The sequence below is a fragment of the Flavobacterium sp. CLA17 genome, assembly GCF_013112255.2.
GTDB classification, from domain to species: domain Bacteria; phylum Bacteroidota; class Bacteroidia; order Flavobacteriales; family Flavobacteriaceae; genus Flavobacterium; species Flavobacterium circumlabens.
On record NZ_CP068294.1, the window covers coordinates 288,357 to 346,027 of the forward strand.

A 57,671-nucleotide genomic window follows, 5' to 3' on the forward strand; every position below is an offset into this window, starting at 1 on the left:
TAGAAGATGCAGAGGGCGGACATGATTGGTTTCACATTGAACGTGTGCATAAAAATGCGCTGTTGATTGCCAAAAATACGGACTGTGATTTAACAGTGGTTGAATTAGGTGCTTTGCTTCATGATATTGCCGACAGCAAATTCCATAACGGAGATGAAACGATCGGTCCAAAAACCGCACGTTTATTTCTGGAAGGTGAAAATGTTTCAGAAGATGTGATTGCTCACGTCGTAAACATCATAGAAAACATCTCTTATAAAGGCGGTAATTTTGAAAAGAAATTTTCCTCAATTGAATTGGATATTGTTCAGGATGCAGATCGTTTAGATGCGATCGGAGCTATCGGAGTGGCAAGAGCTTTCAACTACGGAGGCTTTAAAAACAGAGCATTGTACAATCCGGGAATTGAGCCCGTTACCAATATGACAAAGGAAGAGTACAAAAAGAATAATGCCCCGACGATAAATCATTTTTACGAAAAGCTCCTACTCTTAAAAGATAAAATGAATACCGAAACCGGAAAAGAAATCGCAGCCGAAAGACATCGTTTTATGAAGCTTTTTCTTTCACAGTTCTATGCGGAATGGGAGGGAGTGAAGTAGTTTTTTAGTCTCAGTGTTCAGTTACAGTGTTCAGTTACAGTGTTCAGTCACAGTATTGAGTTATAGTTTTCCAGGAGCGACAGCCCTAAAATTCTCAGAACCTTAGCAACTCAGCATCTTAGCACCTCCAAAAAAAACCTTTGCCCCTCTGAACCTTTGCCTCTTTGAACCTCAAAAATTAGCTACATCCGCAACTTCCACCATCACCACAGTCCTTCTTCTTTTTAGATTTCCAAAAGAATTTCTTAATCAAAAAGGCAACAGCAAAAGCTAATATGGCAAAGGCGATGATTTCCTGTATCATGATTTTTATTTTAGAATTTGATACGCTATTAAAGCTACAAAATAAGCAAGGCCACTCATGAAAACCAATTGCATGGCTGGCCACTTCCAGGAGTTTGTTTCTTTTTTGGTAATGGCAAGCGTACTGGCGCATTGCATGGCGAAAGCGTAAAACAGGAGCAATGAAATCCCCGTAGCAAAATTAAAAATCTTTGAACCCGTTGCCGGATCTACTTCCTGTTGCATTTTGCTTTTTATGGTGGCTTCATTATCACTGTCTCCTACACTGTAAATGGTTGCCAGCGTTCCCACAAAAACCTCGCGGGCAGCAAAAGAGCTGATCAGTGCAATTCCGATTTTCCAGTCGTAACCCAAAGGGGCAATTGCAGGCTCGATTGCCCTGCCCATAATTCCGATGTAGGAATTCTCCAATTTCTGAGAAGCGACTTCATTTTCAAACTGAAGCTTATTTAAGTGTTTTTCTGCTGTTCTTTCTTTCACAATGGCTTCCGCTTCATTAAAATCCTTTCCGGGACCGTACGAAGCCAAAAACCACAAAATAACAGATATGGCTAAAATGATTTTACCTGCACCAACGATAAAGGCTTTGGTTTTTTCGATAACATTGATTCCAACATTCTTGAAAAGAGGTAATTTATAACTTGGCATTTCAACTACGAAATAGGTTTTGCTGTCTAATTTTAGAACTTTATTTAAAATATAAGCAGATAAAATAGCTGTTCCGAATCCTAAAATATACAAGAACATTAGCGTGAGTCCCTGAAGATTTAAAATTCCCAGAACACGTCTGCTTGGAATCACCAGTGAAATAATAATCGCATAAACAGGCAATCGTGCAGAGCAGGTGGTAAACGGAGTTACCAAAATGGTGATGAGGCGTTCTTTCCAGTTTTCGATATTTCGGGTTGCCATAATCGCCGGAATCGCACAGGCTGTTCCTGAAATCAAAGGCACGACACTTTTTCCGGAAAGCCCGAATTTGCGCATGATTTTATCCATAAGGAAAACCACACGGCTCATATAACCGCTTTCTTCCAGAATAGAAATAAACAGAAATAAAAAGGCAATTTGCGGAATGAAAATTATAACCCCGCCAATTCCCGGAATAATTCCCTGAGAAAGTAAATCGGTTAAAATACCACTGGGCAATTCCTGAGCAACCCAGCTGCTTAAAGAGGCAAAAGTGCTGTCAATAAAATCCATCGGGATGGTAGACCAGCTAAAAATTGACTGGAAAATAAGAAACAGAATTCCTGTGAAAATGACATATCCCCAGACTTTGTGTGTTAAAACGCGGTCCAGTTTTGCCCTGAAATCTTTTGCCATTGTGGCATCTATTTTCAATCCGTCTTTTAAAACATTGTTGATGAACTGGTACCGTTTTATGGTTTCTTTTTGCTGTAAACGTTTTAATTCCGGATGTGACTTGGTAAAGGCATTTCGAATTTCATTTCGGTCTAAATTAGAAAAATTGACATCCTGCGTGATAACCAGCCATAATTTGTACAGCAATTGGTTTGGAAACAATTTTTGTAAACCGCTAAAATATTCAGGATCAATTTCCAAAGCATTCAGACAGGATTCATGCTGAAGGGTTTTATACGAAACGATCAGGTTTTTCAGGTCTTCAATTCCGGTCCCTTTTCTTGAACTGATCAGGGCAATTTTGGTTTTTAGTTTTTCTTCCAAAAGCGGAATATCTAAAGTAATTCCTTTTGTTTCCATGCGATCCGCCATATTAATGACTAAAATCGTTGGAATTTCCAGGTCTTTTATTTGTGTGTAAATGAGTAAGTTTCTTTTCAGATTTTCTACATCCGTCACAACGACTGCGACGTCCGGATATAATTTGTCATTTTTGTTCAGCAGCAGTTCAATTACCACGCTTTCATCCATGGAACTGGCGTTCAGGCTGTATGTTCCCGGTAAATCTAAAATATTGGCTTTTATACCATGAGGCAGTTTACAAAAACCTATTTTCTTCTCAACCGTTATTCCGGGATAATTCCCTACTTGCTGGTTAAGTCCGGTAAGCTGATTGAATACGGAAGTTTTTCCTGTATTTGGATTTCCGATAAGCGCAACATTAATATTTTCAACACTCATTACAAATTGGTTTTGATAAGTTCAACTTCAATTTCACGAGCAGTTTCTATACGAATGGCAACATGAGAACCATTAATGTCCAAATACAAAGGGTCTCCAAAAGGAGCAATTTGAAGTAATTCAACCATACTGCCCGGAAGGCAACCCATTTCTAATAATTTAAGAGGAATAAGTTCGATATCAAAATCTTTGATAATGGCTTTCTCGCCTTTTTTTAGGGAATGGATCGTATTTCGCAAAGCTTATTTAGATTGAATTTAGATTGCAAAAATAGGCATTTATTCTATATATCTAAGTATTTAATGCTCATTCAAATGCTAAATCTTTCTAAAATAAAGTGTTTTATTCCTGACACAAAAAATCGATGTCTGCCAGAAGGCGTTTGATGTCTTCTTTATTCGTTCCGTCATAGAAACCACGGACACGGCGTTTTTGGTCTACCAGTACAAAATTTTCAGTATGAACCATATCGTACAACTGATCCGGTCTTCCAAGTTTTACGGCCAGGTATGATTTTCTGGCCATGGTATAGATTTCTTTTTTGTCGCCCGTAACCAGATTCCATTTACTGTCAACCACGCCATGTTTTATGGCATATGCCTTTAATACCGGAATACTGTCGACTTCAGGGAAAACCGTATGGGACAGCAGCAATACTTTCGGATTATTTAAAACGGCTTTCTGGACATCAGCTAAATTGGTGGTCATTTTAGGACAGATGGAACCACAGGTGGTAAAGAAAAAATCGGCCACATAAATTTTGCCTTCGTAGTTTTTCTGTGTAATGGTATCTCCGTTCTGATTGACAAAAGAAAAATCGGCAATTGTATGATACTTGCTTTTGTACTGAATGGTACTGTCAACCAATTCAGGATTTACATCGGCAGGATTGTAAATGGGTAATGTTTTTTGTGGCTTTAAAGCCGAATAAAATAAGGATATTGTAACAACCGAAAATATAATTAAAACAATAAAGAATTTGCGGTATCTGTATAGCAGTGATTTCATAAACGTAATTTGGCGCAAAAATACAAAAAGCACTTTTTAAATCTGTAGTTCGCCACTTTTTTAACTTGTAAAAGTTGTGTGATTTTTGATTACCGGAATTCCTTAATTCAGTTTTTCAATACGTATCAGATTTTAATACCAAAATTGAAAGATTTTCCTTTAGGGAATACTATTTAATTTTAGCTTTCCGAATGGATTTGTTGACCAGATACAATCCAATTAAGGTCACCATAACACCAATCGAAATGGCCTGGGTTAGCGGTTCTCCAAAAATAAAAAAACTGAGTACAATAGCCACAACCGGATTGATATACGCATAAATACTGCTGACTTCTGTCGGAAGGTGCTGTAACGAATATATAAAAGCAATAAAAGTCAGGATAGAACCAATTACGACCAGATAAGCAATCGCCCACCAGGATGTTAACGGAATCTCACTGTAAGGAATATTGATTCCGGAAACTTCTGTTACTCCAAAAAGAATAAAACTCGAAATCACCATTTGCAATCCTAAACTAAAATACGGATTAAAACTTGCCGCTTTTTTCTTCGTATGTAAAATTCCAAAAGCCCACGTGATGGTTGATGCCACAGACAAGAAGATTCCAAATTGAAAATCCGGTCTTAAGAAATCGCCCAGATGATCCATAAAAATAATACAGATTCCACCAAAGCAGATTAAAAGTCCTGTTACGGCCAGCTTTGCAATTCGTACGCCTTTAAAAAAACAGATCACAACAATCCAAATCGGGAAGATAGCGCCAATGATGGCACCTAGTCCACTGCTTATGTATTTCACGCCCCAGGTGCTCAGTCCGTTACTGCAGACAAAGTTCAGAACGGCCAAAATTAAGATGGTCTTCCATTGTTTACCTTTTGGCCACGGTTCTTTTTTCAATAAAAAATAACCAACGTACAGAATGCCTCCCAAAAACTGACGTATCGTCGCCAATTGTAATGCCGGCATATGTTTTACGCCTTCTTTGGAAGCAAGCCAGGTTGTGCCCCAAAAGAAACTTACCCAGCATAAAGCCAGAACTGGTAATCCTATTGCTTCCACTTTTCCTGAAAATGCGGCTTGTATTCGTGCTCTCACTTTTGTTTAGATTGGTTTGTCAAATATTCCAAAAACTATTTCAAATAGAAGTTGAAAAGCGAATTTTTATTCATGAAACTTTTAGCTGCTTCTTATGAAATATTTGCATTAAAAACCCTTATTGATTATTATATAATTTTAACATAAAGTTTAAAATAATAACAATATGTTTGTATTAAACCCTTAATTCATAATTATAATGATAAAACAGTTTAACAAACCAGTGTTTTGTGTTGTTTCTGTAATGTTTTCACTAACAGCAGTCACCGCTCAAAATGCAAAACCAAAAGAACCGGGAATCAATGTTTCCTATATGAATACTAAAATCAGTCCGACAGAAGATTTTTTTCGTTATGTAAACGGAACCTGGCTGGATAAAACAGAGATTCCAAGCGACAGGACTTCATGGGGAAGTTTCAACGAATTAAGACAAAAAACAGATGAGAATTCGTTGGCTATTTTGAAAGAAGCTTCAAAAGACCCTAAATATAAATCAAACACCGATCAGGGTAAAGCCATTGCTTTATTCAATACCATTTTGGATACAGTTGGAAGAAATAAGCTGGGCGTAAAACCGCTTGAGCCTATTTTAAAGAAAATTGATGCAATAAAAAATGTAGCAGATTTACAAAATTTCCTTATCGAAATGGAGCCTCAGGGCGGTATTGGTTTCTTTGGTGTCGGAATTGGTGCTGATGCGAAAAACAGTAACGTAAATTCAGTTAGTATCGGACCGGGACGTTTAGGACTTTCGGATAAAGATTACTACAATGCCGATGATAAAGATTCTAAAGAAAAACGTGCGAAATACGAGCTGCATGTGGCGAGAATGATGCAGTTTATCGGAGAAAGCCCGGCAAAAGCAAAACAAAGCGCCACTCAGATTCTGGCATTAGAAACGGCTATGTCTGCTCCGAGATTGGATCGCGTTGAGAGAAGAGACCGAAGAAAACAATACAATCCAACGGCAATTGCTGATTTAAAAAAGACGATTCCTTCTATTCAATGGGATAAGTTTTTTACAGGAATCGGAATGACAAAAGTGGATACTGTAATTGTGACACAGCCTCGTTATATGGCTGAATTAGAAAAAATATTTACTGAAAAGAAAGTCGCAGACTGGAAAGAATATCTGAAATGGTCTGCTTTAAACAGATCAGCCTCTTTGTTAAGTACGGATATTGAAAATGCAAATTTTGATTTCTACGGAAAAACATTAACTGGTGCATTAAAACAACGCCCACGTGAGGAAATGGCTTTGCAGGTAATCAATAATGCAACAGGAGAAGCTTTAGGAAAATTATATGTTGAAAAATTATTTCCTGCTGAAGCAAAAGATAAAGCACAGAAAATGATTCAGAACGTTATTCTGGCGTATGAAAACAGAATCAATGCATTACCCTGGATGTCTGCGCCGACTAAAGTGAAAGCGATTGAGAAATTAAAGAAAATTACAATCAAAATCGGGTATCCGGATAAATGGAAAGATTATTCCGCTTTGGAAATTAAAAATGTTTCAGAAGGCGGAACGTACTTTACCAATATGGCGAGTTTAACGAAATGGGATTATAAAGAAGATTTGGCTAAACTGGGTAAACCGGTTGACAAAACAGAATGGGGAATGTCTCCACAAACGGTAAATGCCTATTACAATCCGTCTTACAACGAAATTGTTTTCCCTGCAGCCATTTTACAACCTCCATTTTACAATTATCAGGCAGACGAAGCGGTAAATTATGGTGGAATCGGAGCGGTTATCGGTCACGAAATCTCACATGGTTTTGATGATTCAGGAGCACGTTACAATGCAGACGGAAACCTTGTTGACTGGTGGACGGCTGATGATTTAAAACAATTTACGGAACTTGGAACTGCACTAGCAGCTCAGTATAGTGCCTTAGAGCCTTTGCCGGGAATACATGTAGACGGTAAATTTACTTTAGGTGAAAATATTGGTGATTTAGGCGGAATAAACGCAGCTTACGATGGATTAAAATTGTATTTGAAAGCCAATGGAAATCCTAGTTTAATTGATGGTTTTACACCGGAACAACGTTTCTTTATTTCATGGGCTACCGTTTGGAGAACAAAATCAAGAGACGAGGCGATCAAAAGTCAGGTAAAAACAGATCCGCACTCTCCTGGAATGTACAGAGCGTATGTGCCAATTCAGAATATAGATGCTTTTTATGATGCTTTTGGAATCAAAAAAGGAGATAAGATGTATGTAGAACCAGAGAAGAGAGTTAAAATCTGGTAATATCAAATCATAAAAAAACGGCGCTGAATCAGCGCCGTTTTTGTTTTTTATATGTTTTTGAATTACTTCAAATTACTGTAGATATAGGTTTCTATCGCTTTCAATTCTTCATCAGACATAGCCTGAGTTACGGGAAAATTAGTTTTCATTACCGAAAACTGATCGGGATCTACAATAGGATCCGCATTTCCTTTTAGAAAAGTAACAATGTCGCCCTTTTTATCTTTATAAATTTTGGCAATTTGCTGAATACTCGGGCCAATCACTTTTTGATCCACCTGATGGCAGGACATACAGTTTCCTCTTCCCTCAAAAATTTCTTTTCCTAAAGCTTCCGGAGTGGCAGCTTTCGCCGATTCTCCTTCTGAGTAGGCTTCTGTTGAGGTTGGAACAGGATTTTCAGTTGCTTCTTTTTTACAGGAAGCCAAAGCTAAAACGGCAGATAAGAATAGTATTTTTTTCATGGTTTATTTATTTAAAAGTATGGCTGCTTCTTTGGCAAAATAAGTAGAAATCAGACTGGCACCGGCACGTTTAATGCACATCAATTGTTCCATCATGATTTTATCATTATCTAACCAGCCTCTTTCTGCAGCCGCTTTTATCATCGCATATTCTCCGGAAACATGATAAACCGTAACGGGAACATGAACAGCGTTTTTTACCTCACGGACAATATCCAGATAAGCAATTCCCGGTTTTACCATGACCATATCTGCGCCTTCTTCTACATCAGACAAAGCTTCTTTTATGGCTTCAATACGGTTGGCATAATCCATTTGATATGTTTTTTTATCTTTCGGAATGTCAGTCGTATCTACCGGAGCTGAGTCTAAAGCATCGCGGAAAGGACCGTAAAAAGCAGAGGCATATTTAGCCGAATAGCTCATGATTCCGACATTATGAAAACCAGCCGCATCCAGACCTTCTCTTAGACGCAGAACACGTCCATCCATCATATCACTTGGTGCTACAAAATCAGCTCCTGCCTGAGCGTGGGAAACTGCCATTTTTACTAACGCGGCAACAGTGCTGTCGTTTTCAACATCACCGTTTGCTATAATTCCGTCATGGCCGTAAACAGAATAGGGGTCTAAAGCCACATCCGGCATCACAATCATTTCGGGACAGGCTGCTTTGATAGCACGAATCGCCTGTTGCATTAATCCGTCTTTATTCCAGGCTTCTTTTCCGGTATTATCTTTTAGCGTTTCACTTACTTTTACATAAATGTTAACCGCACGAATACCCAAAGCGTAAATTTCTTTTACTTCTTGTACCGTTAGATCAATCGATCTGCGGAAAATTCCCGGCATTGAAGGAATTTCAACATTTACATTTTCGCCTTCAGCAACAAACATGGGAAACATAAAGTCTGATGGACTTAAAGTTGTCTCGCGAACTAAAGAACGAATGGATTCATTTACTCTTAATCTTCTGCCTCTGTGTAATGGGAACATATCATTTTAGATTTTTAATTTTAGATTTTAGATGTTGACTTCTGAAATCATAAGTCGCTGATCTGCTTTCTTAAATCGTGTTGTTGTTTTGTTTTTATTCTAAATCCAGTCTATTGGAGTTTCAAGGACTTTCAGTAATTTTTCTTCTTCACTTCCTGGTTCCGGATGATGATCGTACACCCACTGCACGTGCGGAGGTAAACTCATCAGGATACTTTCTATTCTTCCGTTGGTTTTTAAACCGAATAAAGTGCCTTTGTCATGAACCAGATTAAATTCTACATAACGGCCACGACGGATTTCCTGCCAGTTTCTTTGTTCGGGTGTATAAGGCAGCTCTTTTCTTCTTTCGACAATCGGAACATAGGCTTCCAGAAAACTATTCCCAACTTCACTTACAAAATTGAACCAGTTTTCCATAGACATTTGCTCATTGGCTTTGCAATAATCAAAGAACAAACCGCCAAGTCCGCGGGCTTCGTTCCGGTGCGCGTTCCAGAAATAAGCATCACATTGTTTTTTATATTTTGGATAAAATTCCGGATTGTGTTTGTCGCAGGCCGTTTTACAGGTTTGATGAAAGTGTTTTGAATCTTCTTCAAACAGATAATAAGGCGTTAAATCCTGTCCGCCGCCGAACCATTGCTCAATAATATTTCCTTTTTCGTCATACATTTCAAAATAGCGCCAGTTTGCATGAACCGTCGGGACCATCGGGTTTTTAGGATGTATCACCAGACTTAGTCCGCAGGCAAAAAAATCAGCCTCGCCAACGCTAAACATTTTTTGCATGGCTTCCGGTAATTTTCCGTGAACGGCTGAAATGTTGACACCGCCTTTTTCGATAACAGTTCCGTTTTCGATAACGCGTGTTCTTCCGCCTCCGCCTTCAGGGCGTTTCCAGAGATCTTCGCGGAATTTTGCAGTTCCTTCCACAGCTTCTAATCCGGCGCAAATCTGGTCTTGCAGTTTTTGTATGTATGCGTAAAATTTATCTTTCATGGGTATTGTATTCTGATTTAAGTAATCCGAAATAAACGGTGTTTTGCAATTCTCCGTCACCATTTCTAAATTCTTCGCGTAAAATTCCTTCTTGTTTAAAATTGTGCTTTAATGCAATTCTCTGGCTGGCCACATTAATTTCCGAAGTACAAATGAAAACCTTATTTAACCCTAATTCATTGAAACAAAAAGCAAGTGTATCCGAAACCATTTTTGATGTAATTCCTTTTCCCTGATATTCTTCATCAATGAAATACCCAAATTCACATTTGGAAATACGGTAATCGATCGTTTTTACGCATAAATAACCAATTAAGTTATTGGTTGCCAAATCTCGGGCATAAAAATAAAAACCTTCTTTGTTTTTCTCTTTGTCAAGACTAACAGTCAGAAAGTTTTCTGCTTTCTTCGAAGTATCAGCATTGGCCAGAGTTACCGGGAAAGTTTTTGCAATATGATTTTTATTCTTATCAATTAACTGGTAGAATTCTTCAGGAAGAATATCTTCAATCCGGTCTGTTTTCCAATCTGTAAAACTCATTTTTATTTGTTTTTAGCGGAAGCGATTTTAGTATGAATTGCAAACGAGAAAACTTTGCTTTCCTGTTGAATATAATGGTAAAGGGCTAAAGCTTTATCTTCAAAATTATAATTTTCCACTTTTGAAAATTCCATTAAAAAATCAGCAAATTGTTCCAGTTGGTCCCAGTCAAAATGAAGCTGCATTAATTTTGTAATCAATTCTTCATTCTGATAATCAGCCAAAGTTTCGATATTCAAACCAAAATCCTTAAGCGGAAGTTCGATATCATTTTTCTCTGATTCACTTAGCGGTTTAGGGACAAAAACAAGAGTCCGCAATGTCTTTAGTACATTATCGATTCTGATTTTTTCTTCATCCCGTAAACCTTTGTTCAGCATTTTTTTGAGTTTTCAGTCTTGGTCCCAGTTTTCAGTCCCAGTTTTCGGTTTCAGGATAAAACTGAACATTGGGACTGCGACTGAACACTATATAAACTATTGCCCGTATTCCTTAACCGCATCAATAAATGCTTTAGCGTGGTCTACAGGGATATTTGGTAAAATTCCGTGGCCTAAATTTACGATATATTTATCTTTTCCGAATTCGTCGATCATTTCATGAACCATTTTTTTGATGGTTGGAATTGGAGAAAGCAATCTTGAAGGATCAAAATTTCCCTGTAGCGTAATGTTTCCACCTGATAAATAACGGGCATTTCTGGCAGAACAAGTCCAGTCTACACCAAGTGCAGAAGCTTTACTTTTACCCATTTCACCTAAAGCAAACCAACACCCTTTTCCGAAAACAATAACCGGAGCGTGATCCGCCAAAGCTTCAACAATCTGGTTGATATATTTCCAGGAGAATTCCTGATAATCAACCGGAGAAAGCATTCCTCCCCAGGAATCAAAAATCTGAACGGCATCAACACCCGCTTTTACTTTTTCCTTTAAGTATAAAATCGTGGTGTCTGTGATTTTTTGTAATAAGCTGTGTGCTGCAATCGGATTCGAAAAACAGAATCCTTTGGCAGTATCAAAACTTTTAGAACCTTTTCCTTCAACCGCATAACAGAAAATAGTCCACGGTGAACCTGCGAAACCAATTAACGGTACTTCGTCGTTCAGCATTTCTTTAGTCAGTTTAATGGCATCCATTACATATCCTAAGGTTTCCTGAATGTCCGGTACATAAACGCCTTCAACATCAGCAGTAGTGCGGATAGGATTTGGAAGAAACGGACCGAAATTTTCTTTCATTAAAACTTCAATTCCCATTGCCTGAGGGACAACCAGAATATCCGAGAAAAGGATAGCAGCATCCGGAGCAATTCTGCGAATAGGCTGTACTGTAATTTCAGCAGCCAATTCCGGAGTCTGACAACGGGTGAAAAAATCATATTTGTCACGCAAAGCGATGAATTCAGGTAAATATCTTCCTGCCTGACGCATCATCCATACTGGTGGACGTTGAACAGTTTCTCCTTTTAGTGCTTTTAAAAATAGGTCGTTTTTTAACATTTTTTATTGCTTTAGGCTTTAAGCTTTAGGCTTTAAGCTTTGTTTTTATTTATCTTTTTGCTTATGGCTTACAGCCTAAAGCTTATTGCGTTATTTATTTGTATTCTTCAATAACATCTTCGATTACATCCTCAACCGTTGGCTGATCTGCAATGATGATGTTTTTGGTGATTTTATCTAAAGCGTCTGCGGTGGTATCTCCAATGCAGAAGCATTTTTCTTTTTTAATGGTATTTTCTTTCAGATAACTTTCAACGCCGGAAGGACTAAAAAACAGGATTCCATCCGGAGCCGTTTTTATTTTCTGGGGGGTTAATGAAGTATCATAAACCTGAATTTCATTGAATTTTACTTCACCGTCTTTTAAGGCTTTCGGTAACGTTTCTCTGCGAAGGTTTCCGCTGAAAAAAGTAAAGCTTTCATTACGGTAAATCAAAGTGATAATTTCGGCTAAATCTGATGCATAACCGGTGTAGGCGACAACATTAAAACCGCTCTCCGATAAAAGGATTTTCGTTTTTAAACCCACGCAAAAAACATTTTTAATTTTCAGTTTTTCTGATTCCGGATTCGATAAAACGCTATGAACGGCATTCTGACTGGTAAAAATCAGATTTTCGTTGAGGTCTTTCAGTTCGAAAGGTTTGTTTTGCGTTTGAATAAAATCAGCTTCGATTACTTCAATATTGGCTTTTGTCAATGCTTCTTTTTGTTCGCCCGACAGCTTTTTTGTAGCGACTATTTGAATTGGTTTTGCCATTATTTTTTTAGTGATTCTTTAATAGTTTGCATCAATTCGGCTCCGCCATTGTTCAGAATTTCCTGAGCAGCGAAGAATCCCAGTTTTTTCCATTCTTCAATGGCAACTGTTTTGTCAATTTCCAGCTTTTGTTTTCCGTCAACAGAAAGTAAAACTCCTTGAAAATGAAGTGTATCTTCGTCTTCATTATAACGAACCAAAGCTCCGATTGGTGCTGTACAGCCGCCTTCTAAAGTCCTTAAAAACTGACGTTCGATATAGGTACAGATCTCCGTTTCAATATGATTGAGCTGCGATAATGCATCCAGCGTATAATTGTCGTTTTCCATCGCCACAACAAGCATTGCTCCTTGTGCGGGTGCCGGAATCATCCAGTCTAAATTGATGTGATTTTCAGGGGTTAGGTTAATGCGCTCCAAACCTGCAGCGGCAAAAACAGCTCCGTCCCAATTATTATCTTGTAGCTTTTGCATACGGGTGTTTACATTACCGCGTAAATCAACTACAGTATGATTGGGGTATTTATTGAGCCACATGGCCTGACGTCGTAAACTTCCGGTTGCAACGGTGCTTGTTTTTGTAAAATCGGGATTTCCTTTGTGAACCAAAATATCCAGAACATTGGCTCTTTCCAGAACTGCTGCCTGAACGATGCCTTTTGGTAAAGCGGTTGGTACGTCTTTCATGGAGTGAACGGCAATGTCAATGTCGCCATTAATCATTGCAATGTCTAACGTTTTGGTAAAAATTCCTGTAATTCCAAGTTCGTAGAGTGGTTTGTCCAGAATAATATCACCTGTGGATTTTACAGCAACAATGGCTGTTTTATATCCTAAATCGTTCAGTTTTTTTTCGACAGTATGAGCCTGCCAAAGTGCTAATTCGCTATCGCGAGTTCCTATTCTAATAACTTTTTGAACCATATTGTTTTGAAATCCCGGAAATTAAGGAACCTTATTTTAAACTGTTTATGACAGATTGATTTTGTATTTTTCTTCGACTGCTGAAGGAGTATTTTTTGGTGCAAGCTGTCCTATTTGAAATACTTTTTCAATAAACTCAATACTTTCATCCAATGAAGTATTTTCATTTTTTAAGTGAGTTGCAAATTGATTTGTTATTTTTTGAATAATTCTGGAGCTGATTAAATCTGCCTGAGCTTCATCATAATTGCTTGTTTTCTTTTTTTGAAAAGCCAGTTCACCGGCTACAATATCACTTAGTTTTGCTTTTAATGCATGAATAGTCGGGGCATATTTTCGACCATTTACCCAGGTATTCAATTCTAATTTCATGTCCTCAATGATAGCTTCGGCAGCAGGAATATGCTGTTTTCTTCTTTCCAGCGTGTCATCTGTAATTTGAGACAAATAATCCAAATGTATTAAAGTTACTCCCGGTATTTGTTCTACATCCGGATTTACATTTCTTGGAATGGATAAGTCCAAAATCAATAAAGGTTTCTTTAAATTCAGCAATGTTTTGTCGATCGTTGGATTTTGTGCTCCTGTAGCTACGACCAGTACATCTGCCTGTTGTATTTCTTCTTGTAAATTGGCGTAATCTTTTACGATAACATTCAGTTTTCCGGCCAATTTTTCGGCCTTGTTTTTTGTTCTGTTTATAAGGGTGATATGCCCGTTTTTAGTATGTTTTACTAAATTTTCACAGGTATTTCTTCCTATTTTTCCTGTTCCGAATAATAAAATGTTTTTGTTTCCGATCTCTTCTACATTTCGGATAATATATTGAACTGATGCAAACGAAACGGATGTTGCACCAGAAGAAATTTCAGTATCTGTTTTGATTTTTTTGCTTGCCTGAATAACGGAGTTAACTAAACGATCCAGGAATGTATTTACTAAACCTTCTAATTTACTATGATTAAAAGCGTTTTTAATCTGGCTGATGATTTCAAAATCACCCAAAATCTGACTGTCTAAACCTGTTCCTACGCGAAACATGTGGTTAACAGCTTCCTGATTCTTATAGATGTAAGCAACCTCTCTAAATTCTTCTACGGAACCATTGCTGTTTTCGCAAAGCAATTTGATTAATTCATATGGATGATTAGCAAAACCATATATTTCAGTTCTGTTACAAGTAGAAGTGACAATTAATGATTCTATACCTTCCGATTTGGCTTGTACCAGCAAATCAGATTGTGCTTTAGTATCTAAACTAAATTTTCCTCTAATAGTTGCATCTGCTTTTTTATAACTTAAACCTAATGCGTAAAAAGTAGTGGTTTTGGACATGTTAAATTTTTCCATATTATGCTTTCCTTAAAAAGTTCAACAAAATTATTACTAACTAATTTATAAAAACAACGCTAGAGGTACTTTTTATATCGCTATGGAATAAATTGATTCAAATTAGCGATTCTAAATAGTATTTATCGCCATTTACAATGATATCAAGCATTCAATAATGTGTTATATATACTTATTCTAAATAATAACCTTGTTTTTGTCTTAAACGATGTGCGAAAAAATATCGCTATGGGTTCGATAAATGCAATTACTATTTATAAATGATTCACATTCATCTTATTAATTAGTGTGTATTTATAATAAAGTATAGTAATTTAAATAAAAACGCTACCCGGGCAGGTAGCGTTTTTGAGAAGAAAATTATTTTTGAACTATAGGAGTTCTCAATGATTCTAAAACAGCAACAATATCAGTATAAAGTTCTGTATTAGCAGCAACACCATTTGCATTGGCTGCTGCTCCTACATATCCTACGAATTTTGTATAATCCGCAGTACTTGATTTTGTTCCCATACGAGGATTTGTCGCAGGATCATGCGCAGCTACCATATTCAAACCAGAATAGGTATTTACAGCATTTGTACCTCCCGTGTTGAACGAAAAGAAATCAGTCAGATTGTCTGATAATTTAGCAATATTCGTAGATTGGGTAGTTCCTGTTTCTGCTAGTACAGGGGCAAAATGTGCTTGTAAATTCCCTGCAGCATTAGATTGAACGTCGGCAACAATTAATCCTATAGTTGAATTTACTACTTTACGGAAACTCAAACGCCCCTGTTCGATCATTTGACCTGAATTATCCGGATCGGAAACCATTTTAGTTCCGCCTAAACGCTCATAAATAGATGCTTTTACAACCGGTGGTGCCGGAGCGTCATCATCATTGCTACTACAGGAAATCAGAGTTGCAGATGTAACGAGTAATACACTAAGTGTAATTTTAGAATAAATTTTCATAATAATAATATTAAAGGGTTAATTAAAAAATTGATTTACTTTTTTAGATAATCTGTAGCTCAGACTATTTTGATTTACAGGACAAACTTCTTTATTCGCCAAATTTTCAGGTAAAATATAACGTTGAGCGTCATACTGTCTTTTCGCCATTAATTGGTCGTATACCTTTTGAGAATTAGTGATTTTATTGTTGTGGAAATAAACAACCACATTTCTTTTAACGATTATCGAATCTGAGGTTAATCCCTTAATAGATCTTAAATCTGAACATATTTGTTTGGCCTGAACAGAATCTATGTTGGTTTTAAAATCGATTCGGCTTACTTGCAGATTTGGAGTTTCGTAAACAGCAGGCTTAGCCGTAATAATGTGGAAAAGAAGAATGGCGAAAAATAAGACAGTAATTATCAATCCCATCCAAAGTCCTTTTTTTATTATTTTGTTGATTTTCATAAAGCTGATTTTTAAAATGATTGGATTTTAAAAACTATATACGGGTACTCTTTTGGCTTGGTTTTACTAAAAAGCAGTAAAGCCTTAGTTTAGAATAATTTTAAATAACTCAAACGTTGTAGACTGAAGTAATTTTAGAATACCCTCGCAAGATTAAACCCGAAGAAAACATCCCCTTTTGTCCAGTCTCCGGTTGTTCTTCCAAGATATCCGGCTTCATCAATTGCCTGAGAACTTGTAAAATGCATTTGAAAAACGTGCCCGCCCGTTTCTAAATCAAAGCCTATAGATAATGGATTTTTATAAAGAGAATTTGCGGCTCTGTTTAAGTGTGCGGCATAATCAACATTTAAAGACCAGCGTTTCGCAAATTTATATCTGCCTCCGAAGCCTACTGCATATTGGGAATTACTTTGCTCTGTATCTTCAACAAAATTTTGATGAAAAAAGGATGGCACTATTTCTAAAGAAAGCCTTTCAGAAAATTTTCTGGAAATTAAGAGTTGCGCTACATAAGTCAGCCTGTTTTGAAATTGAAGTTTCGGATAAAGACTTTCTTTTAGTGTATTGTTAATAGACAAACTGTTAAATCCGGCAATTGCCACAGGAAAACCGTCTTTTATTTGAGGAAACAGTGTATATTTTGTTGCAAAGTCATACGCAAATTCACTTCGGGCGGCACTTATGTTAAGTCCGTTGGTTAATCCGTAGATGAATTTTATCTGGGTATTGGCATTATCCAGCCCGTAGAAGCCTTCGAAGCCATCTTTTACAGAACCGAACCGGTGCGCAACAACAAAGTACAAATCTCCTTTTGCCGCCAGTTTTGTAGATTCCAGATTAACGATCTTCAGGGCTTTAAACGCAGATGTGACCTTTTCCTTTGTAACGGGCGTCTCTACTCCGGACAATAAGTCGTCCTGGGAATAGGTTAATAATGGAAATAAAAATAAGAATAGAATGAGCTTTTTCATGTGGTTAGTTTTAAATTGTTATTTGTTTTTAGTGTACAACTGAAGATTGATCTATTTTAAATTCCTGTAACAGTTCATCATATCCTAAAAAACGTCCTTTGATTTTTAGCATTTTACCAGGCGTAATATCTTTTGGTAAAGGATCTTTGAATGTTGCAAATATTTTTTCGCCCATAACAATTCCATTACTGGCGGTATCAATAGTGGTTACTTGTGCGGTCAATTCAATCGTTTTGTCCTGGTATTTGAGGTAAGCCAGACTATCATTTGAAGTAAATTCTTTTTCGAGCCCGTGAACGGTCACTACATAATCTGCAGTTTCTGATTTGATATCCCTATGCCCTTTATAGCTGTAGAGGTAAACCGAAATTCCGATTATCAGGAAAAGTGAAATTGTTATAAGTATTTTTTTTCTCATGGCTGGTTTTTAGTGTTTCGAATTATCTACGTTAAAAAATACCTATTGGATTTAAATGGTCAAATATGCGTTTTGCCAAATCTGTATCATTCATTTCAACGTATATGTCTTCAAAATGATTTTGCAGTTCGTAAAATCATTTATGCTTTATAAACTAAAAACCAATTGCTATGAATTTAAAAACGCTCTTCGTCGGTTTATCTTTTGCTTCAGTTTTTGTGAGCTGTACCAATGATGATCCCAGTACTTTAATGGACACCGCTCCAATTACAGGTTTGGCAACATACAATATGAATGTGAAATCTATTATTGATAATAACTGTGTGGTGTGTCATGCAACAGTTCCTAAAAATGGAGCTCCTATGTCCTTAGTTACCTATGACCAGGTGAAAAATGCGGTTTTAAATCGTGGATTGCTTACCCGAATTTCTTTAGAAAACGGGAATAGTTTATTAATGCCACAAGGCGGACCAAGATTGCCACAAACTACAATCGATGTGATTAAAAAGTGGGAACAAGATGGATTATTAGGGCAATGATTTACAGTAGAATCATAAAAAAAACCGTACTACTACCAATCCTATTGGCTTCATTCGTTGTTTTTTCGCAGGAAAAAATGTTAACTAAATCAGGAACAATAACTTTTGAAGCTTCAGTCCCTTCTTTTCAGCCAGTCATGGGAACCAACAGTAGTGTAACCTTTGTTTTAAATCCTGCAACAGGAGAAATTGCAAGCCTGGCTTTAATGAAAGGATTCCAGTTTGAAATGGCTTTGATGGAAGAACATTTTAATGAAAATTACATGGAAACGGATAAATATCCCAAAGCTATTTTTAGAGGACAAATAGAAGGATTTGACACAAATAATTTGACTGAAGATTATAAAGATTATATAATAAAAGGAAAATTAGAACTTCACGGTAAATCGAAAGATATAAAGGCTACTGCAAAAATTACCAAGACGAGTTCCCGAATTACCATTATTTCAGATTTCGGAGTAAATGCCAGTGATTTTAGCATCCCAATTCCATCACTGATTAAATACAAACTTGATGATAAAGTCAAAGTTCAGATGATTGCTGTTTTAAAACAGAGCTAAAACAATTACACCGTTGATAGGAATAAAATGCCACAAAATTAACTTAAAATCAAAAACATGAAAAAAATCATACTCATAGGAATGTTGTATGTTTCTGCGGTTGGCTTTTCGCAGCAAAAAATGATCAGTAAATCGGGAGAGATTACTTTTGAAGCCTCAGTTGCTTCTTTTGAAGAAGTTAAGGCAACCAATTCCAGTGTTACTTTTGTGCTGAATCCCGCAACGGGAGAAATTGCCAGCCTGGCTTTAATGAAAGGATTTCGATTCAAAGTCGCTTTGATGGAAGAACATTTTAATGAAAATTATGTTGAAAGTGACCAATATCCAAAAGCAACATTCAAAGGAAAAATAGAAGGATTTGATCCAAGCAGCTTGACCGCAAATCCTAAGGATTTTATTATAAAAGGAAAATTGGAACTTCACGGAAAATCTAAGGATATCACCACCACAGCAAGAATAAGCAAATCAGCATCGGGAATTAGTATCGGGTCTGCTTTTAGTGTGAATGCCAGCGATTTTAATATTGCCATACCGTCCCTCGTTAAAAGCAAGATTTCTAATAAGATAAACATTCAGATCGATGCGGTTTTGAAATAACGGATCAAAACAATAAAGATTTTATAAATTTAGGAGCAAGTAAACAATAAACCATCAAAAAGATTTAATTTTGAAAGGTAATTATTCGTTTTAGTAAAAAACGACAATAGTAACCTGAATAAAGTAAATCAAAAATGGAGGAAGAAATAAAAATTGAAGACGACTTTACGCTGATCCGTTTTCAAAACGACAGTTCAGAACCTTTTTTTGCTCAGCGTGAAGTGGGTAGTGGTTTGATACAGTTTCATTTCGGACTAAAAGGCAATGCCAAATTTTTGTTTAATCAGGGTAATTATGCTTTGGAACTAAAGGAGGAAAAATCGCTGCTTTTGTACAATCCGCAGAAGGAGTTACCGCTTCATTTAGACCTTGCTCCAAATTCGTGGGTGATTTCTGTTATTGTTTCAATTAAGAAATTTCACGCGTTGTTTTCTGCAGAAGCCAATTATATTACATTTTTAAGCCCGGACAATAAAGATAAAAAGTATTATAACGAAGGAAACATCAGTCCGTCAATGTCGATTGTATTGAGTCAGTTGTTTCATTACAATCTTCATCCCTCCATAAAGAACCTCTATTATAAAGGTAAAGGATACGAATTGCTGAGTTTGTATTTTAACAGAACCGAAGATCCAAATGCAGAACAATGTCCGTTTTTAATTGATGAAGACAATGTTTTGAAAATCAGAAAAGCCAAAGAAATTATTATCGCCAATATGGCTGAACCTCCGGGTTTACAGGAACTGGCCGATGAAATTGGATTGACTTTGAAGAAACTGAAAATGGGTTTCAAACAAATTTACGGCGACACAGTCTACGGTTTTCTGTTTGATTACAAAATGGATTTCGCCAGAAAACTGCTGGACAGCGGATCTTACAATGTAAATGAAGTAGGATTGAAAATTGGTTACAGCACCGGAAGTCACTTCATTGCGGCATTCAAGAAAAAATTTGCCACAACTCCCAAAAAATACCTGATGTCGATTAATACGAATGTTTAGGGTTAAATAAATAATATTTTGTTTCACGCAGATTTTGCAGATCGGGCAGATTTATTTTAGGATACATTATAAATAAACGGTGATCTATTCGCTTGATTTTTTAAAATCTGCTTTATCTGCGGGCTAATTTTTAGACAAACTATTCATTCGTTAGCAACAGATGTAAAGCATATGAAATCAATTTTTGATATGCAACAATAAGTAAAAAGTAATAATTATCATATTTCCAAAACGTATTATCAAATACTTTTGGCGAAAATTAACCTAACAAATGCTTAAAGCCTAAAGCTTAAAGCCTAAAGCAAAATAACATAATGAAAGGCGTATTATTAGTAAATTTAGGATCTCCCGAAAGTCCAACCCCAAAAGACGTAAAGCCGTATTTAGACGAATTTTTAATGGATAAGTACGTGATCGACGTTCCGTATTTATTGCGGGCTTTATTAGTTCGAGGGATCATTCTGAGAAAAAGACCGGAAGAATCAGCACATGCTTACGCAAAAATATGGTGGGACGAAGGTTCTCCGTTAGTTGTTCTTTCCGAAAGAATGCAGAAGAAAGTGCAGCCCTTGGTAAACGTACCGGTTGCATTAGCAATGCGTTACGGAAGCATGACAATCGAAAAAGGACTTCAGGAATTGCATGATAAAGGAGTTACTGAGGTAATGCTTTTTCCTTTATATCCGCAATATGCCATGGCTTCGACTTTGACCATTTTAGTTAAGGCCGAAGAAATCAGAAAGAAGAAATTTCCACAAATGACTTTTACTGATGTTCCTGCTTTTTACAACAAACCCGATTATATTAAAAACCTGGCCGATTCAATTCAAAAACATCTGGCAGGATTTGAATACGATCATTTATTGTTCTCCTACCACGGAATTCCGGAACGCCATATTCGTAAAACAGATATAACCAAATCACATTGTAAAATTGACGGTTCTTGTTGTAACACGCCATCTCCGGCGCATGATTTTTGTTACCGTCACCAATGTTACGAAACGACAAGACAAGTGGTGAAGTTATTAGGACTTCCGGCCGATAAATACAGTCTGACTTTTCAATCCAGATTAGCAGGGGATAAATGGCTGGAGCCTTACACGGATATTGAAATTGATAAAATGCCGGCAAAAGGAATCAAAAATCTGGCAGTTGTAACACCGGCTTTCGTTTCGGATTGTTTAGAAACACTGGAAGAAATTGCCATGCGTGCCAAAGAAGATTTTGAGGCAAACGGAGGTGAGCAGTTTCTGGCTGTTCCGTGTCTGAATGACGGCGACGAATGGTGTCAGACCGTGAGTAACTGGATTAACGACTGGGCAAAATAGAAGAAAGAGAATAGAAGAAAGAATAAAGAGAAAAGACTTTATGATGGACATAAGTTGTGTTCGAAATAATAGTTGTTTCAGGTTTAAGGTTTCAAGTTATAATCAACTTTAGAAAAAACCTTAAACTTGAAACTTGAAACAAATAACAATGGAATATTATAACTACTTAAAATCGTTACATCTTATTTTTGTAATAACCTGGTTTGCCGGTTTGTTTTATATTGTGCGTTTGTTTGTGTATCAAATTGAAGCCAGCCAAAAACCATCTCCGGAAAAAGAGATTCTACAAGCGCAATACAAAATAATGACGTACCGTTTGTGGTACATTATTACCTGGCCCTCGGCAATTTTGGCGAGTATTTTTGCTTTTTGGATGCTGCTTTTTACCGACTTAGGAAATGCCTGGCTTAAAATGCCGTGGATGCACGTAAAATTGTGTTTCGTTTTTCTGCTTTATTTGTACCATGCAAAATGTCATCAGATTTTCAGGCAATTGCAAAATGATGAGGTGAAATATTCCAACAATTTTATGCGTTTATGGAATGAAGGCGCCACTATCATATTATTCGCGGTTGTTTTTTTAGTAGTTTTAAAAAGCGCTATCAACTGGATTTTCGGCGTAATCGGAATCTTTTTGTTCTCCATTATCATTATGCTGGGCTTTAAATTTTACAAGAGAATAAGAGAAAAAAAATAGTTATGAGTTATGAATTATGAGTTGTAAGTTTATGACGCATAACTCATAACTTATAATTCATAACTTAAAAATATGTTGAACAACTTCAAAATGTCGATGCTTTCATTGCGTATCAGGATTTTCCTGTCGATGATCGTATTGATTGTTGTAGCATCTTTTTTACTGGCTTCTATTTCTATTATTCAATTTAAAAATGAAGCCAAGGAATATCACCAGGAACGTTTGGAACGTAAGGAAAATGCGGTTAAAGAACACATTAACTATGTGCTTTCCACAACAACATATCCTTTGAAAACGGGAAATCTGGATTTAATTTTTAAAGATAAAATCCATGAGTTAGCCCAGATTCATAAAATTGAAATTAATATTTACAGCCTCGACGGGAAATTGCTTAAATCTTCCAAAGAATCTTTTGCTGTAGACAAAGCGCCGCCGCCAATTCCGGAGTATATCCTGAAACTGGTCCGGTCTTCCATCGAAAAGCGTTTTGTAGATATTAAAACCATAGATGGCGTTAAAAACAGATCGTCTTACAGCTTAATTAAAGATGAAAAGTTCAAACCACTTGGAATCCTCAATCTCCCTTATTTAGAAGATGACGGTTATTATGACAACGAATTGAATACATTCTTAATTCGTTTAAGTCAGGTGTATTCCTTCATGCTTTTGGTGGCCTTTGCCCTGGCTTATTTTCTGTCGACCTACATCACAAAATCGTTAAAAACAATTTCAGACAGACTGGAAGAAACCAATCTGGATCAGAAAAACGAGAAGATTGTTCTGGAAGCCAATAGCAAAGAAGTAAACTTTCTGATTAAAGCCTACAACGGAATGGTCGATAAGCTGGAAACCAGTGCGGTCAAACTGGCGCAAAGCGAACGTGAAGAAGCCTGGCGCGAAATGGCGAAGCAAGTGGCGCACGAAATTAAAAATCCGCTTACGCCAATGCGCTTGACGGTACAGAGTTTTCAACGAAAATTTGATCCCACGGCTCCGGATGTAAAGCAGAAACTAAACGATTATTCCGAAACTTTAATTCAGCAGATTGATACCATGACCGCTGTTGCGTCTGCATTTTCGAATTTTGCTTCCATGCCGGCACAACAAAACGAAACCTTAAACGTGGTTGAGGTTGTAGAGCTTTCAGTGGATATTTTTAATGAAGAATATATTGTTTTTGAAAGCCAGGAGCAGGAAATCATTTCTAAAATGGATCGTACACAGTTAATCCGTGTAATTACCAATCTGGTTAAAAATGCAACGCAGGCCATTCCGGAAAGTCAGTTTCATAAATCTATTGTAGTTTCGGTGAAGCGCCGGAATGATAATGTCGAAATAGCCGTAAAAGACAACGGAATCGGGATTCAGAAACAGGATACCGGCAGGATTTTCGAACCAAAATTCACAACCAAGACTAGTGGAATGGGTCTTGGACTCGGAATTATAAAAAACATCATCGAAAATTACAAAGGAACAATTACCTTTGAATCAACTTACGGAAAAGGAACCACATTCAGAGTTTCCTTACCGATCACAAACTCATAAATTCAGCGTCATGAACTACGAAAATCTTTTAATCGCAATCGAAGAAAAAATTGCAACCGTAACAATAAACAGGCCTACAAAACTAAATGCGTTAAACAAAGCGACCATTAGTGATTTAAGTAAAGCCGTAAAATTGTTAGCAAAAAATGATGACGTTCGTGTGATTATCATTACCGGAAGCGGCGAAAAAGCATTTGTGGCCGGAGCTGATATTTCAGAATTTGCCAATTATACAATTGTCGAAGGTGCTCAGTTAGCAGCTGAAGGACAAGAAACGTTATTTGATTATATTGAAAATTTAAAGAAACCCGTAATTGCTGCCGTTAATGGTTTTGCATTAGGCGGTGGATTAGAACTCGCAATGGCCTGTCATTTCAGAGTAGCTTCAGACAACGCTAAAATGGGATTGCCGGAAGTAACTTTAGGATTGATTCCGGGTTATGGAGGAACGCAGCGTTTGCCTCAGTTAGTTGGTAAAGGCCGTGCGATGGAAATGATTATGACCGCAGCCATGATTTCTGCAGAAGAAGCCAAACAAAATGGTCTGGTGAATCACGTCGTGTCTCAGGCGGAACTTTTAGAGTTTACGAAAGGAATCGCCCAAAAAATCATTAAAAATGCTCCATTTGCAATCAGCAGAGCTATAAAAGCTATTAATGCGAATTACAAAGATGGAAAAGATGGTTTTGAAACCGAAATAAAATCTTTCGGAAAATGTTTCGGAACTCAGGATTTTAAAGAAGGAACAACAGCATTCTTAGAAAAACGCAAAGCTGAATTTACAGGAAAGTAAAGTTTATACCACAGAGATTTGACAGAGATTCACAAAGGAAAAATTTAAGACAAAGCTTTGTGTAACTTTGAGTAGCTTTGCGGTAAAACAACGCAAAGCTACTCAAAGTAATTAAAAACGTAGAACCTTAGCATCTCAGAACCTTAGAACCTTAAAAAAATGTACGAACCTATATTCGCTCTTTTTTGCGAACGCGTCAAAGAAAGCATTCAAAATGGCACTTTTGCCAAACTGACCTTAGCCAAAACGATTGGCGATACAGAGATCAAGAACATCTATTTTCGTTTGGTATTAAACGAAGACAATACCTATTCAATTTCACTGACAACTCGCTATAAAACCGAAGAAATAGAAAGCATTCATACTTTAGACGAAGCTTTATTGGTCTTGGGAACCTATATTAAAAATCCGTTTTTGACCGCTTTATTGTTTACAACAGACAATGATGTGACTTTTAAAGTAAACAAAAAGAACGCCGGAAGTATTATCGAACAAGAGCCAACTTTTAAAAATGCGTCACCGGTAATGCTCGAAATGATAGAAAAGGGTATTGTTTAATATCAGGGATTGATTGGAGGAGCTAATCCCGCTATCCGTTACAATCTTTTATGGCGAACCCCGCCATAAAAGGATTTCCACTGCTATCGGGGCTAGAATGCACCTGGTTTATCAGGTTGAGCGAAGTCGAAGCTCCCGTCTGCTGAATTGCTTTGCCAGACTTCGACTTCGCTCCGTCTGACAAAAGAATAAGACCTTTGAGAACCTCTGTGCAGCTCGTCGTGAATCTCCGTGAAATAATCCTAAACCAGCTTCACAAACAGATTCGAAGCAATTTTATTAGAGATCGACAATTCTCTGCCATCAACTTTAATTTTGACAGATAAATCAAAAGACTCTTTAGACATAAATTCTATTTTTGATCCCAAAGCAATTTCCTGTTTGTCCAGATATTTCAGGAATTCTGAGGAAGTATCTTTTACGCCTACACAAACTCCGGTTTGCCCTTCATTTAATTCAGACAGCAGGTATTTCTCAATTTTAACAATGCGTCCGTTAGCATCCGGAATCGGGTCACCATGCGGGTCTTCGGTCGGATTTCCCAGAAAATCGTCCAGGCGGTTAATCAATTGTTCCGATTTAATGTGTTCGAGTTGTTCCGCAATATCGTGAACCTCATCCCAGGAGAAATTTAGTTTTTCAACCAAAAACACTTCCCACAAACGGTGCTTTCGAACAATCATTTTTGCGGCCAGTTTACCATTTTCGGTCAAAGAGACACCCTGATACTTTTTATAATGAACCAAATCTTTATCCGCCAGCTTTTTAAGCATATCCGTAACCGAGGAAGCTTTCGTTTCCATCATTTCTGCAATAGCGTTCGTACTCACTTCCGAATCATTGGAAGTAGTAAGGTGATATATCGATTTTAGATAATTTTCTTCTGAAAAAGTCATTTTTTTATTTTTTGAGGTTCAAAGTTGCAAAGGTACAAAGGCTCATAGTTTCTAAGCCTTTGTACCTTTTTCGCTCTGGAACTTTGCACCTATTTTTTAACAATCAACAAAGGTATCGAAATTTTATGTCTCAATTTGTCTACGGTTGTTCCAAATAAAATATCTTTTAATCCGGTGTGACCGTGGGTTCCCATGACCAAAACATCAAAATTACCGGCGTTGATAATCTTCGGAATCACAGAATTAGGTTTTCCGAAGCCGAGTTCTGTTTCGATTTTGAAACCCTTCTGCGAAAGTATTTCTTTATATTCCAATAGTAATTTTTCGTCTATGCTGGTTTCATGATCATCAACATGACCTCCATAGAGTAAAGCACCGACGGTTTCCACAATATGAATTAAGGTATATTGCGCATCAATTCCACCCAATTCAAAGGCATTGTTTAGTGCTGCTTCATCTGCTTTGGAAAAATCTACAGAAATTGCAATGTTTTTCTTGCTGTAAGTTTCTCTTGGGGAATATTGTAATTTTAAATGATGGGGCGAATGGTTCTCAATATTTGATTTTGCCCTTGCGATAAATGGTTTTGCTATGATGTATAACAATAAAGCAAGAAAACTAAAAGCAAGCGGAACAACTGTAACCCATAAAATGATTGGATGATTTGAATTCTCAAGCCAGGAAGTAATTTCATCGTAAACCAATTTAGCATTTAACGAAACGATGATCAGGGCAATAATCCAGGCAGCGACCTGGGTTGTTCGCGAAATATGAAACCCTTTCATTTTGGTTTTATCGCTCACAAAATGGATGAGCGGAATAATAGCAAATCCCAATTGTAAACTCAAAATAACCTGACTCAGGATCAATAATTTTCCGGTTACGCTTTCGCCATAAATCAAAATTACGATAACGGCAGGTACAATGGCGATTAAACGGGTTATGATTCTTCGTACCCACGGCTGTATGCGTAAATTCAGATAACCTTCCATTACAATTTGTCCGGCTAAAGTTCCTGTTACAGTCGAACTCTGTCCGGCAGCAATTAAAGCTACTGCAAATAAAATCGGAGCCCATTTCGTTCCCAGTAAAGGCTGTAAAAACTGATGTGCATCCTGAATCTCCGCAACTTCAAACATTCCGTTTTTGTAAAATGTGGCTGCGGCCAAAATCAAAATAGCAGCATTGACGAAAAAAGCAAGGTTTAGAGCAATAGTAGAATCTATAAAGTTGTATTTCAAAGCCTGTTTGATTCCCGCCGGAGTTCTGTCGAATTTTCGGGTTTGTACCAAAGAAGAGTGTAAGTATAAATTGTGGGGCATTACAGTCGCGCCAATAATTCCGATGGCGATATACAAAGCAGCAGAATTTGGCATTGACGGAATAAGTCCGTACAGCACTTTGTCCAGCTCCGGTTCGGCAAAGATCATTTCGAAAATGAATGAAAATCCGATAATCGCGACCAGAACAATTATAAACGCTTCCATCTTGCGGATACCTTTGTTGATCAGGAAGAGTAATAAAAAAGTATCTAAAACCGTAATCAAAACACCTTCGATCAACGGAATATCAAAAAGAAGGTTGATTCCGATCGCCATTCCTAAAACTTCTGCCAAATCACAGGCCGCAATCGCAATTTCGGCCAGAAAGTATAAAATGTAATTGATAAACTTCGAGTACGTTTCCCGGGAAGCTTGTGCTAAATCCCGTTGAGTTACAATTCCAAGACGGGCACTTAAACTTTGAAGCAACAAAGCCATTAAATTACTCATTAATAAAACCCAAAGTAAAGAGTAACCAAATTGGCTACCTCCGGCAATGTCTGTTGCCCAGTTTCCGGGATCCATATAACCTACACTTACTAAATAGGCCGGACCTAAAAAGGCTAATATTTTTCTGAATCCTGTTTTTTTATGCTCTGTTGCAACCGATTGGTGCACTTCTTCTAAAGATTTGGTCATTGTAGAAATGTTGTTTGAACAAATATAGGTATAAATTACATTTGCGCAACAATATTTTTAGGCAAGTCTAAAATCTAAATGTTAGAATTTAAACAATTCGGACACAATCCCGATAAGGTAAAATTGATGTCATTGACTTTGTAATTATGCGGAATGATATAACTAGGTTTTACACTTTCAAGACAAGTGATCTCAAGACAGTTTTCACAGCTGAAATGAGCATGATTGTGTATCGTAACCGGATGCGCATGATGGCATTTCGCATACTTAACCGTACCGTCAAGACCTACAATTTTATGCACAATATCGTCATTGACCAAGCGATCCAATATTCTGTAAACCGTAACGCGATCGCATAAATCAGCGGTTAATTTATAAATTTCGGTATGGGACAGTGCTGTTTTAGATTTGCCAAAAATCTCTAAAACGGCCGTCTTTGCTGTGGTATTACGTGCTGTTTTCATTCGTTGAGAATTAAAATATATTAACGCAACTATGTTGCTATTTAAAAATTAGTGTATATTTGCAACAAAATTGCATTAAGTAAATATACAAGAAATGAAGAAAGTTTCAACATCCCTTTACGATATTTTAGGAATTTCAAGTGCGACCATTTGTCTGGTGCATTGTTTGGTTTTTCCGTTGCTTACCATTCTGCCTTTGGGGTTAAGTCATAATCCTTTTGTCGATTTGACTTTTGCCACCATAGGATTATTTGCAATTCTCAAAATTATTAAAAAATCAAGCTTATTGGTAGCAAGTATTCTTATTATTTCAATGTCTTTGATTTGGATTAGTGTTTGGAGCGAACTTTTTCTGGACATTCATCTGAATCTGATCTTTATTGGCGGCATCGGAATGATCATTGGACATTTTCTAAATTATAAATCTCATAAAAAATAAAATCATGATACACGACACAAACTTTGAAGTTATTATTATCGGCGGAAGTTACAGCGGACTCTCAGCCGCAATGAGTTTAGGACGTTCTTTACGAAACGTTTTGGTGATTGACAGCGGTTTGCCTTGTAACCGACAAACACCACATTCGCATAATTTTATTACACAAGATGGCGAGAAACCTGCCGTTATTTCGGCGAAAGCCAAAGTGCAGGTCGATTTTTACGATACCGTTCAGTTTTATAACGGATTGGCAATAAGTGCCATTAAGATCGAGAGCGGATTTGAAATTAAAACAGAATCCGGAAAAGTGTTCCTTTCCAAAAAAGTGTTGTTCGCAACCGGTGTAAAAGATTTATTGCCGGAAATTGCCGGTTTTGCGGAATGCTGGGGTATTTCCATTATACATTGTCCTTATTGTCATGGCTATGAAGTAAAAACTGAGAAAACGGCCGTTATTGCCAATGGTGATATGGGTTTTGAATATGCCAAAATGATTTCGAACTGGACCAAAGACCTGCGACTGATCACAAATGGAAAATCAACTTTAAGTTTAGAACAAACTCAAATCCTGAAGAAACATAAAGTTGAAATTATTGAAGAAGAAATCGTCGCCATAGATCATGAAAATGGGAATGTTCAACAAATTATCTTTCAAAATCAGTCCAAAATAGCAGTAAAAGCTATTTATTTTAAGGCACCTTTTCAGCAACATTGCCCTTTACCGGAATCGTTAGGTTGTGAATTAACGGAACAGGGTTTACTGAAAGTCGATGCTTTTCAGAAAACTACGGTTCCGGGAGTGTATGCCAGCGGAGATTGCCATATTCAGGCAAGATCAGTTGCGATGGCAGTTTCTTCAGGGTCTTTTGCCGGAGCCATGATCAATAAAGAACTAATTGATGAATCCTTTGTCTAGCCATTACTTTTTTTGCCACAGATTGAAAGATTAATCCTTCTAATCTGCGAAATCTGTGGCAAATATAACCGCAATTCGTTGAATTATAAAGGGTTTAAATATTTTTAACTTCATAAAGCATATATGTCAAATTTAATTTTTAGTTTTGTCTAAATTTAATTTTAAAATAATGAAAAAACTATTTTTGATATTGCTTTTGTTTGGTTTACACTATTCGTATGCGCAGGAAACTTCTGTTATCTCTGGATTTGTCTCGGCGGAAGGCCATAAATTGCAGTTGGCAAACATTCATTTGGCAGGAACAAAACATAAAACGGTTACCGATAGTTTAGGATATTATAAATTAGAAAATGTTGCTGTTGGAAATTACACCATTCAGGTCTCTCAAATGGGTTTTCAGACTTTGAAAAAGAAAATAGAAGTAGTCAAGGATTCTATTCAATCGTATGATTTCGAATTGACCGATAATGAAAATCAGCTCAATGAAGTGGTCGTTTCCGGAACTTTAAAAGCCGTAAGACGATTGGAAAGTGCTGTTCCGGTTGAGGTTTATTCACCGGTTTTCTTTAAGAAAAATCCAACGCCAAGTATTTATGAAGCGCTTCAAAACATCAATGGTGTGCGACCTCAGCTCAATTGCGGCGTTTGTAATACCGGTGATATTCACATTAACGGACTGGAAGGCCCTTATACGTTGGTTTTAATTGACGGAATGCCAATTGTCAGCAGACTTTCAACAGTTTATGGATTGTCCGGAATTCCGAATTCTCTGGTAGAAAGAATTGAAATCGTAAAAGGCCCGGCTTCTTCTTTGTACGGAAGTGAAGCGGTTGGCGGTTTGATTAACATTATTACCAAAAACCCAACCAACGCGCCGCTGTTTTCTGCTGATGTTTTTTCGACCACCTACTTAGAAACCAATGTTGATTTGGGAATGAAATTCAATCCAACCAAAAAAGCAACGACACTTTTGGGAATCAATTACTTCAATTACAATGAGGTTATTGATAAGGATAAAGATAATTTTACGGATGTAACGCTGTCTGAAAGAATTTCGGTTTTTAACAAATGGAGTTTTTTACGCGATGATAATCGTTTGTTTACCATCGCAGCACGCGGAATGTACGAAGATCGCTGGGGCGGGGACGTGCGCTGGGAAAAAAAGTACCGTGGTGGGGATGAAATTTACGGAGAAAGTATTTATACCAAACGCGGGGAATTGATCGGAAGTTACCAATTGCCTTTTGAAGAAAAATTGATGCTTTCGTTCTCCGGAAATGTACATTATCAGGACAGCCGTTACGGAACTACATCCTATATTGCCAATCAAAAAATTGGTTTTCTGCAACTGACCTGGGATAAAAAGATAGGCCGAAATGATTTCCTTGCCGGAATTGCCAATCGATATTCCTATTATGATGATAATACTACCGCTACAAAAGAAGCCGAAAGTACCTGGCTCCCCGGAATTTTTGTTCAGGATGAAATTACGCTTTCTCCCAAAAGTCAGGTTTTGTTAGGAATGCGTTACGATTACAACTCGATTCACGGATCGATTTATACACCACGAGTGGCATACCGGTGGAAAAAGAATGAAAATACGATTTTCCGTCTGAACGCCGGAACCGGATTTCGTGTAGTGAATTTATTTACCGAAGATCACGCAGCACTTACGGGTTCCAGGGATGTGGTCATTAAAAGTGATTTAAAACCCGAACAATCGGTGAATGTAAATCTGAATTATATTCAAAAGATAAACTTTACCAACGGAACTTTTATCGGAATTGAAACTACAGCTTTTTATACGCGATTCAGTAATAAAATCATATCGGATTATGAAACGGATCCGAATAAAATCATTTACGACAACATTAATGGCTATGCGTTGAGTCAGGGAATCAGCACGAATGTAGATCTAAATTTTCCGTCAGGATTAAAGTTTATTGTCGGCGCGACTGTTCTGGATAACAAAAACGTGGAAAACGGAGTTTCCCAAACGCCTTTTTTAACCGAGAAATTTACGGCAACCTGGAGTGTGTCATACAAAATAGATTCGATGAATTTATTATTGGATTATACCGGAAATGTTTACAGTCCAATGAAGTTGCCCTTGTTGAGTGATTTAGATCCAAGAAGCCCGAAGTCACCCTGGTACAGTATTCAGAATATTCAGTTTACGTACTTTGGATGGAAGAATTTTGAACTTTACGGCGGAATCAAGAACTTACTGAACTTTACACCTAAGCAAAACAATCCATTTTTGATTTCCAGAACCAATGACCCTTTTGACAAAAACGTGCAAACTTCTGATGGTACGGCTATTGGCATGAGAGGTAACGTAGTTCCAAAAGGCCAAATAGTGGATACTCCGGATAATCCGTATGGTTTAACTTTTGACACGACTTATGTTTATGGTCAAAATCAAACGATTCGCGGGTTTTTCGGACTGCGGTATACTTTGCGATAAAAGTTTAATACCACAGATTAAAATGATTCTGAAAGTGATTGTCATCCTTAGCTAAGTTGAGGGCTTTTAAGCAGGAGCGGGCTTCGACTTCGCTCAGCCTGACAAGGATTGTCAAAAAGCAGAAAAAAAATTCGTGTAAATTCGTGCAATTCGTGGCAAAAAAAACAACAACAAATGAAAAAGCTAACGTTAATTATCTTCTTTTTTGGAACTACTTCAACAGGATTCTGCCAGCTTAAAAGCAGCTCTTTTGAGGAAGTTGATCGTTTGCAGCACATTCAAAAGCGAAAAATAATCGTTTTTATCCATACCGATTGGTGTCAGTTTTGCCAGAGAATGAAAAGTACCACTTTCAAAAATCAGGAAATAATTCAAAAACTGAATTCAGATTTTTACTATGTGGATTTTAATGCCGGTGAAAAACGAGCTATCACATTTAATAATCAGGTTTTTAACTATCGGCCATCAGGCAATAACGTTGGCGTTCATGAATTGGCTTTGCAATTAGGAACGGTGAACAATCAGATCGTGTATCCGGTGTTATGCGTTTTGAATGAGAAAAGTGAGATCATTTTACAGTACAATAATTATCTCGGGCCTAAAGATTTTAATCTTCTTTTGGAAAAATTGAAAGAATAAAATTCCTTATTTTTGAGAATGCAATCTTCACAAATCAAACATTTCAATTATATTTTTACCGGAACAGGTTTATCGGCATTGATGGCGGTTTATAAAATGGTGTTGTCCGGAAAATTTTCTGATAAATCAATTTTATTACTAGATGAAGACGCGAAAAAGACCAATGACAGAACCTGGTGTTTTTGGGATAAAGAAGAATCTCTTTGGGATTCGATAATTTTCAAAAAATGGGACTCGGCTTTGTTTGCCAACGAAGATTTCAAACGAGATTTAGATCTGATCCCTTATCAATACAATCAAATTCGTGGATTAGACTTTTATAATTTTGTTTTTCAAACTGTTTCAAAGCAATCCAATATTACTTTTTTAATGGAAAAAGTAACGGATATCAATGAACTCGAAACCCATGTTTTTGTGGGAACAGAAGCCAACCGATATACTTGTGATTATCTATTCAATAGTATTTATACCAGATCTTTTGCTTTGGGCCAGACGAAATATCCTGTTTTGCAGCAGCATTTCGTGGGTTGGTTTGTAAAAAGTGAATCTGAAATCTTCCATCCGGAACAAGCCACTTTTATGGACTTTTCGGTAGAACAAAGAGGAAATACACGTTTCATGTACGTTTTGCCCACTTCTAAAACCGAAGCTTTAGTAGAATACACACTGTTTTCTGGAAATCTTCTTCCTACAGCAGAATATGAGAATGAGATTCAGATCTATTTAAGAAATCTTGGAGCTGATCAATATGAAATTATCGAAAAGGAGCGGGGCAGTATTCCAATGACCTGTTTTCCTTTCTGGAAAAAAAACACAAAACGCGTTTTAAATATTGGCACGGCTGGTGGCTGGACCAAAGCCAGTACGGGTTATACGTTTAAAAATTCAGATAGAAAATCATCTGAATTAGTAGAGTTCCTACAACACAATCCTGCTCCAAAAATGGTATTATTTCATCAAAAAAGCAGGTTCTGGTTTTATGATTTGCTGCTTTTGGATATCCTGCATCGCCATAATGAATTAGGAAGTTCTATTTTTTCTTCCTTATTCAAAAATGGTAATCCGGCTTTGATCTTTAATTTTTTGGATGAAGAAACTACTTTTGTTCAGGATGTTAAAGTTATTTTAAAGTGCCCGAAGATGCCATTTATAAAAGCGTTATTTAGCGTGATTTTTCGCTCAAATAAATCTAACCAAAAACAGTAAACTTTGAAAAACATTACTTTAGGATTTAGCTTCTTTTTTACTCTTTTATCTTTTGGACAAGTTTCCACAAACAAAGCGCATGATGCATTAGTTGAAGAATTTTTGACGAATTGTGCAGAGAAACACAATTATGTTTATGAAATGACCGAATGGCAAAATTGCCTCGACGAAGGTCTGAAAAAAGACAGTACGGTCGCTTATTTATGGCAGCAGAAGGCAATGCCGTATTTTAAATGTAAAAAATATGAAGTTGGAATGTCATTTCTGGACAATGCTGTTTTGTACAACAAACAAGAGTGGTTACCGTATAGAGGTTTTATGAAATGTATTTTCTCAAAAAACTATAAAGACGCGATTAGAGATTTAGAAGAATGTATCAAGCTCTATGGAAATGGATATAGAATGGATCATACGTATAATTTTTATATAGCACTTTGTTACCTGCAGTTGAATGAATATGAAAAAGCAGAACAGCTTCTGGATGATTATGTAAATGATATTTATAAAAACAGGCAGTAATTAGAACATCCGACAGCCTATTTTTATCAGGGAATTGCTAAATATGAACTTAAAAAGTGGGACGAAGCAATTGCTGTTTTTGATAAGGCAATCAAAATCTATCCTGAATTCTCAGACGCTAAATACTACAAGGCCATCTGCTGGCTGAAACAGGGGAAACCAAAAGAAGAAGTAGTTGCATTAGTGGGTATTGCCAGAGAAGATGCGGCAAAAGGATTTTCGATTAATGAAGACAATACCATTTACGAAACCTATCCGTATCAGAAGAAATTCAGTAAATAAAAGTTGAATTATAGAAAATGACGTGCAAAAACAAAAAGTTCTTGCATTTCATTTTAATTATTTTTATTTTTAACAAGAAAATGTCAATTAAAAATGATTAAAATGAAAAGAATGTATTACATTTTGGCTTTAGGATTAAGTCTGATCCTGGGAACAGTGAATGCGCAGAAATTAGAAATTGAGAATCTTACAAAAGAAGATTACTTGTCAGATCTGCAATTAATGAAAGAGATTATCGAAACACAGCATCCGGATCCGTTTCGATTTCAAAGTAAGCAACAATGGGAAAACAATTTTACTCAAACGATTAAAAACATTAAAAAAAAGCCTGAATATTTAGAATTTCTAAATAATATTCCTAAAATAAGCGATGGCCATTTATCCGTTTCTGCTCCTGATGAGTTTAATATTGCATACATAAAAGAAAAATTATCTTATTTCCCGATCCCGCTAATCCTGCTTGAAAATCGTTTATTTGTTAATGTCAAATGCGCGGAGGTTCCATTTTTGAGTGAAATAATCTCGATTAATGGCCGGACGACTTTAAATATTATTACACAGATGTCCCAGCATATACAAGGAGAAGGAGCTATAAAAACAGGGATTGAAGATCAGATTTCAGATGATTTTGTTTCAAGCTATTCTTATTATATAGAGCCCTATGCTAAAACATTCGACATAGAATACAAAGAGCCATTAAGTCAGGAGCATAAAAAGACAACCCTGAAAGCTTCGGATTACTATGAAATATATTATAAGAGTTCACAAAAAGCAAGTCCAATCAACAGAGCAGAAATAAATAACTTTATTGACTATCAGTTTTATAAAAGAGAACTTACCGGAAAACTGACCGTGAACACCTTTGAATTATCAGAGCAAATGGCCTATCAAAACTTCAGTGATTTTTTCAAAAGAGTTAATAAAGAAAGTTACAAAAATGTCATAATCGACCTTCGCAATAATAAGGGCGGAAACCCGCAAATTGCAGCTATCTTATACTCGTTTATTACAAAAAGCAATTTTGAAAATAAATTTAATTTTAAGGCAAAAAACATTACTTTGGCACATCCGGAGTTTGTTGTAGGAGACAATGGAGCCAGAGTCAGTGAATCTGAAATTCGGGATTATGAAAATTTTCTGTATCAGAGATTTAATCTAAAGGACGGAATGTATATTGGCAATGAGAGACTAAAAGAAGGAGTGACCGAAAACTTTCCGGCAGACAAAGATACATTCTCAGGCAATGTTTTTATTGTAACCAGCGGTAACACCTATTCTGCAGCGGTATATTTTGCCAAATTAGTACAAGACAATAAACGCGGAACACTAGTCGGAAAGGAAACGGGTGGTAACGCCAACAATACTTTTGCAGGTTATTTTTTAAATTATAAGCTTCCTAAAACAAGAGCGATTTTACGATTTTCGTTTACGGATCTCTACTTTGGAGAGAATCCTCCAAAGGTAAATACGGGTATTATTCCCGAAATAAGCCTTACTATTGACCAAAGGATTAATTACTTAGTACAGGAGAAAGACCCGGATGTCAATTATATACTGGAAAAATTGATTATAAAAAAATAACAATCGAACTATAACAAAACTTTATACTTCAAATTAAGTAGTTGCGGGTAAACTTTGTAACTTTGCAGTTCAAAAGTAAAATTTAAAAGATAAAAATATGTATCCAGAAGAAATGGTAAAACCAATGCAGGCTGAATTGACTGCTGCAGGTTTTCAAGATTTACATAGTGCTGACGCTGTAGATAATGCTATCAAAGCTGAAGGTACCACTTTGGTTGTTGTAAACTCTGTTTGTGGTTGTGCTGCAAGAAATGCGCGTCCGGGAGCAAAAATGAGTTTAGAAGGAGCTAAAAAACCAGATCACTTAATTACAGTTTTTGCTGGTGTTGACAAAGAAGCGGTTGATGCTGCAAGACAACATATGTTCCCTTTTCCTCCATCATCGCCATCTATGGCTTTATTCAAAAACGGAGAATTGGTTCACATGTTAGAGCGTCACCATATTGAAGGACGCCCGGCTGAATTGATAGCTGAGAATTTGCAAGATGCGTTTAACGAGTATTGTTAATTTTTGAGGTTCTAAGGTACTGAGTTGCTAAGGTTCTAAGATTTTTATTTTTTAGGTTCAAAGTTGCAAAGGTACAGAGATACAAAGATTTTAAAAAGCACTATTAATTTAGTGCTTTTTTTGTTTTTTATAAAATCTTAATTCAAAACTTAGAACCTTAGCAACTCAGTATCTCAGAACCTTTGTAGCTATGAGCCTTTGCAACTTAGAACCTTTTTCCTTACTTTTGCAAAAAAATAATTTCTAAACTTAAAAACTGTTTATAGCATGCAACTGTACAACACTTTAAGCGCAGAAGAAAGAGCCATCATGATCGATGATGCCGGTAAACAACGACTAACGTTGTCTTTCTATGCGTATGCCAAAATTCAAGATCCCAAAAAATTTCGTGATGATTTATTTGTAGCCTGGAATAAGCTCGATGCTTTAGGCCGAATTTACGTTGCCAACGAAGGAATAAATGCCCAAATGAGTATTCCGGAAGAAAATTTGGAGACCTTTAGGGAAACTCTTGAAGTTTATGATTTCATGAAAGGCATACGACTGAATGAAGCGGTAGAACATGATGACCATTCGTTTTTAAAACTCACTATTAAAGTTCGTGATAAAATCGTTGCTGACGGTTTAAACGACGAAACTTTTGATGTAACCGATATAGGCGTTCACCTGAAAGCCAAGGAATTCAATGAAATTTTAGAGGATCCAAATACGATTGTAGTTGATTTTAGAAACCACTACGAAAGCGAAGTTGGACACTTTAAAAATGCTATTACTCCCGATGTTGAAACTTTCAGAGAGAGTTTACCGATCATCAACGAGCAGCTTCAAAATCATAAAGAGGATAAAAATCTGGTCATGTATTGTACCGGAGGAATTCGCTGCGAGAAAGCCAGTGCTTATTTCAAACATCAGGGCTTCAAAAACGTTTATCAGTTAGAAGGCGGAATCATCAATTACGCCAAACAAATTGAAGAAGAAGGTTTGGAAAGCAAATTCATCGGAAAAAACTTTGTATTCGATAATCGTCTTGGAGAAAGAATCACCGAAGATATTATTTCGCAATGCCATCAATGCGGAAAACCTTGTGACAACCATACCAATTGCGAAAATGACGGATGCCATTTGTTGTTTATTCAGTGTGATGAATGTAAAGCAGCAATGGAAAACTGTTGTTCTACGGAATGTCTGGATATTATCCACATGCCTTTGGTAGATCAGGTACGATTAAGAACCGGAAAACAAGTAGGAAACAAGGTTTTCAGAAAAGGGAAATCAGACAGTTTAAAATTCAAACATTCCGGCGAATTGCAAGATACGGCCTTGGCAACTGCTGCAAAACCTGCTGATATCCGTCAAAAAGTAAAAATCAAAAAAGCCTTGCTTGGAAAAGCGGAGCATTATTACGTAAAAGCAAAAGTCGGTCAATTTACGGTTGAAAACCAGACATTGCAAATTGGCGATAAAATCTTAATTTCCGGGCCAACAACAGGTGAGCAGGAATTGGTTTTAGACAAAATGATTGTTGACGGTGCTGAAACCACTACAGCAAATATTGGTGACAAAGTTACTTTTGAAGTTCCTTTCAGAATTAGGTTATCAGATAAAATATATAAGATTTTAGGGTAAATTTCCTTCAAAATAAACTCAGGAAAAACCTATTTTGCGCTAAACAAAATAGGTTTTTCTTTTTAACATCCCTTTAGTTTTAATCCATAAAAAGCAAACTAAAAAAAATACTATCTTTACCGATCAAACGTTTATGAACTTAAGTCGCGTTTTTGCGACACTACATATAGAATTATGGCATGTACAAGTTGTTCAACCTCAGATGGTGGCTCACCAAAAGGTTGTAAAAATAATGGGACTTGCGGCACCGATAGCTGCAATAAATTGACTGTTTTTGACTGGCTTGCGAACATGAGTCCGTCTAATGGAGAGGCAATTTTTGATTGTGTTGAGGTACGTTTCAAGAACGGACGTAAAGAATTTTTCAGAAATACAGAGAAATTAACGTTAAGTATTGGTGATATTGTAGCAACTGTTGCATCACCGGGACATGATATTGGAATCGTTACTCTGACAGGAGAATTGGTAAAAATTCAAATGAAGAAAAAAGGCGTTAATCACGAAAGTAATGAAGTGCCGAAAATCTATAGAAAAGCCTCCCAAAAAGATATCGATATCTGGTCTGTTGCGCGTGAACGTGAAGAGCCAATGAAGGTTCGTGCCCGTGAATTGGCAATTCAGCATAAATTGGAAATGAAAATTTCCGATATTGAATTTCAGGGAGACGGATCAAAAGCAACCTTTTACTACACAGCAAACGACAGAGTCGATTTTAGACTTTTGATTAAAGATTTTGCAAAAGAATTCAGTACGAGAGTCGAGATGAAACAAGTTGGTTTCCGTCAGGAAGCGGCACGTCTTGGCGGAATTGGTTCTTGCGGAAGAGAACTTTGCTGTTCGACCTGGTTAACAGATTTTAGAAGTGTCAATACATCAGCAGCAAGATATCAGCAACTTTCACTTAATCCTCAGAAATTAGCCGGACAATGCGGAAAACTAAAGTGTTGTCTGAATTATGAGCTTGATACCTACATGGATGCCCTGAAAGATTTTCCGGATTACGATACTAAATTGGTGACCGAAAAAGGAGATGCAATCTGCCAGAAACAGGATATTTTTAAAGGTCTGATGTGGTTCGCCTACACGAATAATTTTGCAAACTGGCATGTTTTAAAAATTGATCAGGTAAAAGAAATTATCGCTGAAAACAAGCAGAAAAATAAAGTTTCTTCGCTTGAAGATTTTGCTATTGAGGTAACTTTAGAACCTGAAAAAGATTTTAATAACGCAATGGGCCAGGAAAGTCTTACCCGTTTTGATCAGCCAAAAAGAAAGAAAAAACCAAACCGCAAACGCAAACCAAATGCTGAAAATGCAGTTGTTGCCAATGTGGCTCCGGCAAAACCGCAGGGAAATAACAACAACAATAAACCTGCAGGAGGAAATCCGAACAAACAAAACAAGCCGAACAACAAACCCAATAATTCGAATAAACCCAACAATTCGAATGACAACAAACCGGCAGAACCTAGAAAACCTATAATTATTACTAAAAATGAGAATAAAAAATAGCGGGATTCTTATTTTGGCAGCGATACTTCTTTTTTCCTGTGATAAAAAAAGAGTGTTTGATGAATACAAATCTGTTGGCAGTGCCTGGCACAAAGACAGTGTTGTTACCTTCGACCTGCCTGTTTTGGATTCTACGAAGAAATACAATTTGTTTGTAAATTTGAGAGACAATGACAATTATCCATTCAATAATTTGTTTTTAATTGTTGCTATTGAAACACCAAGCGGATTTACCAAAGTAGATACCTTAGAATACCAAATGGCAAATCCCGATGGAACGCTGTTAGGAAATGGTTTTACAGATATAAAAGAAAGTAAATTGTATTACAAAGAAGACGTAAAGTTTAGAGGAAAATATAAAGTATACATCAAACAAGCCGTTAGGGAATCAGGAAAAATTCCGGGTGTTCAGGCTTTGGAAGGTATTACGGACGTAGGTTTTAGAATAGAACAAAAAGATTAGACGAATATATTTATGGCTACTAAAAAAAACAATCAAACCAATAGTATTAAAGACATTAACTACTATAAAAATAAATTCTGGAGAATTTTTGCCTATACGTTATTAGGTGTTTTAGCTTTCTTTTTATTTGCTTCATGGGGATTATTCGGCTCCATGCCTTCTTTTGAAGATCTGGAAAATCCGGATTCTAATTTAGCTACCGAGATTATTTCTTCTGATGGAGTAGTTATCGGTAAATATTTCAAAACCAACAGATCACAACTTAAATATTCAGATTTACCAAAAAGTCTGGTGGAAGCTTTGGTTGCCACCGAAGATGCCCGTTTTTATGAGCATTCAGGAATTGACGGACGCGGAACTTTAAGAGCCGTTTTTACGTTGGGAACAAATGGAGGAGCAAGTACCTTAACACAACAATTAGCAAAACAATTGTTTCATGGGGAAGGATCTAAATTTCTGCCTTTCAGAATCGTACAAAAAATAAAAGAATGGATTATTGCCATTCGTCTGGAAAGACAATATACCAAGAATGAAATTTTGGCGATGTACTGCAACGTTTATGATTTTGGAAATTATTCAGTTGGAGTTAGTTCTGCCGCACAAACCTACTTTTCAAAAGATCCAAAAGATTTAACGATGGATGAATCGGCTATTTTAGTCGGAATGTTCAAAAACTCAGGATTATACAATCCTGTTAGAAATCCGGAAGGAGTAAAAAACAGACGTAATGTCGTGCTTTCTCAAATGGAAAAAGCAAAAATGATTTCTTCTGCTGAAAAATTAAGATTGCAGGCTTTGCCAATTGCTTTAAAATTTAAACTGGAAAGCCATCGTGAAGGTACGGCTACCTATTTCAGGGAATATCTTCGTGATTACATGAAGAAATGGGTTGCTGAAAATAAAAAACCGGATGGTTCTGATTATGATATCTACAAAGATGGTCTGAAAATCTACACCACTATCGATTCCAGAATGCAGCAATATGCTGAAGAAGCAGTTTCAGCACACATGAAAAACCTGCAACAGCAGTTTTTTATTGAAATGAAGAACAATAAAAATGCTCCTTTTGTTAATATTACCAAAGCTGAAACGGATCGTATTATGATGCAGGCCATGAAGAATTCTACGCGTTGGTCTATCATGAAAGATATGGATAAAAGTGAGGATGATATCATAAATTCATTCAAAGTAAAAACAAAAATGCGCATATTTACCTGGAAAGGAGAGCGTGATACTACTATGACTCCACTGGATTCTATTCGTTATTACAAGCATTTTTTACAATCAGGTTTAATGGCGATGGAGCCTCAAACCGGAAATATAAAAGCCTGGGTAGGCGGAATCAATTATAAATATTTCCAGTACGATCACGTAGGACAGGGAGCAAGACAGGTAGGTTCTACTTTTAAACCATTTGTTTATGCAACTGCAATCGAACAATTAAATATGTCACCTTGCGATTCTATACTTGACGGACCATTTATGATCCATAAAGGCCGTCACCACGTAACGGAAGACTGGGAACCAAGAAACTCAGACAACAGATACCGCGGAATGGTTACTTTAAAACAAGGTTTGGCGAATTCTATCAATACGGTTTCTGCAAAATTAATTGACAGAACCGGTCCTGAGGCTGTTGTTGAATTAACGAAGAAATTAGGAGTAAAAACAGAAATCCCGGTACAGCCGTCAATTGCATTAGGTGCGGTTGATATTACGGTTGAAGACATGGTTGCTGCTTACAGCACATTTGCCAACCAGGGAGTTTATGTAAAACCACAATTTTTAAGCCGTATCGAAAACAAAAGCGGAGAGGTTATTTACGAGCCGATTCCGGAATCACATGACGTTCTGAATAAAGATATTGCTTTCGCAGTAATCAAATTACTTCAGGGGGTAACGGAAACAGGTTCCGGTGCACGTTTGCGTACGCAGGGCGGTGGAAGTGGAGATAATCGCTGGACAGGATATCCGTATATGTTTAAAAACCCGATTGCGGGTAAAACGGGAACAACACAAAACCAGTCAGATGGTTGGTTCATGGGAATGGTTCCAAACCTGGTAACAGGAGTTTGGGTAGGTTGTGAAGACCGTTCAGCACGTTTCAAAAGTTTGACTTATGGTCAGGGAGCAACAGCAGCATTACCAGTCTGGGGTTACTTTATGAAACTTTGTTATGCCGATCCGGGACTTCAGGTTTCAAAATCGGAGTTTGAGCGTCCGGCTAATCTTTCTATAAAAGTAGATTGTTACTCAAGACCAGCAGTTGTAAAAGATACGACACAAACAGAACAAAATACAGACGAATTCGAACTCTAGTTTAATTTCGTTTCTTCAATAAAAAAATCCTTTTGTAACTTCTGAATCCGGAAGAGCACAAAAGGATTTTTTTTTGTAGTATATTATAAAATGTTCGGTAAGTACTTTAATATGATCATACGAAATCTGTACGAACCAAAAAAATCTGCCGAATCTGCTAAATCTGCGAGAGTTTTTTTATGTGCTTAAATCAGCCTTTCAAAATTTACTTTCTAATGAATATATTAGCCTGTTTTATTTTTTACGAAATCGTTATATTTTAATCTAAAAATCTTATTTTTATCAAAAATATACAACAATAAAGACCATTTGTTATGATTGCAAAAAAAGTAAATAACGTTCAGGAAGCCATAGCAGGAATCGAAAGCGGAATGACTATCATGTTTGGTGGTTTTGGACTTTGCGGGATTCCGGAGAATACAATAGCCGCCTTAGTAAATACAACAATTTCAGATTTAACCTGCATCTCCAATAACGCAGGAGTAGATGATTTTGGACTAGGACTGCTTTTGCAAAAGAAGCAAGTCAAAAAAATGATTTCCTCTTACGTAGGCGAGAACGCTGAGTTTGAACGTCAGATGCTTTCCGGTGAATTGGATGTAGAACTTACTCCACAAGGAACTTTAGCGGAGCGTTGTCGCGCAGCTCAGGCTGGAATTCCGGCTTTCTTTACACCTGCCGGTTACGGCACTGAAGTAGCAGAGGGAAAAGAAGCACGTGAATTCAATGGGAAAATGCACATTATGGAAGAAGCTTTCAAAGCCGATTTTGCCATTGTAAAAGCATGGAAAGGCGATGAAGCCGGAAATCTGATTTTTAAAGGAACTGCCAGAAACTTTAATGCCTGTATGGCCGGAGCCGGAAAAATAACCATTGCTGAGGTTGAAGAATTGGTTCCTGTGGGAACATTAGATCCAAATCAGATTCATATTCCGGGAATTATGGTACAACGTATCTTTCAGGGCGAAAAATTTGAGAAACGTATCGAGCAAAGAACCGTTAGAACCAGAAATTAGATAATCTAGATAATGAGGCAATTAGATAATGTTTTTAAAATTATCTAATTATCAAATTCCCTAATTGGCACCTTAAAAATATGGCAAGACTTTTTTACATCAGTTTATTTTCTGTTTTTTCGTTTCATTCATTTGCGCAAACAACAAATGATCTTCGACAACAATTGCAGCAGCTCATTGCAAGTAAAAATGCCACAGTTGGAATTTCTATTAAGAGTATAGAAGATAAAGATACTTTGAGCATCAACGGAAACTTAAAAGCGCCTTTAATGAGTGTTTTTAAATTTCATATTGCTTTGGCTGTTCTGAATAAAGTCGATGAAGGCAAACTTTCATTAACACAGGAGATTTTTATTAAAAAGAAAGATCTGCATGAAGATACCTGGAGTCCGATGAGGGAAGAGTATCCGAATGGAGATATGTATCTGACATTAGACAAACTATTGCGATACACCATTTCGCACAGTGATAATAATGGTTGTGATATTCTTATTGATTTAGTGGGTGGCACGAAAGAGGTGCAGCGGTTTATTAATAAACAGGGAATTAAGGACTTCGTGATTAAAGTGAACGAGGAACAAATGAAAACCTGGAAAAATCTTTATATAAACACGACAACTCCATTGGCAACAACCGAACTGCTTGAAAAGTTTTTTAAAGGAGAAATTCTGAAAGAAAACACCACAAAATATTTATATCAAATAATGACAGAAACGTCAAGAGGAATTACCTGGATGAAAGCCGGACTTCCTGAAAACACAGAATTGGCGCACAGAACCGGAATGTCCGGAACAAACGACTATAATCTGCGAGTTGCGATGAATGATATAGGAATTGTGAAACTTCCTAACGGGAAACATTTTATACTTGCTGTTTATTTAAAGAACATTACAGAAACGCAGGAAGATACTGAAAAAATAATTGCCGATATAACAAGAGCAACCTGGGGTTACTTTATAAATAAAAATTAGATAATAAAGATAATGAGGGAATTAGATAATGATAAGCATTATCTAATTGTCAAATTTTCTAATTAACAAATTATACATATGTTAACAAAAGAAGATATAGCAAAACGAATTGCTAAAGAAGTAAAAGACAGATATTTTGTCAATCTTGGTATTGGGATTCCAACTCTGGTTGCCAATTATGTGAGAAATGATATTGCAGTTGAATTTCAAAGTGAAAATGGTGTTCTGGGTATGGGCCCTTTTCCTTTTGAAGGAGAAGAAGATGCTGATGTCATCAATGCAGGAAAACAAACCATAACAACCCTTCCGGGAGCGAGTTTCTTTGATTCTGCTTTTAGTTTCGGGATGATTCGAAGCCAAAAAGTAGATTTAACTATTTTAGGAGCCATGGAAGTTTCCGAAAACGGGGATATCGCCAACTGGAAAATTCCGGGTAAAATGGTAAAAGGAATGGGTGGCGCTATGGATTTGGTGGCTTCCGCCGAAAATATCATTGTGGCTATGATGCATGTAAACAAAGCCGGAGAATCAAAAATCCTGAAAAAATGTACTTTGCCATTAACGGGCGTAGGGTGCGTTAAAAAGGTGGTAACCGAGCTGGCAGTTCTCGAAGTGACCGAAAAGGGTTTTAAGCTCTTAGAACGAGCGCCAGGAGTTTCTGTAGAGCATATCATTGCTTCAACCGAAGCGAATTTAATAATTGAAGGAGAAATTCCGGAAATGATGATTAATTATATATCCGATTAAAAGCGGAAGTTGAAAAATAATTTTTTTAGAATAAATAGAAAAACCGCCTGATTGGCGGTTTTTTTGTTATTTATAAAGCTTTGTGACTTTCTGTTTTTGCCGGAAACAGATCTTCGCAAACCTTCTGGTTTAATTTTACAAATTAAAAGAAGCTCCTAAACTAAAAGTAGCCTGATTGTTTAAGTTGTAAAAAGGATCGTCATTGTTTCCGTATTTTGCAATTGGAAATCCAACCTCTGTGAAAACTCCGAATCCGTCAGTAAAGAAGTAACGGCCTCCAACATGACCTCCGAAATTGTGTAAACCTAAACTTAATCCAGGGTATACATCTAATTGCTCAACGCCAATAACACTCGATAAATTGGCATTAATTCTTGCTTTCGCATCAAAACGATCTTTAAATTCAGGTTTAGTATCATTGTATACAGCTGTATTACCACGGTAAAAACCGGAAAAGTTGTCTACTCCCAATAAGTAATTAGCAACAAAACCGAATGAGAAATTTTCGCCTAATCCAAAATCTACAGAACCCTGAATTCCAGAACCACCATCTTGCAGATTAGCACCAACATTAACTTTGACATCACCTTTCCCTGTAAAAGCCTTTTGCGCTTGTGTGATTCCAAATGTTACTAAAAACAAAAGTGTAATTACCTTTTTCATAAAATTTTTAAATTTTTAATTATTTCTAAAGTGCAAAAATAGGTTTTTAGATATCAATTCCTACCTCTTTCGTTAGAATACAATTCATTTAAAGGTTCACTTTGCCAGAATTCCTTTGTATCAACATTCATAATGGTCAGCGGGCCTTTGAAGGCTGCCCCGGTATCAACATTCCAGACACAGGCTTTTTGTACCGGTACAGTTTTTCCAATTCGGGTTACGGGTGTGTGGCCAATATAAACTTCTTTGTAAACCGTGAAACGCTTCGGATAATACAAATCGTCCGGTTTTAAATTCGGATCCAATGCAAGTGCAGATTCCCAAAGTGTTCTGTCCCAGTAGAATAATTTCGAAAAAAATTCGTAGGTTACCCCACTAAGATTTGTAAATCCCGCATGAACAAATAAACGATTTTCATTGTCAAGATAGAAATCCTGAAGCGATTCCAAAAAAGCGATATGCTCTTTCTTTTTTTCTTCAGAAAGTATGGAATATCCTTCAACAGTCGCTTTTCCACCATGTTTATACCACATTTCTTCATCAAAATCGTCATGTCTGTTTTCCAGCCAGTCCAGGGCCAACTGATCATGATTTCCTCTGATGCAAATACAGTTTTGTTTGCTTTTAAGGTCAATTAAAAAATCAATTACCTGCGTCGAATGACTCCAGCCGTCAACATAATCGCCTAAAAATATAAGAGTATCTTTTTCGGTAACATTGGCTTTCTCCAACACTTGTTCAAGCGCCAGTAATCCTCCATGTATGTCACCTATAACAAATGTTCGCATTTTGTATTATTTCGTGTAGGCAAAAATAAAGAAAATGATTTGTTTGTACCTATTAAGTTAAGAATCTTTATAAATGTCAGAAAAAAGCCTTTTTTCGATTTAAGATTAAGTTTTGTTTTACAAAAAATGAATCGGCAAGGATAATTCCCGCTTTTTTTATTCAAAATTGAGCAGTCAAATTACTCCATTTTGCTTTTCCTACAGCTAAAAAGGGCTTAAAAAATGGTTTTTTCATATAAAATATTAGTTTTCAGTGATATAGTTATTTGTTCTGTAAGGCATTGTCAAACCTGAGATTTCTTGTTATTTTTAAGTGTTTTTACTCGCTTAAATGTTGTATTTTATCGATAAAAGGTAAATTTATCCGTTTAATTAACAAAATTTATATATTTTTATCACTCAAATAAAGTATTTACTTACATATTTTATTTCGTGATTTTTAACCCCTTTTTAACTAACCAAAATTCAAAATTGCTTATGAAAAGTACATTACCCAGAATTGTGACAACAACAGTTGCTGCATTTGCATTTTCAGTATCTGCATTCGCTCAGGAAACAGATAAAAGAATAAGTCAGAAAAGTTTATCTGAAAACGGAGAGCCGAGTTTAATTACTTTCAACGACAAATCAACCTATAAAGGCTCTGATTCCGAAAAAGTATTTAAAGAACAATTGGCCCTGAAAGACAACCAGTCTTTCTCAAAGATTAAAAGCGAGTCAGATCGCGAGGGTTTCACCCACGAAAAATTTCAATTGTACGAACAGGGAATTAAAGTAGAATTTGCCAATTATACTTTGCATTCAAAAAACGGAAAACTGCAGTCGATGAATGGCGAGTTTTACAAAATTGTAAACGCAAAAGTAAAACCGGCACTTTCTGCACAGGAAGCTTTCAACAGGGCAGTGGCCCTTACCGGAGCTAAAACTTATCTGTGGGATTCGCCACAGGATGCTGCGGCAATGGATTACGTAAAACCGAAAGGAGAATTGGTTTTCTTACCGGATATGGAAAACCAGGGGAAAGAACGAACTAGTGATAAAGTTCGTTTAGCGTATAAATTTGACATTTATGCCACCAATCCATTAAGCCGTGGGGATTTGTATATCGATGCTGTAACGGGACAAGCCCTGTTTTATAATGCAACGATCAAACACCTTGGCGAAAACGTTCACGGAAAATCAAAAGCTGCTGTAAAAGAAAATAGTTTAAATTCAAAAATGGCGGTTGTGGCTGCAAATGCGGCAACACGTTACAGCGGAACACAAACTATCGAGACAACACTAAGCGGATCTTCTTATATTTTATTGGACGGAACCCGCGGAAATGGAATCCAGACGTACAACTCTGCGAGAACAGCAACGTATCCGACAACCAATTTTACCGATGCGGATAATAACTGGATTGAATACAATAACACCAATAAAGACAACGGTGCACTTGATGCGCATTGGGGTGCCGAAATGACTTACGATTACTGGTCAGCGGTTCATGGAAGAAACAGTTATGATGGTAACGGTGCAAAAATTAAAAGTTATGTGCATTACAACTTAGTGGCTGCAGGTTACCCGAATAACAATAATGCATTCTGGAACGGAAGTGTTATGACGTATGGTGACGGAACAGGAACCGGCGGATTTGATATCTTAACGGCAATGGACGTTGCAGGTCACGAAATCGGTCACGCGGTTTGTACGTATACGGCAAATCTGGCGTATCAAAAAGAATCGGGTGCGATGAACGAAGCTTTTTCTGATATTTGGGGAGCTTGTATTGAATACCGTGCTGCCCCTACAAAATCAACATGGCTGGTTGGGGAAGATATAGAAAGAAGATCAGGACATTTGGCCTTGCGCTCAATGAGTGATCCAAATTCTGAAGGTCAGCCGGACACTTACGGAGGAACGTATTGGGTAAATGTAAATTGTACGCCAACAAATAACAACGACCAATGTGGTGTTCATACCAATTCAGGAGTATTAAATCACTGGTTTTATATTCTTTCAGTGGGTAAATCAGGAACAAATGATATTGGAAATGCATATAACGTTACAGGAATCACAATCGATAAAGCAGCAAAAATTGCGTATCGTTTAGAAAGTAACTATTTATCTGCCAATTCGACTTATGCAATTGCGAGAACTTACGGAATTCAGTCAGCTATCGATTTATACGGAGCAGGTTCAGCTGAGGTTATTGCCACAACCAATGCATTTTATGCAGTTGGTGTTGGAGCAGCCTATTCCGGAGGATCAGGAGATACAACTCCGCCATCAGCACCTTCTTCTTTAGCAGCTTCAGGAACTACAGGAACTACGACCAATTTAGCATGGACAGCGTCTACAGATAACGTTGCAGTTACAGGATATGATGTTTATCAGGGAACTACGCTAAAAGGAACTGTTACAACAACTAGTTATACCGTAACAGGACTTACAGCCTCAACAGCTTATACCTTTTCTGTAAAAGCGAAAGATGCTGCAGGAAATGTTTCGGCTTCAAGTAACACTGTAAATGTTACGACACTGGCAGGTTCAGTGACCTATTGTACATCAAAAGGAAACAGTGCTTCTGATGAGAGAATTGGTAAAGTGGTATTTGGTACCATTAATAATACTTCTACCGGAACAACAGGTTACGAGAATCTCACAGCCATTTCTACAAATGCAGGAAGAGGAACTGCGTATACCATTACCATTACACCATCATGGACTTCTACCGTGTACAATGAAGGTTATGCTGTATTTATTGATTACAATCAGGATGGGGATTTCTCTGACAGCGGTGAAACGGTTTGGACAAAAGCAGCTTCAAAAACAACTCCGGTTACAGGATCAATTACAATTCCTGCATCGGCAACGCTTGGAACAACCAGGTTGAGAGTTTCCATGAAATACAACGGTATTCCAACAGCTTGTGAGAGTTTTTCTTACGGACAGGTGGAAGATTATTCTGTAAACATAACTGCTTCAGGAATAGTTGAAGTGAATGAAATCGCAGTAACCGATAAATTAAGTTCTGAAATTACTTTGTATCCAAATCCAGTTGAAAATGAATTGAATATTTCAATATCAGATAAAACCGGATCAGACTTTACAATCATAAATGCTTTAGGTCAGCGAGTGAGTTCAGGTCATTTATCTGAGAGCCCAATTGACGTAAGCAAATTAAATACCGGAATCTATTTTATTGAATTCAACGGTGCTCAAAAAAGAGTTACTAAGAAGTTTATAAAAAAATAAGTTTTGTTTTAAATATTAAAGGCCTTGCAATTGCGAGGCTTTTTTTATGCTTAAAGTTTAAAAACTGCTTAAATTTGCAACATGTCTGAAACGCCTGTATATAGAAAAATTATCCATATTGATATGGATGCTTTTTATGCTTCGGTAGAGCAAATGGATAATCCTGCTTTACGGGGGAAACCTGTTGCGGTTGGCGGATCAGAGAACAGAGGAGTAGTTTCGGCAGCAAGTTATGAAGCCCGGAAGTTTGGCGTTCGCAGTGCCATAAGCGGCGTTCTCGCCAAAAGATATTGTCCCGAAATAATCTTTGTCCGTCCCCGTTTTGACCGATACAAGGAGATTTCCGGTAAAATTCATAAGATTTTTTATGAATATACCGATTTGGTCGAGCCGCTTTCGCTTGACGAGGCCTATCTGGATGTCACCCAAAACAAAAAAGGAAATCCCAGCGCGAGTTTACTGGCTCAGGAAATCAGATTACGGATTTTGAATGAAGTGGGGCTTACGGCTTCGGCGGGAATTTCGGTCAATAAATTTGTAGCTAAAATTGCCAGCGATATTAACAAACCAAACGGACAGAAAACAGTAAATCCGGATGAGATTCCGGCTTTTTTGGAAGAATTACCGATTCGGAAGTTTTATGGAGTTGGAAAAGTAACGACCGAAAAAATGTATCAATTGGGTATTTTTACCGGAACTGATCTCAAAAGTAAATCGCAGGAGTTTTTAGAAAAACACTTCGGGAAATCCGGAACCTTTTATTATAAAGTGGTTCGCGGTATTCATAACAGCGAAGTAAAACCGTCCCGGATAACTAAATCGGTAGCAGCCGAGCATACTTTTGATGTGAATCTATCGTCTGAAATTTTTATGTTAGAACAACTCGAACGGATCGCTGTTTCGTTGGAGAAACGTTTAAAAAAATATAAAATTTCCGGGAAAACAGTAACCCTTAAAATAAAATACAGCGATTTTACACAACAAACACGCAGTAAAACTCTGCCTTATTTTATTGCAGACAAAAGTCTGATTATGGAAATAGTGGAGGAACTATTGTATCAGGAACGAATGAAGGATTCCGTCCGATTGCTCGGAATATCAATGAACAACCTGAATACCGAAGAAAAAAAGGCCGTTGTTGTGCAGTTAAAATTTGAATTTTGATACATTTAAATAGCGTTAAATAAATTAGTTTTTTGTTTTGTGATGAAATTTCTCTCTACCTTTAGAGAAGACTTATAGTCAATGTTAAATTATTGAGGATGAAAAAAGCCAAATTAGAAGAGATCTCCAATCATAATTCAGTTCCCATCATGGCATGGGATTTTCATTATGAATACCTGAATGAATTGAAAGTTACTTTTACCGATTTAAAAAAGGTAAAGGAAATCTCCACCCATTTTGCGTGGGATGAAGAGAACCTGAATATAAGTGAACGCATCAAAGAAGAAGTCGTTCTGGTTACTGACGTTGACATGAAAATTGTTTTCGCCTCAAACGGAGTAAAAAAAATGACAGGATATGCTGAAAGTGAAGTACTGGGAAAAACACCAAAAATGTTTCAGGGTCTGGCAACTTCCAAAACGGATTTAAAAGAAATAAGAAAAGCAATAGAACTGCTAATTCCATTTGAAAAAACAATCACAAATTACAAGAAGAATGGAAAGATGTACACCTGCAGAATTTACGGTTCTCCAGTCTTCAACTTAAAAGGTAAACTAACCCATTTTATAGCTTTCGAAAAAGAAGTTTTAAGCGCGTGAGGAGAAAAGTTATGAGTTTTAAGTTATGAGTAAAACGTGAAGGGAAAACCAATATTTTTGAAAGATTAAAACAATAAAACCGCCTTTTTGGGCGGTTTTACTATATAAAAACTTTGCGAACCTTGCGTAAAACTTCGCGAGCCTTGCGGTTAAAAATCCGCTATAAATTCTCAAAGAAATCATTCCCCTTATCATCCGTAATGATAAAAGCAGGGAAATCTTTTACCGTGATTTTACGAACGGCTTCCATTCCTAATTCTTCAAAATCAACCACTTCTACTTTCAGGATGTTATCCTGCGCTAAAATAGCAGCCGGACCTCCGATAGAACCCAGATAGAATCCACCATAGGTATTGCAGGCAGTCGTAACCTGTTTGGATCGGTTTCCTTTTGCCAGCATAATCATACTTCCGCCATGTTTTTGAAATTCATCCACATAAACGTCCATACGGCCCGCTGTAGTTGGGCCAAAACTTCCTGAAGCCATTCCTTCCGGAGTTTTTGCAGGACCTGCATAGTAAACCGGGTGATTTTTGAAATATTCGGGCATTGGCTGACCGGATTCTAACAATTCCATAATTTTTGCATGTGCAATATCACGCGCCACAATTACAGTTCCGTTCAATTTTAAACGGGTTTTGATTGGATATTGCGTTAGTTTGGCTAAAATATCTGCCATTGGCATATTCAGGTCGATTTCAACCGGTGCTTCTAAATGTGGCGCTGTTTCCGGTAAAAACTGTTTTGGATTTACTTCTAACTGCTCTACGAAGATGCCGTCTTTTGTAATTTTTCCTTTTATATTTCGGTCAGCAGAACAGGAAACTCCCAATCCAACCGGACAGGATGCGGCGTGGCGCGGAAGACGAATGACACGAACGTCATGCGTAAAATATTTTCCTCCAAACTGAGCACCGATAGCGCTTTCCTGACAGATTTTCTGAACACGTTCTTCCCATTCTAAATCACGGAAGGCCTGGCCTGACATGTTTCCAGAAGTTGGTAAGTGATCATAGTAACCCGCAGAGGCTTTTTTAACGGCTCCCAGATTGGCTTCTGCCGAAGTTCCGCCAATGACCAAAGCCAAATGGTAGGGTGGACAGGCTGAAGTGCCTAAATCCTTTATTTTTTCACGGATGAACTCATCCATTGCTTTATCGTTTAAAAGCGATTTTGTTTTTTGGTATAAAAAGGTTTTGTTCGCAGACCCGCCGCCTTTTGCCATAAATAAGAACTCATAAGAAATTCCTTTTTTCGCATAAATATCGATTTGCGCGGGAAGATTCGATCCGGAATTCTTTTCTTCAAACATCGAAATCGGAACAATCTGAGAATAGCGTAAATTACGTTTTTGGTACGTATTAAAAATTCCTTTACTCAGCCATTCCGCATCGTCAACACCGGTAAAGATACTTTCGCCTTTTTTGGCCATTACGATTGCAGTTCCGGTATCCTGGCAGCTTGGCAGCTGACCTTCGGCAGCAACAGAAGCATTTTGCAGTAAGTTGTAAGCCACAAAACGATCGTTGTCGGTTGCTTCGGGATCGTCTAAAATTTTACGCAGTTTTTGTAAATGTGTTGTTCTCAGCATAAATGAAACGTCAGTTAACGCTTCTTCGGCTAATAACTCTAAACCTTTTGGATCAACAGTGAGAATTTCGCGTTCTCCAAATTGTTCTACTTTTACAAAATCGGAAGTGATTTTGCGGTATTGGGTGTCATCCTTTAAAATTGGATAAGGATCCTGATATATAAAATCAATCATTGCTATGTTTTTCTACAAAGTTAAAAATTATTTATTTTAGAAAGGATTTGAATAAGACTCTCTACCCGTTATTTTATTTTGTGAAAGTCATTAAAAGACATTTTTTTCTCAAAGTACGTTTTACCTTCTGCAGATAAAAATTGCTTAATCCAGTGTTTGTTTTTCAATTGAAAAACAATAGAATCAGAGTGTGCAGCGGTTCCCATATCCTCATTATTGTCGTCCGGCTCAAATGCAACTCTTTTGCAATAGAAAGATTCAGTCTCCGGTTTCCCGGTTGGATTCGTAAATTCAACCCAGCTTCCCCAGCCACTATCAGACATTGTATCCCATTCATACACAAGTTGTAATGTCTGGTTTTTTAGGTAATATAAGTAATTATTCTGTGTATAACCACAGCCAGGATATCCGAAACTAACCTGAATAAAAGAAGATTTTTTGGGTGCAGTTGAAGACAGTCCGTATGATGCTCCCCACTCTGACCCTTTTTGGTATCCCTTAATGATAATTTTAGAAGAGGCGGTTTTGGTTTTATCCTGATAAAAATCAAGCTGATAGTGTTGGGTTACAATACTGTCTTTATCTGCTTTTTGATCCAAAAGATGTGCAAGAATGTAATTGTTTTTTGATACTTCTTCTCCTTCTGAAATTGGAATAGTATCTGTTTTTAAGAATTTCTCTTCTGCAACCAGAGTAATTTCTGTTTTCTTTTCCGGAACAGCAGCTGCTGCGGTTACTGTTTTTTCTTTTTGGCAACCTGCCAGTAAAGCTAAAACAAATAAATATTTAACTTTCATGACTAATTAACAGAAATCAGCTTAATATCAAAAACAAGTACGGAGCCACCTGGAATGCCTCTGTAAGCAAAACTGCCGTATCCTAAACGGGCCGGTACAATAAGAACACCGCTTCCGCCTTCCTTAAATAAAGGAATTCCTTCTGTCCATCCTTGTATTACTTGTTGCAGGCCAAATGTAGTCCCGGCATCAGGACTCTGATCAAAACCTATTTTTGTTGTATAATAGCCTTTGTAAGCAACGGTCACGCTAGAAGTTGCTTTTGGTTGCTTACCTGTTCCGGGTTCCGTAATGATATAATACAAACCTGTAGCTGTTTTTTGAGCAGTCAGATTATTGTCAGCCAGATATTTTAGGATCTCGGCTTCATTTTTTTCGGTATAATCAATTGGAACAAAGTTATCATTGTCAATTTCGTGACTAACGCAGGATACAAAAAGGGTAAGAATTAGAGCAAATAAAGAATATTTCATTTTGGATTATATTGTTTTAAAGGGTTGTACTATATCAGAATATAATGTTTAGAAAAACCAGCTGGCGACAAAAATGGCAGTAATCACACAAATTACATCTACCAGAAGCATCGTGCCCAGCGCGTAACGGGTATTTTTGATATTTACGGAACCAAAGTAAACGGCGATCACATAAAAAGTACTTTCGGCGCTACACTGAAAAATACTGCTTAATCTTCCCGTCAAGGAATCTGCACCAAAAGTATTCATCGAGTCAATTAAAAACCCTCTGGATCCTGCAGAGCTAAAAGGGCGCAGCATGGCCACCGGCAAGGCGTCCGTAATTTGTTTATTGACACCCATGTTGGAGAATACAAAGGCAATTCCATCACTGATAATTTCAAATAAACCGCTGTTTCTGAACAATGAAATGGCAACCAGCATTCCCAATACATAGGGGAAAATAGTAACTCCGGTTTTTACTCCGTTATTGGCACCTACCACAAAAGCATCAAATACAGTAGTGCCGGCCTCGGTAAATTTCTTTTCATGACGCCATGAAAAAATCAGTGTAAAAGCGATGATGCCGAATAAGATCAAACCCGAAAGATTAGAAGTAAAATAATTTTTCCCAATTAAATCCAGATGATTCACGTACATCAGCAAGCCCACAATAGCAGCGATTAATACCATTAAGGCAATAACCAGCGAAGCACTTTTGAAATTGATTTTCTGCTTGATTCCAACAATTAAGAAAGCTGCAATGGTGCCGATAAACGAAGTAATAATACACGGAAGCATTACATCTGCGGGATTGCTTGCGTTGGCGGCAGCACGATAACCGATAATTGAAGTCGCAATTAAAGTAAGACCTGAAGCGTGTAGACACATAAACATAATCTGTGCGTCACTGGCTCGGTCTTTGTCTGGATTTATTTCCTGTAAACTTTCCATGGCTTTCAAACCAAATGGCGTGGCAGCTGAATCTAATCCTAAGAAATTAGCGGCAAAGTTTAAGGTCATATACGAGATAGACGGGTGATTTTTAGGGATGCTCGGGAATACTTTTACAAACACCGGACTCAAAGCTTTAGCCAGTTTTCCGGACGCTCCCGAAATGATTAAAAGTTCCATTAACCCGCAGAAAAAGGCCAGATAGGCAATAAGCGGCAGAATTAAATCGAGTAAAGTACTTTTACAGGTGGGTAATAAACCATCCGATTTTTGAACACCACTGTAGATTTTTACTGTTTTGTTTTTATAAACATAAGTAGTGTCGCTATTGAGGGTATCACGGTTGATGATTATGGTTTGATCCTTCGCTTTTTTAATGCTGTCTTTGATAAAAGCAGGAAGCTGTTCAGCGTATTTCTCTGAAATCAGAATGGGATCGTCTTTTTTACCATTCAAAACATAATCAATAGTATACGTATTGGCGGTAAACAAACTGATTACAATAAAGGCAATCGACGAAATAAATATAGCTAACCAAAATCTACTTAATACCATAATTATATTTTTTTGTAAATGTAATTATTTAGCCATAATATGTACAAAGATTTTAGTGCTGAAACGCGAAGTATTTCTCAGAAACTATAATCTTTTAATAAAAATTCGATTTATTCAATAATGATTTTGGTTTCCAGATATTTTTCGAAAGATTTAAGGCCTTCAAATAAAATGGCTTTTTTATGATTTTCGGTTTCGTTAAAAAACTGTGTTTCTATTTTTACATGGTCTTTTTTGATTGTTCTCTTCCAGGTTCCGATAGCTTTGCTGTTTTCCAGGATAACCGGTTTGAAAATTCCGTTATTAGTAAAAGCTTTCGACTGATGTTCCGGTAAAATGGAGGCTTCACGGGTTTTATAGGAAATCAGAATTTCATCAAAAGCGGGTAGAAAGTGTACACTTTCGCTGAAGTTGCTTTTAAGGGAAAGATTAGCCCCGAACCAATACGTCTGATGATCAATTTCAACCGAGTTCAATTCTGATGCAATAGAATTGAGTATCAGCTTACAGGTTGTCTGCGAAAAACCGGACCACCATGAAAAATCAAGCAGCGTTGCCGGACCGTGACTTTCAAAATAACGTTTGGCTAATTTCGCCAGACCTTCTTCTTTCGTCAATTTTGTTGTCGGTTTTGGGGCTTTCTCACTCAGTAAAGCATAAGTCATTTGCTTTTCTTTCATTTTTCCGTTGCAGACCAGGCCTTCTAATTCTGCGTACATCATAATAAGTACGGGACTTAAAAAATACTCGCCGGAAACTTTTTTAAGATTAAGTTGCTGCATGATTTCATCCCGCGTTAAGTGATTGTTTCCGGCCAAAAGTTTTTCGA

57 protein-coding genes and 1 pseudogene (2 of these 58 cut by a window edge) are annotated in these 57,671 nt (G+C 37.0%); 30 read left to right on the top strand and 28 right to left on the bottom strand.

Features of this window, described 5'->3' with window-relative positions:
- Positions 1-602: the 3' portion of an HD domain-containing protein gene (locus tag HAV12_RS01190; RefSeq protein ID WP_171568117.1), read on the top strand. 52 nt of this gene lie to the left of the window's left edge; the window shows 602 of its 654 coding nt (coding positions 53-654); its start codon lies beyond the left edge, outside the window; the stop codon is at positions 600-602.
- 178 nt (positions 603-780) lie between these two features.
- On the opposite strand, the gene HAV12_RS01195 is transcribed toward HAV12_RS01190, so the two are convergent.
- The 5 genes from HAV12_RS01195 to HAV12_RS01215 all read right to left on the bottom strand — a co-directional run bounded on the left by HAV12_RS01195 (position 781) and on the right by HAV12_RS01215 (position 5,115).
- Positions 781-906, bottom strand: a complete 126-nt coding sequence (locus tag HAV12_RS01195) for a FeoB-associated Cys-rich membrane protein (RefSeq protein ID WP_370528474.1) — start codon at positions 904-906, stop codon at positions 781-783.
- Positions 907-911: 5 nt separating this feature from the next.
- Positions 912-3,011 carry a ferrous iron transport protein B gene (gene feoB, locus HAV12_RS01200; protein WP_132032921.1) on the bottom strand — a complete coding sequence of 700 codons (2,100 nt, stop codon included), beginning with the start codon at positions 3,009-3,011 and terminating at the stop codon, positions 912-914.
- The gene (locus HAV12_RS01205; RefSeq protein WP_132032923.1) at positions 3,011-3,250 is read right to left on the bottom strand and encodes a FeoA family protein; all 240 of its coding nucleotides are present in this window, start codon (positions 3,248-3,250) and stop codon (positions 3,011-3,013) included. The genes feoB and HAV12_RS01205 overlap by 1 nt, the downstream gene beginning before the upstream one ends.
- Before the next feature lie 103 nt (positions 3,251-3,353).
- The gene (locus HAV12_RS01210; RefSeq protein WP_132032925.1) at positions 3,354-4,019 is read right to left on the bottom strand and encodes an SCO family protein; all 666 of its coding nucleotides are present in this window, start codon (positions 4,017-4,019) and stop codon (positions 3,354-3,356) included.
- Between the two features lie 169 nt (positions 4,020-4,188).
- Positions 4,189-5,115, bottom strand: a complete 927-nt coding sequence (locus HAV12_RS01215) for a DMT family transporter (RefSeq protein WP_171568118.1) — start codon at positions 5,113-5,115, stop codon at positions 4,189-4,191.
- A 199-nt stretch (positions 5,116-5,314) separates the two neighbouring features.
- Here HAV12_RS01215 and HAV12_RS01220 point away from each other — a divergent pair, with 199 nt between their 5' ends.
- Complete coding sequence (locus tag HAV12_RS01220; protein ID WP_171568119.1) at positions 5,315-7,375, top strand: M13 family metallopeptidase; 2,061 nt, start codon at positions 5,315-5,317, stop codon at positions 7,373-7,375.
- Positions 7,376-7,437: 62 nt separating this feature from the next.
- Here HAV12_RS01220 and HAV12_RS01225 read toward each other — a convergent pair whose 3' ends face one another.
- The 13 genes from HAV12_RS01225 to HAV12_RS01285 form a co-directional block, all read right to left on the bottom strand.
- Entirely contained in the window at positions 7,438-7,839 is a 402-nt protein-coding gene (locus HAV12_RS01225) for a c-type cytochrome (protein WP_171568120.1), read from the bottom strand.
- A gap of 3 nt (positions 7,840-7,842) precedes the next feature.
- Entirely contained in the window at positions 7,843-8,835 is a 993-nt protein-coding gene (gene hemB / locus HAV12_RS01230; protein WP_171568121.1) for a porphobilinogen synthase, read from the bottom strand.
- 99 nt (positions 8,836-8,934) lie between these two features.
- The gene (gene hemF / locus HAV12_RS01235) at positions 8,935-9,837 is read right to left on the bottom strand and encodes an oxygen-dependent coproporphyrinogen oxidase (protein ID WP_171568122.1); all 903 of its coding nucleotides are present in this window, start codon (positions 9,835-9,837) and stop codon (positions 8,935-8,937) included.
- Positions 9,827-10,378, bottom strand: a complete 552-nt coding sequence (locus HAV12_RS01240; protein ID WP_171568123.1) for a GNAT family N-acetyltransferase — start codon at positions 10,376-10,378, stop codon at positions 9,827-9,829. Before HAV12_RS01240 ends, hemF begins: the two co-directional genes overlap by 11 nt.
- Before the next feature lie 2 nt (positions 10,379-10,380).
- Positions 10,381-10,758 carry a hypothetical protein gene (locus HAV12_RS01245; protein WP_171568124.1) on the bottom strand — a complete coding sequence of 126 codons (378 nt, stop codon included), beginning with the start codon at positions 10,756-10,758 and terminating at the stop codon, positions 10,381-10,383.
- A 96-nt stretch (positions 10,759-10,854) separates the two neighbouring features.
- On the bottom strand, positions 10,855-11,880 hold the full coding sequence (hemE, locus tag HAV12_RS01250; RefSeq protein WP_132032940.1) for a uroporphyrinogen decarboxylase: 1,026 nt from the start codon (positions 11,878-11,880) through the stop codon (positions 10,855-10,857).
- Positions 11,881-11,974: 94 nt separating this feature from the next.
- Positions 11,975-12,640, bottom strand: coding sequence for a uroporphyrinogen-III synthase (locus HAV12_RS01255; RefSeq protein ID WP_171568125.1), 666 nt, complete (start codon positions 12,638-12,640; stop codon positions 11,975-11,977).
- Positions 12,640-13,563, bottom strand: coding sequence for a hydroxymethylbilane synthase (gene hemC, locus HAV12_RS01260; protein ID WP_171568126.1), 924 nt, complete (start codon positions 13,561-13,563; stop codon positions 12,640-12,642). Before hemC ends, HAV12_RS01255 begins: the two co-directional genes overlap by 1 nt.
- Positions 13,564-13,608: 45 nt before the next feature.
- On the bottom strand, positions 13,609-14,913 hold the full coding sequence (gene hemA, locus HAV12_RS01265; RefSeq protein ID WP_171568127.1) for a glutamyl-tRNA reductase: 1,305 nt from the start codon (positions 14,911-14,913) through the stop codon (positions 13,609-13,611).
- Positions 14,914-15,273: 360 nt separating this feature from the next.
- Positions 15,274-15,870: a hypothetical protein gene (locus HAV12_RS01270; RefSeq protein ID WP_171568128.1), complete on the bottom strand. Its 597-nt coding sequence runs from the start codon at positions 15,868-15,870 to the stop codon at positions 15,274-15,276.
- A gap of 18 nt (positions 15,871-15,888) precedes the next feature.
- Entirely contained in the window at positions 15,889-16,323 is a 435-nt protein-coding gene (locus HAV12_RS01275) for a hypothetical protein (RefSeq protein ID WP_171568129.1), read from the bottom strand.
- Between the two features lie 134 nt (positions 16,324-16,457).
- Positions 16,458-17,297, bottom strand: a complete 840-nt coding sequence (locus HAV12_RS01280) for a DUF5777 family beta-barrel protein (RefSeq protein ID WP_171568130.1) — start codon at positions 17,295-17,297, stop codon at positions 16,458-16,460.
- Positions 17,298-17,325: 28 nt separating this feature from the next.
- Positions 17,326-17,715 (bottom strand): hypothetical protein, encoded by a 390-nt coding sequence (locus HAV12_RS01285; RefSeq protein ID WP_171568131.1) that lies wholly within the window; start codon positions 17,713-17,715, stop codon positions 17,326-17,328.
- A 170-nt stretch (positions 17,716-17,885) separates the two neighbouring features.
- Between HAV12_RS01285 and HAV12_RS01290 the strand changes: the two genes are divergently transcribed.
- The 9 genes from HAV12_RS01290 (at position 17,886) to HAV12_RS01330 (ending at position 25,333) form a co-directional block, all read left to right on the top strand.
- Positions 17,886-18,254, top strand: coding sequence for a hypothetical protein (locus tag HAV12_RS01290; protein WP_171568132.1), 369 nt, complete (start codon positions 17,886-17,888; stop codon positions 18,252-18,254).
- 77 nt (positions 18,255-18,331) lie between these two features.
- A complete protein-coding gene (locus HAV12_RS01295) occupies positions 18,332-18,814 on the top strand; it encodes a YceI family protein (protein WP_240345215.1) in 483 nt (160 codons plus the stop codon).
- Positions 18,815-18,871: 57 nt separating this feature from the next.
- Positions 18,872-19,411 carry a YceI family protein gene (locus HAV12_RS01300; RefSeq protein WP_171568133.1) on the top strand — a complete coding sequence of 180 codons (540 nt, stop codon included), beginning with the start codon at positions 18,872-18,874 and terminating at the stop codon, positions 19,409-19,411.
- A gap of 134 nt (positions 19,412-19,545) precedes the next feature.
- Positions 19,546-20,412, top strand: a complete 867-nt coding sequence (locus tag HAV12_RS01305) for an AraC family transcriptional regulator (protein ID WP_171568134.1) — start codon at positions 19,546-19,548, stop codon at positions 20,410-20,412.
- Positions 20,413-20,726: 314 nt separating this feature from the next.
- Positions 20,727-21,740 carry a ferrochelatase gene (hemH, locus tag HAV12_RS01310; RefSeq protein ID WP_171568135.1) on the top strand — a complete coding sequence of 338 codons (1,014 nt, stop codon included), beginning with the start codon at positions 20,727-20,729 and terminating at the stop codon, positions 21,738-21,740.
- 148 nt (positions 21,741-21,888) lie between these two features.
- Positions 21,889-22,437 carry a CopD family protein gene (locus tag HAV12_RS01315; RefSeq protein ID WP_171568136.1) on the top strand — a complete coding sequence of 183 codons (549 nt, stop codon included), beginning with the start codon at positions 21,889-21,891 and terminating at the stop codon, positions 22,435-22,437.
- A 129-nt stretch (positions 22,438-22,566) separates the two neighbouring features.
- Complete coding sequence (locus HAV12_RS01320) at positions 22,567-23,982, top strand: ATP-binding protein (protein WP_132033201.1); 1,416 nt, start codon at positions 22,567-22,569, stop codon at positions 23,980-23,982.
- Positions 23,983-23,992: 10 nt separating this feature from the next.
- Complete coding sequence (locus HAV12_RS01325; RefSeq protein ID WP_171568137.1) at positions 23,993-24,775, top strand: enoyl-CoA hydratase/isomerase family protein; 783 nt, start codon at positions 23,993-23,995, stop codon at positions 24,773-24,775.
- Positions 24,776-24,934: 159 nt separating this feature from the next.
- Positions 24,935-25,333: a hypothetical protein gene (locus HAV12_RS01330; protein WP_171568138.1), complete on the top strand. Its 399-nt coding sequence runs from the start codon at positions 24,935-24,937 to the stop codon at positions 25,331-25,333.
- Between the two features lie 242 nt (positions 25,334-25,575).
- Here the strand turns inward: HAV12_RS01330 and HAV12_RS01335 are convergent, their stop codons facing one another.
- From HAV12_RS01335 to HAV12_RS01345, 3 genes are all read right to left on the bottom strand, one after another.
- Entirely contained in the window at positions 25,576-26,229 is a 654-nt protein-coding gene (locus HAV12_RS01335; RefSeq protein WP_171568140.1) for a metal-dependent transcriptional regulator, read from the bottom strand.
- Positions 26,230-26,318: 89 nt separating this feature from the next.
- A complete protein-coding gene (locus HAV12_RS01340; RefSeq protein ID WP_171568141.1) occupies positions 26,319-28,190 on the bottom strand; it encodes an Nramp family divalent metal transporter in 1,872 nt (623 codons plus the stop codon).
- Positions 28,191-28,264: 74 nt separating this feature from the next.
- Positions 28,265-28,654: a Fur family transcriptional regulator gene (locus tag HAV12_RS01345; protein ID WP_171568142.1), complete on the bottom strand. Its 390-nt coding sequence runs from the start codon at positions 28,652-28,654 to the stop codon at positions 28,265-28,267.
- 94 nt (positions 28,655-28,748) lie between these two features.
- Here HAV12_RS01345 and HAV12_RS01350 point away from each other — a divergent pair, with 94 nt between their 5' ends.
- From HAV12_RS01350 to HAV12_RS01420, 16 genes and pseudogenes are all read left to right on the top strand, one after another.
- Positions 28,749-29,093, top strand: coding sequence for a MerC family mercury resistance protein (locus HAV12_RS01350; protein WP_171568143.1), 345 nt, complete (start codon positions 28,749-28,751; stop codon positions 29,091-29,093).
- A 4-nt stretch (positions 29,094-29,097) separates the two neighbouring features.
- Positions 29,098-30,009 carry an NAD(P)/FAD-dependent oxidoreductase gene (locus HAV12_RS01355; protein WP_171568144.1) on the top strand — a complete coding sequence of 304 codons (912 nt, stop codon included), beginning with the start codon at positions 29,098-29,100 and terminating at the stop codon, positions 30,007-30,009.
- A gap of 169 nt (positions 30,010-30,178) precedes the next feature.
- A complete protein-coding gene (locus tag HAV12_RS01360; protein ID WP_171568145.1) occupies positions 30,179-32,476 on the top strand; it encodes a TonB-dependent receptor in 2,298 nt (765 codons plus the stop codon).
- Between the two features lie 174 nt (positions 32,477-32,650).
- A complete protein-coding gene (locus HAV12_RS01365) occupies positions 32,651-33,115 on the top strand; it encodes a thioredoxin fold domain-containing protein (protein ID WP_171568146.1) in 465 nt (154 codons plus the stop codon).
- An 18-nt stretch (positions 33,116-33,133) separates the two neighbouring features.
- Entirely contained in the window at positions 33,134-34,321 is a 1,188-nt protein-coding gene (locus HAV12_RS01370; protein WP_171568147.1) for a lycopene cyclase family protein, read from the top strand.
- 3 nt (positions 34,322-34,324) lie between these two features.
- Positions 34,325-34,840, top strand: a complete 516-nt coding sequence (locus HAV12_RS22870) for a M48 family metallopeptidase (RefSeq protein ID WP_240345216.1) — start codon at positions 34,325-34,327, stop codon at positions 34,838-34,840.
- 33 nt (positions 34,841-34,873) lie between these two features.
- Positions 34,874-34,963 (top strand): annotated as a pseudogene (locus HAV12_RS22875) (hypothetical protein); the annotation flags it as partial.
- A gap of 261 nt (positions 34,964-35,224) precedes the next feature.
- A complete protein-coding gene (locus HAV12_RS01380) occupies positions 35,225-36,703 on the top strand; it encodes a S41 family peptidase (RefSeq protein ID WP_171568148.1) in 1,479 nt (492 codons plus the stop codon).
- Between the two features lie 97 nt (positions 36,704-36,800).
- A complete protein-coding gene (locus HAV12_RS01385; RefSeq protein ID WP_029271207.1) occupies positions 36,801-37,211 on the top strand; it encodes a BrxA/BrxB family bacilliredoxin in 411 nt (136 codons plus the stop codon).
- 267 nt (positions 37,212-37,478) lie between these two features.
- Positions 37,479-38,837: a rhodanese-related sulfurtransferase gene (locus HAV12_RS01390; RefSeq protein WP_171568149.1), complete on the top strand. Its 1,359-nt coding sequence runs from the start codon at positions 37,479-37,481 to the stop codon at positions 38,835-38,837.
- A 174-nt stretch (positions 38,838-39,011) separates the two neighbouring features.
- Positions 39,012-40,349, top strand: a complete 1,338-nt coding sequence (locus HAV12_RS01395) for a regulatory iron-sulfur-containing complex subunit RicT (RefSeq protein ID WP_171568150.1) — start codon at positions 39,012-39,014, stop codon at positions 40,347-40,349.
- Positions 40,333-40,812, top strand: coding sequence for a gliding motility lipoprotein GldH (locus tag HAV12_RS01400; RefSeq protein ID WP_171568151.1), 480 nt, complete (start codon positions 40,333-40,335; stop codon positions 40,810-40,812). The genes HAV12_RS01395 and HAV12_RS01400 overlap by 17 nt, the downstream gene beginning before the upstream one ends.
- A gap of 12 nt (positions 40,813-40,824) precedes the next feature.
- A complete protein-coding gene (locus tag HAV12_RS01405) occupies positions 40,825-43,131 on the top strand; it encodes a penicillin-binding protein 1A (RefSeq protein WP_171568152.1) in 2,307 nt (768 codons plus the stop codon).
- A 314-nt stretch (positions 43,132-43,445) separates the two neighbouring features.
- The gene (locus tag HAV12_RS01410) at positions 43,446-44,147 is read left to right on the top strand and encodes a CoA transferase subunit A (RefSeq protein ID WP_171568153.1); all 702 of its coding nucleotides are present in this window, start codon (positions 43,446-43,448) and stop codon (positions 44,145-44,147) included.
- 80 nt (positions 44,148-44,227) lie between these two features.
- On the top strand, positions 44,228-45,118 hold the full coding sequence (bla, locus tag HAV12_RS01415; protein WP_171568154.1) for a class A beta-lactamase, subclass A2: 891 nt from the start codon (positions 44,228-44,230) through the stop codon (positions 45,116-45,118).
- Positions 45,119-45,196: 78 nt separating this feature from the next.
- Positions 45,197-45,865 (top strand): CoA transferase subunit B, encoded by a 669-nt coding sequence (locus HAV12_RS01420; protein WP_171568155.1) that lies wholly within the window; start codon positions 45,197-45,199, stop codon positions 45,863-45,865.
- 135 nt (positions 45,866-46,000) lie between these two features.
- Here HAV12_RS01420 and HAV12_RS01425 read toward each other — a convergent pair whose 3' ends face one another.
- Complete coding sequence (locus tag HAV12_RS01425) at positions 46,001-46,528, bottom strand: DUF6646 family protein (RefSeq protein WP_132033011.1); 528 nt, start codon at positions 46,526-46,528, stop codon at positions 46,001-46,003.
- A 53-nt stretch (positions 46,529-46,581) separates the two neighbouring features.
- Positions 46,582-47,316, bottom strand: a complete 735-nt coding sequence (locus HAV12_RS01430; RefSeq protein ID WP_171568156.1) for a metallophosphoesterase family protein — start codon at positions 47,314-47,316, stop codon at positions 46,582-46,584.
- Positions 47,317-47,793: 477 nt separating this feature from the next.
- On the opposite strand from HAV12_RS01430, the gene HAV12_RS01435 reads away from it, so the two are divergent.
- From HAV12_RS01435 to HAV12_RS01445, 3 genes are all read left to right on the top strand, one after another.
- On the top strand, positions 47,794-50,556 hold the full coding sequence (locus HAV12_RS01435) for a M4 family metallopeptidase (protein WP_171568157.1): 2,763 nt from the start codon (positions 47,794-47,796) through the stop codon (positions 50,554-50,556).
- Positions 50,557-50,637: 81 nt separating this feature from the next.
- On the top strand, positions 50,638-51,720 hold the full coding sequence (gene dinB, locus HAV12_RS01440; RefSeq protein WP_171568158.1) for a DNA polymerase IV: 1,083 nt from the start codon (positions 50,638-50,640) through the stop codon (positions 51,718-51,720).
- A gap of 98 nt (positions 51,721-51,818) precedes the next feature.
- Positions 51,819-52,319: a PAS domain-containing protein gene (locus HAV12_RS01445; protein WP_171568159.1), complete on the top strand. Its 501-nt coding sequence runs from the start codon at positions 51,819-51,821 to the stop codon at positions 52,317-52,319.
- 160 nt (positions 52,320-52,479) lie between these two features.
- Here the strand turns inward: HAV12_RS01445 and HAV12_RS01450 are convergent, their stop codons facing one another.
- The 5 genes from HAV12_RS01450 to HAV12_RS01470 all read right to left on the bottom strand — a co-directional run.
- Positions 52,480-54,084 (bottom strand): fumarate hydratase, encoded by a 1,605-nt coding sequence (locus HAV12_RS01450; RefSeq protein ID WP_305069502.1) that lies wholly within the window; start codon positions 54,082-54,084, stop codon positions 52,480-52,482.
- Between the two features lie 68 nt (positions 54,085-54,152).
- Entirely contained in the window at positions 54,153-54,881 is a 729-nt protein-coding gene (locus HAV12_RS01455) for a hypothetical protein (RefSeq protein WP_171568160.1), read from the bottom strand.
- A gap of 2 nt (positions 54,882-54,883) precedes the next feature.
- Entirely contained in the window at positions 54,884-55,354 is a 471-nt protein-coding gene (locus tag HAV12_RS01460) for an FKBP-type peptidyl-prolyl cis-trans isomerase (RefSeq protein ID WP_171568161.1), read from the bottom strand.
- A 48-nt stretch (positions 55,355-55,402) separates the two neighbouring features.
- Positions 55,403-56,842 (bottom strand): nucleoside recognition domain-containing protein, encoded by a 1,440-nt coding sequence (locus HAV12_RS01465; RefSeq protein ID WP_132033027.1) that lies wholly within the window; start codon positions 56,840-56,842, stop codon positions 55,403-55,405.
- A gap of 110 nt (positions 56,843-56,952) precedes the next feature.
- Positions 56,953-57,671: the 3' portion of a winged helix DNA-binding domain-containing protein gene (locus tag HAV12_RS01470; protein WP_171568162.1), read on the bottom strand. Its footprint extends 358 nt past the window's final position; only the last 719 of its 1,077 coding nucleotides appear in the window; its start codon lies beyond the right edge, outside the window; its stop codon occupies positions 56,953-56,955.

Excerpts from the sequence above, each read along its gene's own strand:
- HAV12_RS01210 (WP_132032925.1), bottom strand. The coding sequence starts at position 4,019 with ATGAAATCACTGCTATACAGATACCGCAAATTCTTTATTGTTTTAATT.
- HAV12_RS01385 (WP_029271207.1), top strand. The coding sequence starts at position 36,801 with ATGTATCCAGAAGAAATGGTAAAACCAATGCAGGCTGAATTGACTGCT.
- HAV12_RS01360 (WP_171568145.1), top strand. The coding sequence starts at position 30,179 with ATGAAAAAACTATTTTTGATATTGCTTTTGTTTGGTTTACACTATTCG.
- hemF (WP_171568122.1), bottom strand. The coding sequence starts at position 9,837 with ATGAAAGATAAATTTTACGCATACATACAAAAACTGCAAGACCAGATT.
- HAV12_RS01345 (WP_171568142.1), bottom strand. The coding sequence starts at position 28,654 with ATGAAAACAGCACGTAATACCACAGCAAAGACGGCCGTTTTAGAGATT.
- HAV12_RS01450 (WP_305069502.1), bottom strand. The coding sequence starts at position 54,084 with ATGATTGATTTTATATATCAGGATCCTTATCCAATTTTAAAGGATGAC.
- HAV12_RS01330 (WP_171568138.1), top strand. The coding sequence starts at position 24,935 with ATGTACGAACCTATATTCGCTCTTTTTTGCGAACGCGTCAAAGAAAGC.
- HAV12_RS01245 (WP_171568124.1), bottom strand. The coding sequence starts at position 10,758 with ATGCTGAACAAAGGTTTACGGGATGAAGAAAAAATCAGAATCGATAAT.
- HAV12_RS01365 (WP_171568146.1), top strand. The coding sequence starts at position 32,651 with ATGAAAAAGCTAACGTTAATTATCTTCTTTTTTGGAACTACTTCAACA.
- HAV12_RS01225 (WP_171568120.1), bottom strand. The coding sequence starts at position 7,839 with ATGAAAAAAATACTATTCTTATCTGCCGTTTTAGCTTTGGCTTCCTGT.
- HAV12_RS01460 (WP_171568161.1), bottom strand. The coding sequence starts at position 55,354 with ATGAAATATTCTTTATTTGCTCTAATTCTTACCCTTTTTGTATCCTGC.
- HAV12_RS01195 (WP_370528474.1), bottom strand. The coding sequence starts at position 906 with ATGATACAGGAAATCATCGCCTTTGCCATATTAGCTTTTGCTGTTGCC.
- HAV12_RS01220 (WP_171568119.1), top strand. The coding sequence starts at position 5,315 with ATGATAAAACAGTTTAACAAACCAGTGTTTTGTGTTGTTTCTGTAATG.
- HAV12_RS01240 (WP_171568123.1), bottom strand. The coding sequence starts at position 10,378 with ATGAGTTTTACAGATTGGAAAACAGACCGGATTGAAGATATTCTTCCT.
- HAV12_RS01320 (WP_132033201.1), top strand. The coding sequence starts at position 22,567 with ATGATCGTATTGATTGTTGTAGCATCTTTTTTACTGGCTTCTATTTCT.
- HAV12_RS01255 (WP_171568125.1), bottom strand. The coding sequence starts at position 12,640 with ATGGCAAAACCAATTCAAATAGTCGCTACAAAAAAGCTGTCGGGCGAA.
- HAV12_RS01280 (WP_171568130.1), bottom strand. The coding sequence starts at position 17,297 with ATGAAAAAGCTCATTCTATTCTTATTTTTATTTCCATTATTAACCTAT.
- HAV12_RS01410 (WP_171568153.1), top strand. The coding sequence starts at position 43,446 with ATGATTGCAAAAAAAGTAAATAACGTTCAGGAAGCCATAGCAGGAATC.
- HAV12_RS01295 (WP_240345215.1), top strand. The coding sequence starts at position 18,332 with ATGTTAACTAAATCAGGAACAATAACTTTTGAAGCTTCAGTCCCTTCT.
- dinB (WP_171568158.1), top strand. The coding sequence starts at position 50,638 with ATGTCTGAAACGCCTGTATATAGAAAAATTATCCATATTGATATGGAT.
- HAV12_RS01285 (WP_171568131.1), bottom strand. The coding sequence starts at position 17,715 with ATGAGAAAAAAAATACTTATAACAATTTCACTTTTCCTGATAATCGGA.
- hemB (WP_171568121.1), bottom strand. The coding sequence starts at position 8,835 with ATGTTCCCATTACACAGAGGCAGAAGATTAAGAGTAAATGAATCCATT.
- HAV12_RS01425 (WP_132033011.1), bottom strand. The coding sequence starts at position 46,528 with ATGAAAAAGGTAATTACACTTTTGTTTTTAGTAACATTTGGAATCACA.
- HAV12_RS01355 (WP_171568144.1), top strand. The coding sequence starts at position 29,098 with ATGATACACGACACAAACTTTGAAGTTATTATTATCGGCGGAAGTTAC.
- HAV12_RS01430 (WP_171568156.1), bottom strand. The coding sequence starts at position 47,316 with ATGCGAACATTTGTTATAGGTGACATACATGGAGGATTACTGGCGCTT.
- feoB (WP_132032921.1), bottom strand. The coding sequence starts at position 3,011 with ATGAGTGTTGAAAATATTAATGTTGCGCTTATCGGAAATCCAAATACA.
- HAV12_RS01435 (WP_171568157.1), top strand. The coding sequence starts at position 47,794 with ATGAAAAGTACATTACCCAGAATTGTGACAACAACAGTTGCTGCATTT.
- HAV12_RS01400 (WP_171568151.1), top strand. The coding sequence starts at position 40,333 with ATGAGAATAAAAAATAGCGGGATTCTTATTTTGGCAGCGATACTTCTT.
- HAV12_RS01335 (WP_171568140.1), bottom strand. The coding sequence starts at position 26,229 with ATGACTTTTTCAGAAGAAAATTATCTAAAATCGATATATCACCTTACT.
- HAV12_RS01290 (WP_171568132.1), top strand. The coding sequence starts at position 17,886 with ATGAATTTAAAAACGCTCTTCGTCGGTTTATCTTTTGCTTCAGTTTTT.
- hemE (WP_132032940.1), bottom strand. The coding sequence starts at position 11,880 with ATGTTAAAAAACGACCTATTTTTAAAAGCACTAAAAGGAGAAACTGTT.
- HAV12_RS01370 (WP_171568147.1), top strand. The coding sequence starts at position 33,134 with ATGCAATCTTCACAAATCAAACATTTCAATTATATTTTTACCGGAACA.
- hemC (WP_171568126.1), bottom strand. The coding sequence starts at position 13,563 with ATGGTTCAAAAAGTTATTAGAATAGGAACTCGCGATAGCGAATTAGCA.
- HAV12_RS01390 (WP_171568149.1), top strand. The coding sequence starts at position 37,479 with ATGCAACTGTACAACACTTTAAGCGCAGAAGAAAGAGCCATCATGATC.
- HAV12_RS01445 (WP_171568159.1), top strand. The coding sequence starts at position 51,819 with ATGAAAAAAGCCAAATTAGAAGAGATCTCCAATCATAATTCAGTTCCC.
- HAV12_RS01305 (WP_171568134.1), top strand. The coding sequence starts at position 19,546 with ATGGAGGAAGAAATAAAAATTGAAGACGACTTTACGCTGATCCGTTTT.
- HAV12_RS01275 (WP_171568129.1), bottom strand. The coding sequence starts at position 16,323 with ATGAAAATCAACAAAATAATAAAAAAAGGACTTTGGATGGGATTGATA.
- HAV12_RS01380 (WP_171568148.1), top strand. The coding sequence starts at position 35,225 with ATGAAAAGAATGTATTACATTTTGGCTTTAGGATTAAGTCTGATCCTG.
- bla (WP_171568154.1), top strand. The coding sequence starts at position 44,228 with ATGGCAAGACTTTTTTACATCAGTTTATTTTCTGTTTTTTCGTTTCAT.
- HAV12_RS01315 (WP_171568136.1), top strand. The coding sequence starts at position 21,889 with ATGGAATATTATAACTACTTAAAATCGTTACATCTTATTTTTGTAATA.
- HAV12_RS01270 (WP_171568128.1), bottom strand. The coding sequence starts at position 15,870 with ATGAAAATTTATTCTAAAATTACACTTAGTGTATTACTCGTTACATCT.
- HAV12_RS01405 (WP_171568152.1), top strand. The coding sequence starts at position 40,825 with ATGGCTACTAAAAAAAACAATCAAACCAATAGTATTAAAGACATTAAC.
- hemH (WP_171568135.1), top strand. The coding sequence starts at position 20,727 with ATGAAAGGCGTATTATTAGTAAATTTAGGATCTCCCGAAAGTCCAACC.
- HAV12_RS01455 (WP_171568160.1), bottom strand. The coding sequence starts at position 54,881 with ATGAAAGTTAAATATTTATTTGTTTTAGCTTTACTGGCAGGTTGCCAA.
- HAV12_RS01465 (WP_132033027.1), bottom strand. The coding sequence starts at position 56,842 with ATGGTATTAAGTAGATTTTGGTTAGCTATATTTATTTCGTCGATTGCC.
- HAV12_RS01325 (WP_171568137.1), top strand. The coding sequence starts at position 23,993 with ATGAACTACGAAAATCTTTTAATCGCAATCGAAGAAAAAATTGCAACC.
- HAV12_RS01395 (WP_171568150.1), top strand. The coding sequence starts at position 39,012 with ATGGCATGTACAAGTTGTTCAACCTCAGATGGTGGCTCACCAAAAGGT.
- hemA (WP_171568127.1), bottom strand. The coding sequence starts at position 14,913 with ATGGAAAAATTTAACATGTCCAAAACCACTACTTTTTACGCATTAGGT.
- HAV12_RS01350 (WP_171568143.1), top strand. The coding sequence starts at position 28,749 with ATGAAGAAAGTTTCAACATCCCTTTACGATATTTTAGGAATTTCAAGT.
- HAV12_RS01420 (WP_171568155.1), top strand. The coding sequence starts at position 45,197 with ATGTTAACAAAAGAAGATATAGCAAAACGAATTGCTAAAGAAGTAAAA.
- HAV12_RS01340 (WP_171568141.1), bottom strand. The coding sequence starts at position 28,190 with ATGACCAAATCTTTAGAAGAAGTGCACCAATCGGTTGCAACAGAGCAT.
- HAV12_RS01300 (WP_171568133.1), top strand. The coding sequence starts at position 18,872 with ATGAAAAAAATCATACTCATAGGAATGTTGTATGTTTCTGCGGTTGGC.